Consider the following 54,015-nt stretch of genomic DNA (forward strand, 5'->3'; position numbering starts at 1 on the left):
CCGACGCCGGCGTGCATTCGAAGCCGGTGGTGGACGCCGACCCCGATCCGCGCTGGTGGCAGGCGTTCCACGATCCGCTGCTCGACCGGCTGGTCGCGCGCGCGGCGCACGACAACCTCGATCTGCAGACGGCCGTGCTGCGCATCGCCGAGGCGCGCGAGCAGCTGCACCAGGCCGCGGCGCAAGGCCTGCCGAACGTGCGCGCCACCGCCAGCTACCAGCGCGAGCAGCTTGGCGTGAAGGGCATCCTCGAGGACGAGGGCGTCAACGACCAGATCAACCGGCTCGGCGCGCCGGGCTCGGCGCTCGCCAACGCGGTGCCGGGCGGCAGCACGGCGATCCAGCAGGGCGCGAGCAAGGCGCTCGATGCGATCTCGTCGCCGACCAATCTCTGGCAGGCCGGCTTCGACGCGTCGTGGGAACTCGACCTGTTCGGCCGCGTGCGGCGCTCGGTGGAGGCGGCCGGCGCCGAGACGGGCGCGGCCGTGGCGGGCCGCGACGACGCGCTGCTCTCGCTCGAGGCCGAGGTCGCGCAGACCTACCTGCAATATCGCGGCGCGCAGGCGCTGCGCGCGCTGGCGGTGGAACTGACGCAGTCGCAGGGCGAACTGGCCGACCTCACGCGCAATCGCGCCGCGCACGGCCTGACGAGCCAGCTCGACGTGCGCAGTGCCGAGGCGCAGCTCGCCACGATTCGCGCGCAGCTGCCGCAATACGACCAGCAGATCGCCACGCTGCGCAACGGCCTCGCGTATCTGGTGGGCGGTGCGCCCGGCGCGCTCGACGCCGAACTCGACGCGCCCGGCGCGCTGCCGGCGCTGCCGCCGACGGTGCCGGTGGGCCTGCCGTCCACGCTGGCACGGCGGCGGCCGGACGTGCGCCGCGCCGAACTCGAGCTGCACGCGGCCACCGCGCAGGTTGGCGTGGCGGTCGCGCAGTTCTATCCCGACGTGTCGCTGACCGGGCAGATCGGCCTGCGCTCGACGCACGTGCGCGAACTCGCGCAGTGGTCGCATCTGTTCTATTCGGCCGGCCCGGCGATCTCGCTGCCGATCTTCTCGGGCGGCGCGCTGGTGTCGAACCTGCGGCTCTCGAAGGTGCAGCAGCAGGAGGCCGCGCTGGCTTATCGCGGCGCCGTGCTGGTGGCGCTGCGCGACGTCGACAACGCGCTCGCCGTCTACCGCACCGACCAGACGCGCCATGCCGAACTCGACGACGCCGTGCGGGCCGAACGCGGCGCGCTCGATCTCGCGCGCGACAGCTATCGCAAGGGCATCGTGCCGTTCCTCGACGTGCTCGACGCCGAGCGGCAGTGGTCGCAGGCGCGGCAGCAGGCGGTGCAGGGCGAGCTGCAGGCCACCACCGACCTGGTCGCGCTGTACAAGGCGCTCGGCGGCGGCTGGGATCCGGACGCGGCGCCGGCCGCGAACGGCGCCGCCGATGACGGCGCCTCGGCTTCGCGCGGCGCGGACGACGCGGGCCGGGCGGACGGCGCCGCCGAGGTGGCGAACGCGCGCTGAGTCGCGTGCGGTTTCATCACGGCCGCGCGATCGATCCGTTCGGCTGATCGGTGGTTGATCCGCGCGGTTGATCACGGGGGTGTCGGCCCGGACCGCGCGCCGCGCCTGCCGCGTCTCGCGAACCGCGCGGCGGCCCGTCCGGCTCCCGCTCCTCGACGCGAACCGGCTGGCGCTCGTGCCCGCGATGGGTCCTGTGCGGTCGATCGCGGCAGGGCCGGCCCGGTCCGCGCGCCGCGCCTGCCGCGTCTTGCAAACCGCGCGCGGGCGCCTCGCCTGACCTGATTCACGCCCGCCGGCTCATACCGGATTGCGCCCGTGCTCGCGCAGCTCCGGTTCGAAGAAGATCCACCGCGCGCGTGGAAACGCCTCCTGCAACGCGAGTTCGATCGCGTTGATGGTGCGCACCAGCGCATCGGCGCTCGGATGCGGGCGCAGTTCGGCCTGGATCGCGACCACGTGTTCGTCGGACCAGCGCAGCACCACCAGCGAGATCACGCGCACGATCTCGGGCCGCGCGCGCAGCCACGCGTCCATGTCGCGGCGCACCGTTTCGTGCGCCGATTCGCCGACGATCAGCGACTTGATCTTGCCCATCGCGAACGCCGCGCTCGCCATCAGGATCAGGCCCACCGCGATCCCGCCGAGCGCGTCGAACACCGGATTGCCGGTGGCGAGCGCGAGCCCCACGGCGGCCAGCGAGACGAGGATGCCGCCGAGCGCGGCGGTGTCCTCGATCACGGCGAGCAGCAGCGCGGGCTGGCCGGTCTCGCGCATCCAGCGCAGCAGCGCGAGCGGCCGGCCGCGCCGCTCGATGGTGTCGATCGAGGCCTTCAGCGCGAACGTCTCGATCACGCCCGACACCAGCAGCACCGCGATCACCACGCCGCCGTGCCCGACCGGCGCGTGCTGCACGAGCCGCAGCACGCCGACGGCCGACGAGACCAGCCCGCCGACGATGAAGATCTGCGTGGCCACCAGCATCGCGTAGAAATAGGTGACGCGGCCGAAGCCGAGCGGATGCGCGGCGTCGGCGCGCGCGGCGGCCGCGCGGCCGCCCGCCAGCAGCAGCACCTGGTTCAGACAGTCGGCGCTCGAATGGATCGCCTCGGCGAACGCCGAGCCGGAGTTCGTGTAGGCGGCCGCCGCGTACTTGCAGGCGGCCACGGCCAGGTTCGAGGCGAGCGCGTAGTAGACGGCGCGCGGCACCGTGGCGGACATCGGCGGCTACTCCCGCAGCGACCAGCTCACGCCGCCGCCGCCGTGGCTCACCAGCGCGGCGATCGCCTGCTCGACCGGATCGTCGCGCCGCGGCGCGTGCCATTTCAGTTCGTACTGGCGGCGGATCGCGCCGCTCTCGGGCAGCGCCTGCATGCCCGTCAGGGATACGCGGCAGTGCAGCGCGTCGAGTCGCGCGAGGGTGTCGGCGAGGCCGGGCGAGGGCGCGCCGCCGGCGTGCTGCATCACGCAGAGCCGGGCGCGACGCCGTTGCGGCAGGCGCCGCTCGAGCGGCTTGAGGCCGGACAGGATCGCCACGCCGAGCACGGTCGCCATCACCGCCAGCAGCAGCTGGCCGCCGCCCGCGCAGAGCCCGATCACGGTCACGAACCAGAGCGTCGCGGCCGTGGTCAGGCCGCGCACCAGCCCGTCCTTGCGCAGGATCGCACCGGCGCCGATGAAGCCGACGCCGGACAGGATGCCGAGCGGCAGCCGCATCAGGTCGAGTGTCGCGAACGACTGCGGGCCCTTGCCGGCCTGCGGCAGCAGCACGTTCACCTGCAACATCGCGAGGCAGGCCGCCAGGCCCACCAGCATCGTCGTGCGCAGGCCGGCCGACTTGCCCGAGCCGCCGCGATCGAAGCCGATGATCGCGCTGGCGACGAGACAGGTGGCGAGGCGCAGTGCGAGGTCGGCGTGGTCGAGGACGAGCGGCATGGTCGGCATCGGATCGAGCGGGCGGGGACGGTGGTGATGGCACTGGCGCAGCAAGCCGCGTGCCCGTCCGGGCGGATTGGCGGAGCGATTCGCCGTGCTCGGGACGCGCGTTCCAAGCCGGACCGTCATCGCACGGACCGCACCGGCGAACCGCCGCCGGCGTGCGTGCGCGTGCGTGCGGCGGGCTCCGAGGCCGGCATCGACGGCCTGGCGCTTGTACGTTCCCGGTGGAATTCGCCGGCCGCGTCGCTCACCGCACCGGGCGCGCCGGCGGAAGGGTCGTTGCCCGATATTCCTTTGAGCCCGTAGGCTCTCGAGCCGCGCGCGGGCGCGGCGCGAACCGAAACGCAGGCAAGCGACGAAATCCCGACACCAGCAGGGGCCGGCCACCACGCGCGACGCGCGTGAGCGACGCGGTGCACCGTCACCACGACCGGCATCCTCCGATCCGCGCGATCCGGTGGCCTGCCCCGACTGGTGGAGCGAGCCCGGTGCCTTGCCGGCCGGCGCGTCCGAGGTGCGGCATGTGCCGGAAGCCTATCGGGAGCGGGGCATGATGCGGCGTGCCGCCGAATGTCGAGGCGGTCCGGCGCCGCAGGAGGATGCCGGCACGCGGCGCCAAGACGCGATCGCCAGGCCATGATCATGTGCCGGCGCCCACGCAAAAAGCGGGCGCCGTTGCCGACGCCCGTCCAGGACCTCACGGCCATCCGGGATGCGAGGCGGCGGCGCGCAGCCGCCAAGGGGGAGGGATCGTTTCAGACCGGTCCGCGCGGGCGCACCGGCGAGCGCAGCCCGAGTTCCTCGGCGAGGCTGTACTCGCGCGGTGCATCCTCGGTGTCGTAGTGCCGGATCACGGCGCTTTCCCAGGCCGGATCGGTCGCCACGCGCCAGGTATCGAGGTCGATCGCGGGCGCGCCGCGCACGGTGGCCGCCGACAGGGCGATGCGCAGCCCGGTGCCGTCGGCGTCGAGCGCCACGTAGTGCCAGGGCACCGCGGTCAGCAGGCGCGCGTGGGTGCGCTCGTCGAGCGCGAGCAGCGCGTAGGCGACGCGCCCGGCGCGCAGGTCGAGCATCACTTCGCTCACGTAGCCGAGCGTGTAGCCGTCGGTGGCACGCGCGAGCGCGCCGTCGAACATGCGGGCCGGCACCAGCGCGCGGCCGGTGTGGCGGGCGGGGCCGGCGGCGGCACCGGCTGAGGTCGATTGCATCGTGAACTCCTTGGGAATCGTGTTGATGCGCGAGGCGGCGCGACGCCGGCGCTCAGCGCGGCTGCGACAGGCAGTCGAGCGTCTCGCCGATCGCGTCGCGCTCGGCCACGCCGCCACGCGTCGCGAAGTCGCCGAGCGAGACCCTCTCCACCAGCCGCCGGTCGCGCGACATCACCGGGATCCGGCGCACCTGCGTGCTGGCCATCTTGCGGCGCACCGCGTCGGCGTCGTCATCCTCGCCGCACCATTCGATCGGCACCGAGGCGACCTCGCGCACCGGGGTGCCGCCGTCCTTGCCCGCGGCCAGCGCGCGCGTGACGATATCGCGATCGGTCACCATGCCGACCACGCGCGTGCCGTCGCACACGGGCAGCGCGCCCACGTCGTGGCGCGCCATCCATCGCGCCGCATGATGAATCGAGTCGCCCGGCGCGACATGCACGACGTCGCGCGACATGATCTGGCGAATCCGTTGCATCGTGTGTCTCCGTCATGAAGAGGATCGATGGGGGGATTGACGCAACGCGCGTGCCACGCCCGCCCTCGCGGCCACGCGAGCGTCGGCATGGCGGCCGGCGGGCCGGTCGCGGCGCGGCGGGTGCCGCGATTTACAAGGCATGGAAAGCGTTACCGGCGCGCCGGGCCGGCTAGCCGGGAGGCGACTTGCCGTCGTCGTCGCGCATCAGCGCGAGCCGGTTGTAGAGCGTCTTCAGGCTGATGCCGAGCGATTTCGCGGTGCGCGGCTTGTTGCCGTCGAAGTATTGCAGCGAGGCGGCGATGAAGTGCTGCTGCGACTGCGCCAGCGTCGCGCCGACCTGCAACGTCATCACGTTGTCGCGCACGCTGGCGGCGGCGGCCGGCGCCAGCGCCGGCGGGTGCAGCTCGATCTGCTCGTCGGCCAGGATGAAGCCGCGCTCGACCACGTTGCGCAGCTCGCGCACGTTGCCGGGCCAGCTGTGCGTGTTCAGCACGCGCAGCGCCTGCGCCGAGAGCCGCTTCGCGGTGCCGTGGCGCGCGTTGAGATGCGCCACCAGTTCGCGTGCGAGCTGCTCTGCATCGCCCTCGCGCCGGCGCAGCGGCGGCACGTGCAGCGGCACGGCGGCGATCCGGTAGAACAGGTCCTCGCGAAAGCGGCCGTCGCGCACCGCGGCGGCCGGATCGTGGTGGGTGGCCGCGATCACGCGCACGTCCACCGGAATCGGCTCGGTGCCGCCCACCCGCGTGATGGTGCCGCTCTCCAGCACGCGCAACAGCTTGACCTGCAGCTCGGGCGGCGCATCGGCGATCTCGTCGAGGAACAGCGTGCCGCCGCGCGCGGCCTCGAAGAAGCCGATGTGCTGCGCGACCGCGCCGGTGAAGCTGCCTTTTTCATGGCCGAACAGCTGCGATTCGGCCACGTCGCGCGCCACCGCCCCGCAGTTGATCGCGACAAACGGCCGGGCCGCGCGCGGCCCGAGCGCGTGCAGCAGCCGCGCGACCACGTCCTTGCCCGAGCCGGTCTCGCCGACGATCAATACGCTCGCCGGTGCCAGCGCGGCGCGGCCGACCTTGGCGAGCAGCGCTTCGATCGACGAAGACTGGCCGCCAAGCCGCGGCGGTTCGCTATCGAGGCGTGCCATGAACAACCAAAAACGCGCATTGAGGGGTCGGACACATGTATGACGCTAGCCATTCCGTCAATCAGACCTTTATCATGCATTTTTTTCGAGATGGTCGCAGCGGCGTGCCGAATGCCGGGGATTGAATCTCGCAATGCAGGCGGCCCGGATGGATAGAAAGATCCGATAGCGCCGGACGGTAATATCTGCTTTCCTAGAGACAGCCGGTCGCCCGCCCCTCCAGTCGGAATTCGCGACGCCGGACCCCGCATCGCCTACTCCGTCCAACTCTCATCTCGCCGCCGCCAATGTGCCATCAGGGGCGCGCGACGCAATCGTCGAAAGGAGTCCGCATGCCACGCATTTTGATCGTCGATGACGACAGCGACACGCGCGAGATGCTCGCCGCGCTCGCGCAGAACCGGCAGCTGGCCTGCGATACCGCCGCCTCGCTGGCCGAGGCCCGTTCACATATGCTGACCCAGAGCTACGAGCTGGTGCTTTGCGACCTGGTGCTGCCCGACGGCAACGGCATCGAGCTGTTCGAGGATTTCACGCAGCGCGGCAAACGCGGCGAACTGGTGTTCGCCACCGGCCACGCCACGCTCGATACCGCGATCGACGCGCTGCGGCAGGGCGCGAGCGACTACCTCGTCAAGCCGTTCAACATGCAGCGGCTGGACGGCATCTTCGCGCGCGTCGCGCAGATGGAAGTCCACGAGGAGGAAATCGGCGCGATGCGCGACGAGCTCGAGCGCGCCGGTCGCTTCGGCCGCCTGCTCGGCCACTCGCCGCCGATGCGCGCGATGTACGACGCGCTCGCGCGGGTGGCCACCACCGACGCCTCGGTGCTGCTGACGGGCGAATCGGGCACCGGCAAGGAAGTGGCCGCGCAGACGCTGCACGAGTTGAGCTTCCGGCGGCGCGGGCCGTTCGTGGCGATCAACTGCGGCGCGATCCCGGCCAATCTGGTCGAGAGCGAGATGTTCGGCCACGACCGCGGCAGCTTCACGGGCGCGGACCGCCAGCACAAGGGCTTTTTCGAGCGTGCCGACGGCGGCACGCTGTTCCTCGACGAGATCACCGAGATGCCGGTCGAGCTGCAGGTCAAGCTGCTGCGCGTGCTCGAGACGGGGCAGGTCACGCGGCTCGGCTCGGTGCGGGAAACCTCGATCGACGTGCGCATCATCGCCGCCACCAATCGCGACCCGGAGGCCGCGATCGCGGCCGGCACGCTGCGCGCGGATCTCTACCACCGCATCAACGTGTTTCCGATCCCGATGCCGCCGCTGCGCGAACGCGGCACGGACATCGTGCTGCTGGCCGACGCGTTCCTCGCCCGGCTCAACGAGGACAGCGGCCGCGCGATGCGCTTCAGCGACGCCGCGAAGGCCGCGCTGACGCGCTACGACTGGCCCGGCAACGTGCGCGAGCTGCGCAACTTCGTGCAGCGCGCGAGCATCTTCGCCGACGGCGACGCGATCGACACGCTGCCGCCGCCGATCATGGACGAGGTGTCGGGCATGGCCAACACGGGCGGCAACGCCGTCGCGGTGCCGCTCGACATGCCCCTCGAGGAGGTCGACCGCCGGCTGATCCTCGGCACGCTCGAACAATGCGGGGGCGTGAAGGCGCATGCGGCCGAAATCCTCGACATCAGCCTGAAGACGGTCTACAACCGCATCGGCGCGCCCGGCGAGAAGGCCGCCGGCGGCAAGTCGCGCGACAAGAGCTAAGCGGGTCCCGGAGCCGGCCCCGCCGCGCACCCGGCGGGCGCCGCCGTCACCACCGGCATCGCGCCGGCATCGGCCTGGGGCTCGGGCTTCGGCGGGGCTTCAGCGCGACACCGCGATCGCCGCGTTGACGGGCACCACGGGGGATTCGACGTCGGGCGCGCCCGCCACCACGAAACGCTCGATCACGTCGGGCTCGAACAGCAGGCAGAACGTCGAGCCGCCGTACTGGAAATAGCCGATCTCGTCGCCCTTGGCCAGACGCTGGCCCGGATGCGCGTCGATCACGCACGACGACACGTCGCCCATCCCCACGAACACGCAGGCCACGGTGCCCATCCCGGGGTCTTCGCAGTCGATCACCACCACCGCGCGCGTGGCCACGGCCGTCATGTAGCCCTGCGAGTCGTTGAGCCCGGACGGGTCGGCCCCCTCGACGTCGGCGCCGGAGAAGTAGGTGCCGGGAACGCGGTAGGCGTGCGTGACGATGCCGCCCACCGGCGCGTGCCAGCGATGGTAGTTGTAGGCGCTCAGGTAGGCCTGGTAGATGTCGCCGCCCACGAAGCGCTCGGCGAGCAGCGCGTGCTGCGGGGTCAGCATGTCGCGAATCGAATAGGGCTGCGACTTGATCCAGAATTCGTCGAGGCGCTGCACGCGCTCGGCGATCTGGTACGGCGCCGCCTCGCAGGCGCTGACCACCACGCGCGGGTCGTTCGGCTCGGCCACCGGCCGCGCGCCGTCGCGAAAGCGCCGCGTGAAGAAGTGATTCCACGAGTCGAAACCCCAGTACGGTTCGTCGTGGCGGCAGACGAATTCGTCGAGCCGCATGCGCTCGCGCGCCACCTCGCTGAACCAGCCGCTCGGGCCGCGCTCGTGCAGATGCTCGCGCGAATGCGGACCGGACAGGAAATCGCACCAGCCCGACAGCAGGCGGCCCAGCTGCGCGTTGACGGTCGCGTCGCGGAACAGCGGATAGCCGGACGGCATGCACATCGGCCAGTCGAGCAGCGCGTTGATCGGGCAGACGATCAGGCTCTCCTCGCTGAACGGCGGCGTGTAGCGCATCACATGGTCGAGGATCGCCATCAGGTCCTCGATGGTCGCGTAGCCGAGCGCGTAGCCGGCCTCGCCCGCTTCGCCGATCGCGCGCGTGAGGCTCATGCGCAGCACCGCGTCGCGTTCGAACAGCGCCGCGAAGTCGGCCACCACCGCCGTGCGCGGCCGTTTTCCGGCCGCCGCGTAGGCGTCCTGGGCGAGCTGGCGGCGGTAGGCCGTCATCCGCAGTTCCTCGGTCGCGAGCCAGTCGCCGAGGCGGCGGCGCGTGGCCCGCGCGGGGCCCTGGATTGCCGTCATGGATCTGTCTCCGTGGCTTGTCTTGATGCCGTTGATGTCATCGATGCCGCCATGTGGCGGCGACGGCGATTCGTCTGGTCGTTCGACCGCGGCCGGCCTCACTGGCGCGGCAGCGAGCCGATCGTGTTCGGTTCCGGTTCGGCGTCGCGCGGCCCGTGCGGCGGTATCGGTTCGCCCTGCTCGTGCCGCGTGAGCTTGCCGTGCCGCACGACGTGCGGCTCGCCCGGCATCGCCTCGACCTCGTCGCCGAAACGCGCCCGCACGAACGCGCGCAGCAGCGCGGTGCGCAGGTTCGGCCCGCTGCCGTGCCCCTCGCGGGCCGCGCAGGCGGTGCCGTCGGCATCGAAGGTGGCCACGCAGCTCAGCGTGCCGTGCGCGTCTCGCGCGCTGCGCACGTCGATCAGCCGGTCGAGCACGTCGGTCGCGTCGGCCCATCGCGAGGACGGCGCGAATCGCGCGTCCATGCGCGCCGCCGTGCCGTTCGAGAACGTCACGACGAGCGCGGGCTCGAGCGCGACGAAGGCGATCGGCAGGTCATCGCGGGCCAGCGCTCGCGCGGTCCAGTAGTCGAGTTCGCGGCTGTCGAGATCGTCGGTGCGCATCGGGGGCATCCGGAGTGGGCGTGCAGGAAATGGAGCATCAGGCGTGCCTGCGTCGCGCGCGACGGGAACGGCCGTTGCGCGTCCGATATCGGCACGGCCCGGCATGGCGACGGGTCCGGCGTGCGCGGTTTTTGCACCGTGTTTGAAGGATTCGACCTGCCGAAGGATTCGACTCACCCATTCGCCCATTCACCCAGGAGACGAGATGATGGAACCTGAAAGAACCGTGACGAGCGACAGCTACCGGGGCCATGTGATCGCGGTGACGGCGCACCGCAACGAGCGCGGCGCGTGGGTGCCGAGCGTGACGTTGACGCGTGAGGACGCCCCCGTGGGCCGGCCGCTGCCGGAGCCGGTCGATCCCGAATGGCTGACCGAGGAGGAGGCGGTACGCGCCGGCATCGAGCGCGGCCGCTTCGCGGTGGATCGGGAACAGGCTCAGCAATAGGCGCGAGCCGGCGGCAACCGGGCGGCTCCGCCGGTTGCCCCGGCGCGGCGGCCGGCGCGGGCTTGCGGCCGGCGCGGCGGCCCGGCGCGAGCGGATCAGCGTGAATGAATCAGCGCGAGGCCGCCTCGTTCTCGGGGTTGCGCGTCAGGAACGCGTTGACCACCTGCGGCAGATGCTGTTCCAGCCAGTTTGCCATCGCCACTTCCTGCGGCAGGATCCGCTCGCAGACGGTGAGCGTGTCGGCGTCGCCGGCCGTGCGCGCGGCGGTGATCAGCGTGCGGTAGGTCGCGATCTCGAAGTTCTCGAACGCATAGCTCGCGATCGCGCCCTTGACCACCTCGTCGGCCGCCAGCATGCTGGTGAAGCCTTGCAGCGTGGCAAGGCTGCGCGCGCCCAAATCCTTCAGCGCCGACACGTCGCTGCCGCGCCGCCCGATGCATTCGCGGATCAGCCGCGCCTGCTCGCGCGTTTCGCCCAGATGCTGCTCGATGCGCTGCTTCAGGTCCGGATAGTGTTCGAGGCGCCGGGCCATCGCGGCGAGCATGGTGCCGGCCTGTTCTTCCATCGCATGCGCGTCGCGCAGCCATTCGTCGAGATGTTCGTCGATCGAGCGTTTCGTGTGTGCCATGTGGTGCTCCTTGTCGGGAGAGGGGGCGTGAGCTGCGGTGGGACGCATGGCGCGATGCAAATCTCGCGCCCGCGTGTCGCGCCCTCGATGCGTGCGCGGCCTGGGCGCGGCCGTCGAGCACCGCCCCGGCGGCGGGACCCGCCCGGCAGGGCGCTTTTTGCAATTGCTTGTCAAACCCGCTCATGTCCGGCGCGATCGCACCGCTCGACGCGGCCAGCGCGCGGAACGCGGTTTGCTGCCATGGGAGGAATCGACCGAATTCCGGAGGACGACATGCAGACGATGAACCCGATGCTTCGCAGTCTCACGCGCGCGGCCGCCACGGCCGCCATGATCGTGCTGGCGGGCGGCTGGTCGCTCGCCGTGTCCGCCCAGGCGATCGTGCCGGTGGCACCGGGCAGCGCGCAGCTGCCGACCGGCGCCGCGTCGAAACACGACGCGAGCCCGAACCCGCCGCGCGATCCCGGCGCGCACCTGCAGCCCGACGATCGCACGGCGGGCCGTGCCGGCGCGCATGGCGTCTCGCCCGATGCGCGCGGGCTCTCGCCGCGCGGAACCCGCTCGCACCACGACAGCGGCGCCAATGGCGGCACGATGCATGGCGACGCCGCGGGCGGGACGCGCGGGGCCGCTTCGGGCGGCGGCGCGGGCAGCGGCGACTCACACGGATACTAAGGCCGGGCGCGAAACCGGAAACCGGCGCGGCGGCGGACAATGCGAGCGTGCCGCCGCGGCGGCCGCGCGCCTGGCCCTGCCGGCCGGAACCGGATCGATGCGGACGCAACGATCCGGCTTGCCTCGATCCCTTACCGCCAGCCCTCAGGCAGCCCCCGGCGCCGGCTCGTGATGCGCGAGCCCGTCCCGCACGAGACGCCGCGCCGTGCGTAGTGCATCGACCAGTTCGTCGTAGGCGCGCTCCCGCGAATTCGCGTCGCGCGTGCGCAGCACGAACGACGGATGATCGGTACCCACCACGTAGCGCCCGTCCGGCAGCGCGAGCGTTTCATGCGTGCGCGGCAGCGTCGCCGCCGGGTCGTCGAGCACGGCGCGCAGCGCGGTGGCGCCCAGCGCCACGATCACGCGCGGCCCGACCGCGTCGAGTTCGCGCGCGAGCCAGTGGCGACATGCCTCCACCTCGCGCGGCGCGGGCGGCCGGTGCAGCCGGCGCTTGCCGCGCGGTTCCCATTTGAAGTGCTTGACCGCATTGGTCAGATAGACCTCGGCGCGCGCGATGTCGGCATCGGCCAGCGCGCGGTCGAGGATATGGCCGGCCGAACCGCCGAACGGCCGCCCGCTGAGATCGTCGTGGTCGCCGGGCTGCTCGCCGACCAGCATCAGCGCCGCGCGTCGCGGCCCCTCGCCGTGGACCGCCTGCGTGGCGTGTTCCCACAGCGCGCAGCGCCGGCACGCGCCGAGTTCCCGGGCGGGCGGCGCGTCGGCGCGGCGGCCCCTGGACGGACCGGTCATCGGGATGCCGTCCAGTCCGGGGCGGGCGGAGGCGTCGGGGCGGGTGTTCATGGATCGCCGTGCGTGCAATTTCCATGCCGCGCGAGCGGTGTCGCGAGGGCGGAACGACCGGCACGGCGTTTGCGTGAATCGGCATGACGGTGCGCGCGTGCCCGTGGGGCAGCGTGCGGGAGCCGCGTGATGTCCATGCGTCCCAGGTACTCACCGGCGGCCTCGTCCGTGCCGGACCGGCCGCCGCAACAAGGAGAGCGTGATGACGACCAACGACCCGGGCCGACAGGTCCACTACGAAGTCAACGTATGCGGCGGCACGTTCGAATCGGTGCGCGGCCGCTTCCCTGCCTGGCAGCGCGAGCCGCTGCTGCACAGCCCGCAGCGGACCATGTTCGAGGACAAGGCCGGCGTGCGGCGCCTCGACGACACCGTGTTCGACAGCGCCGAAGCCGCGCAGCGCGCGCTGCGTCGCGCCTGCGCGCCGGGCGACCGCGAGGCGCTGGCGGCGCCGATCGTCGACGGCGAACGTTCGCTGTGGCTCGTGATGGCCGCGTTCGTGGCATGAACGCGCCGGCGGGTGGAATCTTCAAGCCGTGTAGCGAAGGCGCCGCCGGCCCGACGCGCGGCACGCAAAACCAGGAGCCACGATGACAATCGATCCGATCCTGCATCAGCCCGATCCCGGTACCCCCGAGGTGCCCGAGATCCCCGAAACCCAGCCGGAGCCCGCGCCCGGCCCCGGCCATCAGCCCGAGCACGCGCCCGAGCCGTACCGGCAGCCGGGCGAGGACCCGCCGGCCCCGGTGCGCGGCCTGACGTCCCACCGGGGAGCGATGGGGTGAGCCTTCGCCTTCGCGTCGAACCCGGCCCGCCGAGCGGCATCGCCGGGGCCGCGGGTCGCGCGAGACGTCGCTGCGTGTCGAGCCGACGGCGCGCGCCGTGCCGTACCCCGGCCGGCGGGCAGACGGCCGTCCCGCCGGCGTGGTGGCGCGGTCCGACGAGTGCGCCCATGCCGGCCTCGCCGGCCGGGAAGCCGGGCGGCGGCGGCCCGCCGCGACGCGCATCGGCGGCGGCGTGGCCGGAGCGTGTTTCGCGGCACGGCCCGTTCGCCCGCGCCGGCCACGATTACGTGACATGCATCTGTTTCGACCATGCACTTATTACGAGCGCATGGTAGATACGCCAGACCGCGCCTTGCCCGATTCCGCGAAACCCCGCTCCGGCGGGGCTCGGAGGGCCTGGCACGCGGTTTGCATGGAAGTGCGGGCCGGAACATGGGCGCGGCGGTCTCGACAGGCCGTCGCGCCCGCATGAGCCGGCCGCTTGCAAGGAGAACGAACATGCCAGCCAAGTCCCAATCCCAGCAGCGTGCGGCCGGTGCCGCGCTGGCCGCCAAGCGCGGCCAGACCAAGGTGGGCTCGTTGAAACCGGCATCGAAATCGATGTACGACTCGATGAGCGAAAAACAGCTCGAGGACTTCGCCCACACGAAGACTCGAGGCAAGCCGCGGCACAAGCACGACGCTTGATTCGCGGCGCATCCACGATTTGAATGACTTGAACAGGGAGGTAACCATGCTCTACTACGCCGTCGTATTTTTCGTGATCGCAATCGTTGCCGCATTCTTCGGGTTCGGCGGTATTGCCGCCGGTGCCGCATCGATTGCCAAGATCCTGTTCTTCATTTTCCTGATCGTCTTCCTCGTCACGCTCGTCATGGGCGTCATGCGGCGTTGAACCAGGCCGCCACCGCGCGCCGCCTCGGCGGTGCGTGACGGCGGCCATGCCACCGACGGCGCGGCCGGCTGCATGCCGGACCGCGCCGTTTTTCATTGCGGCGCGGCGCACGCTCAGCGCTTTGCGCGCGAGAAGCGGTGGTACCAGTTCATCAGCGGCGTGGCCGACACGCCATGCACGATCACCGACAGCGCCACGATGCCGAGCACCACCGGCACGAGCGGCAGCGCCGCGTCGGGGCGATGCTCGATGGCGAACAGCAGGTAGTAGAACGAACCGATGCCGCGAATCCCGAACCAGCCGATCAGCCGGCGCTGCGTCGCGGTGGTGGGCGAGCGGGCCAGCGACAGCGCCACCGCGAGCGGCCGGATCAACAGCATCAGCGCGGCGGCCAGCGCCAGCATCGGCCAGCCGAACGCGGCCGGCGAGAGCGTGGCGAGCGCGCCGCCCACCAACGTCATCACCACCGCCTCGGCGATCCGCTCCAGCTCGATGGTGAAGCCGAGCACCGACTCGGTCATGTAGGCGTGGGCCTTGGCGGGGTCGCGCTCGGTGGCGCTCACGTCGGTCGAATCGATCGTGCCGATCACTTCGCGCGGCGCGCTCGGCCCGCTCGCGCGGTGTTCGACGCGCCGCATCGCGACGCCGGCCGCGAACACGGCCAGGAAGCCGAAGGTCTGCGCGGACTGCGCCACGCCGAACGCGATCACGATCAGCCCGAGCGCGAAGAAGCCTTCCAGCCCGAGCGCCTGCGCGTAGCGGGTCCGCAGCCAGGCGACGCCGTGGGTGGTGATCCAGCCGAGCCCGGCGCCGATCGCGAGCGCGCCCGCGATGCCCCACGCGAGTTGGCCGAGGAACGCCGCGGAGCCGGGCGCCGCGCCGCCGGTCGAGGCGGTGTCGCCGCACAGCGCGAGCGCCGCCAGTACGAACGGCAGCGCGATGCCGTCGTTCAGCCCGCCCTCGCCCGACAGCGCGAAGCGCACCAGATCGACGTCGCCGGGGCTGCGCACCTGCACGTCGTGGGCGAGCACCGGATCGGTCGGCGAGAGCATCGCGGCCAGCAGCAGCGCAGGCCCCCAGCCGAGGCCGAGCGCGACGGTCGCGACCGCCGCGACCAGCGGCACCGTGACGAGCATCGCCACGAAGCCGAGCCGCACCGGCAGCAGCCAGAGGCGGTCGAGCGACGGCAGCCGCAGGCGCAGCCCGATCGCGAACAGCGAGACCAGCAGCGCGATCTCGGTCACGTGCCGCAGCAGCGTCGCGTCGCGCGCGAGGTCGAGCTGCATCAGGCCGATCCCGGCCGGCCCGAGCAGCGCGCCCACCGCGAGATAGATCATCGCGGTGCTGCACGGCAGCTGGCGCAGCGCCGTGCCGGCGAAGCCGACCGCGATGAACACGCCGCCGACGATCAGGTACCACTCGGTTTCATGTGGCATCGAGGCTCCGGGTAAGCGGCCGGCGGCGCGGCGCGAAGCGCGTGGATTGCCGGCCGGGGGGAAGGGCGTCGCGGTCGGGGCAGTATCGCGCGGTCGCGGCGGCGGCGTCGACGCGATGAAAGGCGGCGAGCGAGGCGGGCGGGCATGAATCCCGCCGTGGCGGCACGGTGATCGACCCCATCTACCCGCTCGGCAAGCGCCATGCCTGTTCAGCGATGCGGAGCGATCGCGTCGTCACGGCATCGGCAGGTGCTGCCGGAGCGCGTCGACGGCGCGGCATGCGGGTTGCGTCGCATCGGATTCGTCCGGCCGCGCCGGCGGGTGACGGCCGTTTTTCCGAACCACGAGATCCGGAGGTGTTCCATGACAGCGAGCCACCGTTCGCATACCGGCCACGAACTAAGCCATTCGCGCGCGCACGAAGGCAGTCGCGCGCAGCAGGACCACGACAAGGGCGGCCATCAAGGCGGTCACGAGAAGGGCGGGCAGGACAAGCTGCCGAGCCCGCTCGACGTCCAGAAGGCGCTGAAGGGCGTCGATTACCCGGCCGCCAGGGCCGAGCTGGTGCGCAGCGCGCGCGACGGCCACGCCAACGGGCGCATCGTCGACGGACTGCAGCGCATCCCCGATCGCGAATACGCGACGCCGGCTTCGGTGTCGAAAGAACTCGGCAAGGTGATGTAAGCGCGGCGCCGGGGGCGATGCCGATCGCCTCCGGCGCGCTGTCTCGCGCCGGCCCGATGCCGGTGCCGAGATCCCGGTCGGCCCCGGCGCGCCATGCGATTCTTGAGTATTTCTTGAGATTCGATTCGCGGTTTTCCCCTGGTTCTCACGCTTCCCGCCCGGTCGGAATTGCCGCCCGGCCGCACTTGCCGGGTCCGCTCGCGCGACCGTTTCCGGTCACTTCGACCGCGCCCCGCATTCGGCTGAAATCCACGCCCGGCGTGGCATTGGGGGCTTCCCTTACCAGCGATTATTTTCGATTTTTTTATATTTTTTTCTTCCGATGATGTCATCCGCTGGAAAGCTTGTTTTCAAAATTCCATCGTTCTCCTTTCGTGCGGATGGACATGATGCGTACCAACAGCAAGGTCTCGATCTGTATACCGACCCATAATCGCGCCCATCTGATCGGCGAGTGCATCGACTCGTGTCTGGCCCAGCGCCACCCCGACATCGAGATCGTGATCGGCGACGATTCCGCGGGCGATGCCACCGAACGCCTGATCCGCGAGCGTTACGGCGGCGATCCACGCATTCGCTATGCGCGCAACCGGCCCTCGCTGGGCCAGGCGCCGAACGTGACGAGCCTGTTCGCGCGTGCGAGCGGCGACAAGATCCTGTTGATCCACGACGACGATTTCCTGCTGCGCGACGGCCTCGCGCGGCTGCTCGCGCAATGGGAGCGTCACCCCGACCTCGACGCGGCGTTCGGCAACCAGTACGTCGTCGATCAGCGCAGCCGCATCGACCGCGCCGCCACGCGCCGGCTCAACCTGATGTTCCATCGCCGGCCCGCGGCGGCCGGCCTGCAGTCGCAGCCGGGCCGCGTCGGGCTCGTGCAGATGTTCCCGAACAACGGCTGGCTCGCGCGGGCCGATCTCGTCAAGCGCATCGGCTACGACGACAGCTACGGCTCGTGTTGCGACTACGTGTTCAACACGCGGCTCTGCCTCGCCGCGCGGCGCATCAGCTACGTGGACGACTACGTGTCGTGCTACCGCGAAACCGACGTGTCGATCTCGCGCGCCACGCGCCACTCGATGCGCTCGGCCTCGCTGATGGCATGGCACTTCGTCAACGAGCTGGCGCTGCCGCCCGAACTCGAACCGGCGCGGCGGCTCGCGCTGCGGCGGCTGGTGCCGATCGTGGTGTCGCTCTACGCGCGCAACCACGAGCCGCGTACGAGTCTCGCGATCGCGCTCGGCAATCTCTATGCGTATCGGTTCGGGCTCAGCCCGCGGCTCTACTACCACCTGCTGATGATGTGGAAGGGGCGGCGCGGCGCCGGCGCGGCGGCGCGTTGAGACGGCGGGGCGTCGAGCCCGGTTTCGCGTGATCGCGGCGGGTGGCGGCGAAGCCGTCGACGGCTCCGCTGGTGGCGCCGCGGTTCGCGGTGGCGAATAAGCGCCCACGCGCGAACCGTTCTGGCTAAGATGGCGGGCACCTCCGCGCGCCCTTGCCTCTCCGATGCCGACAACCATGACACTCCATTCCCCCGACGCCGGCCTGGATCCGCTCGACAACCCGATCTGGCGTGCGCTGAACACCTGCCAGGCCGGCATCGCGCTCGGCGGCGAGCTGGCGCGACGCTTCCAGCCCGCGATCTCGCCGTTCGGTGCGCTGGCCGCCGACACGCCCGAAGCATGGCGCGCGTTCGCGGCGCTGATGGCGCCGGGCGAGACCGTGAAGGCGTTCGCCGCCACGCCGTGGCGGCCGTCCGACGACTTCGAAATCAAGGGGCAAGGCACGTTGAACCAGATGGTCCAGCGCGTGCCGCGCGAGGACGATACCGGCGGCGGCATCGAGCGCCTCGACGCCGCGCACGCGCGCGAGATCGCCGAGCTGGTGGCGCTGACGCAGCCGGGACCCTTCGCGGCGCGCACGCCCGAGATGGGCCGTTACTACGGCATCCGGCACGACGGCGAACTGGTGGCGATGGCGGGCGAGCGGCTGCACCTGCCGGGCTTCACCGAGATCAGTGCGGTGTGCGTCCACCCCGATCATCGCGGCCGGCGCCTTGCCGGGCGGCTCGTCGGATTCGCCGCGAAGCAGATCGTGGCGCGCGGCGAGGTGCCGTTCCTGCATGTATTCGAGACGAACACGGCGGCGGTTGCGCTTTACGAGAAACTTGGATTTGACGTGCGGCGGCCGTTGTACGCGGTGACGCTGGCGCGGCGTTGAGGAAGGGGGAGCGCACGTAGCGCGCGTGCTACCGTCGAGGGCCGCCATGATTCGAGGGAGCGAGGGATGAGATTCGATGAGTTGATCCAGTCGAACCTGGTGAGGACAACGATCCTGTTTGCGGTCCTCTTTCCGCTGATCAGTTACGCGATGACCGGTGAGGGAATGTCGTTCGGGCGCTGGATCGTAACGGTTGCCATTTTCGGATCGTTGATGGCGGCGGTGGAATATGTGGAAAGACGATTCCTGCGCTAGCCGGATGCCGGATCGGGCAGATCGACCGCGCCTGCCCTCCCGAAGATTTCTCAAAAAAGCCCTTGACTCTCTATCTTCCAGTAGATAAAGTACAACCCATGGAAACGAAACCAAACGTCCGCGAACAACTGCTCGAACATGCGATCGAGCTGATGATGCTGCGAGGCTACAACGGTTTCAGTTACCGCGACCTGTCGGCACGGGTCGGCGTCAAGACCTCGAGCATCCATTACTACTTTCCGTCCAAGGACGATCTGGTGCTGGAAGCGGTCGAGGCCTACAGCGCGAACGTGCTGGCCGGCATCGACAGCATCGACCCGGCATTGCCGGCGGACCAGAAGCTGAGCCGCTACACGCAGCTGTTCGGCACGGTGCTCGGCGACGGCCACCGGATCTGCCTGTGCGGGATGCTGGCAGCGGACATCGAATCCTTGCCGGATTCGGTCCGGCAGGCGGTGCAGGCGTTCTTCGGCGTCAACGAACGCTGGCTCGCCGCGCTGCTCGCGCAGGGCGCCGAGGACGGCACGCTGGCCTTCAGCGGCGCACCCGAGGACGCGGCCCGCACGCTCTACGCGGCCTACCAGGGCGCGGTGCTGGCGAGCCGGCTGTTCCAGTCGACGGGGCGCCTCGACGAAGTCGAGCGGGCCTGGAAGAAAACGCCGTGACGGCGGAGGTGGAAGACCACGGAAAGGCGGATCACCGCAAAGGCGTACCCCGCCTTTTTATTGGAATTCGTTATCTATCTATTGATAGATAAATAGTTGGAAGGCAGACGGTCATGCGTCTGCATTTTTTGAGTCAAGTTATCTATCTAGTAGTCGATAGCTAAAAGTCGTTCAATCATTCAACAGGAGTCAGTCATGTCGATCGAAAAAGTGCTGTACCGCGCCCAAGCCCATGCAACCGGTGGCCGTGACGGCCGTGCGGTGGTGCCTGAAGGCAACCTGGATTTCAAGCTGACCACGCCGCGCGAACTCGGCGGCGCGGGCGGCGCCGGCGCGAACCCGGAACAGCTGTTCGCGGCCGGCTACAGCGCCTGTTTCCTTGGAGCGATGAAGTTCGTCGCGCACCGCGACAAGATCGCGATCCCGGCGGACGTGGCGATCGACGGCAGCGTCGGCATCGGCGCGATCCCGAACGGCTTCGGCATCGAGGTCGAGCTGCGCATCGCCCTGCCGGGCATGGACCGCGAAGCGGCACAGGCGCTGGTCGACAAGGCGCACATCGTCTGCCCGTACTCGAACGCGACGCGCGGCAACATCGACGTCACGCTCACGCTCGTCTGATCGCCCGGCCGCCATCCATTACGTCTTTCGTCATCGCCATCCATTGCTGAGGAATCCATCATGAAGATCGTCAAGCCCCTGCTGATCGCCGCCGCCGTGTCCGCGATCGCCGCCGCCAGTTCCGCGTTCGCCGCCGGTGCGGCCACCTCCACCGCGCCGGCCACGCCCGACGCCACCACCACGCGCTTTCTCGCCGCGCTGAACGGCGCGAAGGGGCCAGGCCTCGAAACGCTGGCGCCGGCCAAGGCCCGCCAGGTGCTGGTGGACGCGCAGAACGGCGTGAAGGTGGACCTGTCGGGCATCGACGTGTCGACGCGCACCATCGAGCAGGACGGCCTGAGCGTGCCGGTAACGATCGTGCGTCCGCAGGGCGCGAAGGGCACGCTGCCGGTGTTCATGTTCTTCCACGGCGGCGGCTGGATCCTCGGCGATTTCCCGACCCACGAGCGGCTGGTGCGCGACCTCGTCGTGCAGTCGGGCGCGGTGGCGGTGTTCGTGAACTACACGCCGTCGCCGGAAGCGCAGTACCCGGTGGCGATCAACCAGGCCTACGCGGCGACCCGATGGGTGGCCGCGCACGGCGACGAGATCGGCGTGGACGGCAGCCGCCTCGCGGTGGTCGGCAACAGCGTGGGCGGCAACATGGCGGCGGTCGTCGCGCTGATGGCCAAGGACAAGGGCGGCCCGGCGATCCGTTTCCAGGGCCTGCTCTGGCCGGTGACGGACCACAACTTCAACGACGGCTCGTATCAGGCCTACCAGAAGGACCACTTCCTGACGCGGCCGATGATGAAGTGGTTCTGGGACGCGTACACGACGAAGGAAGCGCAGCGCAACGAGATCTACGCGTCGCCGCTGCGCGCCTCGACGGCCGAGCTGAAGGGCCTGCCGCCGGCGCTGATCCAGGTCGCGCAGTTCGACGTGCTGCGTGACGAGGGCGAGGCCTACGGCCGCAAGCTCGACGCGGCCGGCGTGGAAGCCACCACCACGCGCTACGACGGCACGATCCACGACTTCGGCCTGCTCAACGCGCTGGCCGAGGACGCGCCGACCAAGGCCGCGATGAAGGCGATGGCGAGCGAGCTGAAGTCGCGCCTGAACTGAGCGGCGGGTTGCGGCTTCGAACGGCGCGGCGGATCGCGGTTCGGCCGTGCCTCCGTCCGGACCCGCGCCGGCGCCGAAAGCCGGACCACGACGGACCGGTCGCGTATCGCGCGCGACCGGTCCGTTCGCGTTCGGGGCGGCGCGTGGCGCGGCCGCATCGCGCATTGGCGGCCGTGCGGGCCGACACGTTATCCTTGGCGGTTTCGGATACCACGGACACGCGGACATGAAATCAACGCCCAGGTCACGCGTCGGCGGCGCGCCGAACCCGGCAGCCCCGGCCCCCGTCGATCCGGCGGCGGGTCCGGCGGCCGAGGCGGGCGGCGACCGCACCGAATCGGTCGCGGCCGTCGGCAAGGTCTTCACGATCCTTGCCGCGATGGGCGCGAGCGGCGCGCGGCAGGCCGGTACCGCGATCGGCGTGGCCGAGCTGTCCCGGCAATCGGGCATGTCGCGCCCGGGCGTGCAGCGCCTGCTGCAGACGCTCGTCGCGCTCGGCTACGTCGCGCGCGAGCCCGACACCGAGCACTACCGGCTCACGATGCAACTGTTCGAGCTGGGCGCGAAGGCGCTGGAGAGCGTCGATCTGGTGCGCGAGGCCGATCTCGAGATGCGGCGCATCGCGGCCGCCACGCGCGAGGCGATCCATCTCGGCGCGCTCGACGACGACGCGATCATCTACATCCACAAGATCGACGCCGACTACGGGCTGCGCATGCAGTCGCGCATCGGGCGCCGCAATCCGCTGCACAGTACGGCGATCGGCAAGGTGCTGCTGGCCTGGATGCCCGACGACGAAGTGCGGGAGATCCTCGCGCGCGTGGAGTTCCGCCCGTCCACGGCGCGCACGCTGGGCTCGGCGCAGGCGCTGCTGGCGATCCTGCCGAGCGTGCGCGAGCAGGGCTACGGCGAGGACGACGAGGAACAGGAGGAGGGCCTGCGCTGCCTCGCCGCGCCGATCTTCAACCGCTTCGGCAACGTGGTCGCGGCGCTGTCGATCTCGTTTCCGACCATGCGCTGCGGCGCGAACACGAAGACGCACTACGTCGCGCTGCTGCGCGAGGCGGGGCAGGCCATCTCGGCGCGCATCGGCTATCGCGGCGCGTGGCCCGGCCCGGGCGCCGGGCGCTAGGACGCCGGCGCCATTCGCCCGAGACCGCGACGGCTCGGGCGGCGCATGGCCCGGCCAGGCCTCACGCCTTTTCCGCGCCGCGGATCGCCGTGCGCATGAACGACACGAAATGCTCCGTCACCGCATGGTGCCGCGCGGTCGGCCAGGCGAGCCCGACGCGCCATTTCGCGGTGCGGTCGCGCAGTTCCAGCACGGTGGCATCGCGCAGCAGATGGCGCGCGCGCGACGGGATGAAGGCCACGCCGGCGCCCGCCGCCACCGAGGCGAGCACCGACTGCACGTCCTCGGCCTGCTGGCTCACGTTCGGCACGAAACCATGCGCGAGGCACCAGCGATCGACCTGCGCGGCCAGCCCGGCGCCGCGCGAGCGCTGCAGCGCGATGAAGCCGATCTCGTTGAGCACCTCGAGCCGTGCCGGCAGGCGCGCATGTCCGAGCTGCGGCGGCAGCGCCAGCGCGAGCGTTTCGTCGACCATCTTGAACGACGCCAGGCCGTCGGCCGCCGGCATCCGCATGAAGCCGGCTTCGAGCTTGCCCGAAGCGAGGCGGCGCGTCTGCTCGCCCGACGACAGGTCGCTCAGCGTGACCGACACCGACGGATTGCGGCGCCGGAACTCGGCGATCAGCGGCGGCACCAGCGTCAGCACCGACAGGCAGATGCCGATGCGCAGGTGCCCGCGCCGGCCGCCGCTCGACTCGCGCGCGCGGGCCAGGATCTCGTCGGCGTCATGCACGAGCGCCTGCGCGTCGACCACGAAGGTCTCGCCGAACGGCGTGAGTTCGGCGCCGTGCCGGCCGCGCTCGAACAGGCGCCCGCCAAGGCTTGCCTCGAGCGCGCCGATCTGCTTGCTGAGCGCGGGCTGGCTCATGTGCAGCGCGTCGGCCGCGCGGCCGAAATGGCGCAGCTCGGTGACGGTCAGGAAGGTCCGCAGCAGTTTCAGTTCCATTCCGTGGTGTTATCGGATCGATCAAAACATTCATTTTACGGATCGATGCCGGACGCGTTCAATACACACTCGTCCAGCCCGAAAGGAATCGCGATGCCCGACCGACACTTGAATTGCCACGCGCCCGACCCCGTGCCGCTGGTGGCCGATCCCGCCCGCGCGCTGCCGGGCGATGGCGTGCCGGTGAGCAGTGCGGAAGCCGGTGGAGAGGCCGGCGATTCCGCGTCGCCGGTCGGCAAGCGCTCGCGCGGCCGGTTCGCGGCGGCGGCGCCGGTCGCGCCGCGCGCGGCGGCGGGGTCGATCGCGATCAGCTTCGCCGTGGTCGCGTTCCGCAACTGGCCGCGGCGCGGTATCTGAAGGAAGCGCGGCGGTGCCCGTGCAAGGCACGGCCGCCATGATCAGGAGGACGCAATATCGTCGCGCGGCAGCGGCGCGACGAGCAGGCCGTCGAGCACGCGCCGGGCGTTCTCGGCGCAGGCCATGTCGTCGGGTTTTTCCTCGACCTGCCGGATCACCGCGAGCAGCCGTGCCTTGCCGAGCGCGAGCTGCTGCTCCATGCGCTCGATGTCGGCCACTTTGCGCCGCAGCCTCGGCAGCAGCTCGTCGTGGCGCCAGTCCGACAGATCCTCGGGCAGCATGTCGCGAATCTCGTCGAGCGAGAAGCCGGCTTGCTGCGCATGCACGATCACGGCCAGCGCGAGTTCGGCGTCGGACGCATATTCACGGTAGCCGTTGGCCAGCCGCGTCGCCGTGCGCAGCAGGCCCCGGGCTTCGTAGAAGCGGATGCGCGACGGCGCGAGCCCGGTGCGCCGGGCCAGTTCTCCGATTTTCATGCGCGGCTCCTCCCGCTTGACATTGAAGCGAACTTTAATCTTATCGTCGGTGGCATTCAATGCGGGGAGCCGCCCATGACACTTTTCACCACCCTGACGCTGCCGAACGGCACCGTCATCCCGAACCGTCTGGCCAAGGCCGCGATGGAGGAAAACCTGGCCGATGCCGACCATGCGCCGTCCGCGGCGCTGTTGCGGCTCTATCGCGCGTGGGCCGACGGCGGCGCCGGGCTGGTGCTGACCGGCAACGTGATGATCGACCGGCGCGCCATGACGGGGCCGGGCGGCGTGGTGCTGGAGGACGACCGGCATCTCGAGCGCTTCGCGCGCTGGGCGCAGGTGGCGCGCTCGGGCGGCGCGCAGGTGTGGATGCAGATCAACCATCCGGGCCGGCAGATGCCGGCCGAACTGGGCCAGCCGACCGTCGCGCCGTCGGCCGTGGCGATGGACCTGGGCGCCTTTTCGAACCGGTTCCGGATGCCCGTCGCGATCACGGACGCGCAGATCGCCGAACTCGTGCGGCGTTTCGCGCGCACCGCGCAGCTGGCCGAAGCGGCCGGTTTCAACGGCGTGCAGATCCATGCCGCGCACGGGTATCTGCTGAGCCAGTTTCTCTCGCCGCTGACGAACCGGCGCGACGATCGCTGGGGCGGCCCGATCGCCAACCGCGCGCGCCTGCTGCTGGAGGTGGTGGCCGCCGTGCGCGCGGTGGTCGGCGCCGGGTTCGCGGTGTCGGTCAAGCTCAACTCGGCCGATTTTCAGCGCGGCGGCTTCGAGCCCGACGAGGCGAGGCAGGTGGTGGCGATGCTGGGCGAACTGCCGGTGGACCTGATCGAGCTGTCGGGCGGCAGCTACGAGGCGCCGGCGATGCAGGGGCAGGCGCGCGATGGCCGCACGCTCGCGCGCGAGGCCTATTTCCTCGAATTCGCGCGCGACATCGCGGCGGTCTCGCGCGTGCCGCTGATGGTGACGGGCGGCATCCGGCGTCGCGCGGTGGCCGAGCAGGTGGTCGCGAGCGGCGTGGCGATGGCGGGGATCGCCACGGCGCTGTCGATCGCCCCGGACCTGCCGCGCCGCTGGCGCGCCGGCGAGGCGCTCGCGCCCGCGCTGCGCCCCGTCACGCTGAAGGACAAGGCGCTCGGCGCGATGGCGAACATGGCGATGGTCAAGTACCAACTGGTGCGCCTGAGCCGCGGTCGCGGCACGAAGCCCGACGTCTGGCCGATCGGCGCACTGGTGCGCCAGCGCCTCGCGAACGCGTGTCAGGTGCGTCGATATCGGCGCTGGTCGGCACGCGGTGGGGAGCGTTGAGCGGGGAAAGACCGTGGTCCGCGCGGGCGGCTCCGGCGCCGTCGGGATGCATGGGCGGCGGTGTTTCCATACGTGGAACCGCGTAAAGCCGAAGCCGAAGCCGAGGGCCGAAAGTCGAAAGTCGAAAGTCGAAAGTCGAAAGTCGAAAGTCGAAAGCCGACAATTGGAAGTCGGGATCCCCCGTTGCGGGCCATGAGCCATGAATCAGGGGTCGGGAACGGCCCGATCGGCAGGCATCGCGCGTCGTGCCGGCTACGATTCGCGCGCCCCGCGTGCCGAGTGAACCACGGGCGCGTGGCGCGTCAGCGGCCCGTCCACCGCCCCCACCAATCAAACGGCCCGCGCCCGCGAATCACGCGGGTTCGGCTTGCCGCGCGGCGCCTGCAGCAGATACACGCCGCACAGGATCAGCGCGAGCGCGCCGAGATCCCATGAATGCAGCGGTTCGCCCGCGAACACGCAGCCGATCGCGAGCGCGACCACGGGCGGCAGGTAGGTGACGCTCGACGCCGCGACGGCGCCGAGCCGATGCACGATGAAGTAATACAGCACGAACGCGATGCCGGTGCCGGCGAGCCCGAGGCCGAACACCATGCCGGCGAACGTCGCGCGGTCGGTGGCGATGCGCTCGATGCCGTGGAAGTCGGTCACCGCCGCGAGCGTGACGAGCGCGAGCCCCATCTGCCAGGTGGCCAGCGCGAACGGCGAGAACGCATGCGCCGACAGGAAGCGCCGCGCGTAGACGAACGACGCGCCCACGCTGGCCGAGCCCGCCAGCATGAACAGCACGCCGAACGGATTCACGCCGTTGGCCGCGCCGTTCCACGGCCGCGCGATCAGCAGCACGCCCGCGAAGCCGAGCGCGACGCCGGCGATCTTGCGCGGCCGCGGCCGTTCGCTGTCGAGGAACAGCGCAGCGCAGACGAACGAGAACAGCGGGATCGCGCCGCTCAGCATGCCGGCCACGCCCGAGGCGAGCAGCGACGCGCCCTTGGCGAACGCGAAGTAGTAGACCGAGGTGGCCAGCAGCGACATCACGAAGAAGTGATGGATCTGCCGCGCCTGCCGCCAGTGCAGGTCGCGCCGCAGCAGCGCGAACACGAGAATCGCCACGAAGCCGAACAGCACGCGCAGGAACACGATCTGCAGCGGCGTGATCAGCAGGCTTGCCCACTTCATCATCAGGAAATTGGTGCCCCAGATCACGCCGAGCACGGCGAAGGCAGGATAGGCGAGGTTCATGGCGGTGGCGCTGCGATCGTGGAGGGACGGCAGGCCAGTGTGGCGGCGGCGGCGCGCCGTCACAAGCCATGAATTCTGCTCGAAAGCAGTAGAAAAACTACTGTTTGGAAGATCGGGATGACGACTCGCCGGCCGCGCCGCAGCATGGATGTGTGCTTTGGCATCCGGCAAGCCGGGGCGGCTTTCGCCGGCGCATCGAGACACCGTGTCAGTCAGTAGAAATTCTACGGTAAGAAAGCAGAAATGATGATTCGACACGTTTGCCTGGCCGGCCTACAGTGGCCCAGGTGCGGGACCGGCGGGCCTGCCGGCCTCGCGATTCCATTCCGGGAGGACAGATGACTGCAGAAAAAGTCGCGCTCGTCACGGCGGCGGGCAAGGGCATGGGCGCGGCCATCGCGACCGAACTGGCCGCGAACGGCTATCGCGTCGCGCTGATGTCGCCATCGGGCAGCGCCGAGCGTCTCGCCGCGGAACTGGGCGGCTTCGGCATCTCGGGCTCGGTCACCGAGGACGCCGACGTCGATCGGCTGGTGGCCGGCACGCTCGAACGCTACGGCCGCATCGACGCGGTGGTCAACAACACCGGCCATCCGCCCAAGGGCGAGTTGCTCGCGATCGACGACGGGCAATGGCATCTCGGGCTCGACCTGATCGTGCTCAGCGTCGCGCGCGTGCTGCGGCGCGTGACGCCGGTGTTCCTGGCGCAGGGCGGCGGCGCGGTGGTCAACATCTCGAGCTTCGCGGCCGATGCGCCGGAGCCGGCGATGCCGGTGTCGTCGACGCTACGCGCGGCGCTGAGCGCCTACACGCGGCTCTATGCGGAGCGCTACGCAAGCGAAGGAATCCGGATCAACTCGGTGCTGCCGGGCTTCATCGACAGCTGGCCTGCCACGCCCGAGGTCGTGGCACGGATTCCGGCCGGGCGCTTCGGCCGGACCCGGGAGGTCGCGAAGACGGTCGCGTTCCTGCTGTCGGACGGCGCCGGCTACATCACCGGGCAGAACCTGCGCGTGGACGGCGGCATCGTCCGCGCGCTGTAACGCGCCGGGCGCGGCAGACGGCGGCCCGGCAGCCACGCGCTCGACGCAACGTCACCGCAACGTCAACGCAGCTGGGTGGCCGCGAGACAAAGCACCATGCTGCCCACCGCGCCGTCCAGCAGGCGCCACGCCACCGCCTTGCGAAACAGCGGCGCGAGCAGCCGCGCGCCGTAGCCGAGGCCGATGAACCACAGCACGCTGACTGTCATCGCGCCGATCGCGAACGCCACGCGCGCGCCGGCCGGCTCGCGCGCGCCGGCCGTGCCGATCAGCAGAAAGGTGTCGAGGTAGACGTGCGGATTGAGCCAGGTGAAGGCGAGCGTCATCATCACGATCGGCAGCGCGCGCTGCGCGGGCGGCGCCACCTGGCCCGAGGCGGCGTCGAGCGTGGCGTGGCCGGGCTTCAGCGCGCGCAGCAGCGCGCTCAGGCCGAACCACGCCAGATAGGCGAGGCCGATGTAGAGCACGACGTGGATGAAGGTGGGGTAGCGCTCGACCAGCGCCGAGGCGCCGCCCACGCCGACGGCGATCAGCAGCATGTCGGACAGCGCGCAGAGCACGACGATCTTGCCGATATGCGAGCGCATGATGCCCTGGCGCAGCACGAAGGCGTTCTGCGCGCCGATGGTGACGATCAGCGACGCGCAGAGCGCGGCGCCGTGAGTGAAGGCGATCCAGTTCATGAAATTTGGGGGACGGTGGACTTGGGCGACGTATGCGGCTAGTCTGCGGGTTCGATTGGCATAAGAAAAGCTAAATTCCCTAATCTCAATGAAGGAAAACTGAATGCTCGACTACGCGCTGCTGGAGGCGCTGTCCGCGGTGATCCGGCACGGATCGTTCGAACGCGCGGCGAAGGACCTCAACGTGTCGCCGTCGGCGGTCTCACAACGCATCAAGCTGCTCGAGGAACGCGTCGGCAGCGTGCTCGTCAAGCGCGGGCAGCCGTGCGTGGCGACCACCTCGGGTGCGCTGCTGTGCCGGCATACCGAGCGCGTGCAGCTGCTCGAGGCCGAGCTGTCCGGGCAGGTGCCGCATCTGCCCGGCGCGGTGGGGGCGTGGCCGACGCTGCGGATCGCCGTGAACGACGACAGCGTGGCCACCTGGTTCGTCGACGCGGTCGCGCCGTTCTGCGCGCAGAGCGGCACGCTGCTCGACCTCGTGATCGACGACCAGGACTACACGGCCGAGCGGATTCGCGACGGCAGCGTGCAGGGCGCGATCACCGCGCAGGCCGAACCGATCCAGGGCTGCCGCTCGACGCGGCTCGGCCGGATTCGCTATCACGCGGTCTGTTCGCCGGCGTTCCAGGCGCGCTATTTCGCCGACGGCCTCACGCGCGAGGCGTTGCGGCGCGCGCCGTGCGTGATGTTCAGCCCGAAGGACAGCCTGCAGATGCGCTTCATCCGGCGCGCGACGCGCACCGACCTCGACCCGCCGAAGCACTGGATTCCGCACGTGGCCGGCTATTTGCGCGCCTGCGAGACGGGACTCGGCTGGGGGATGTGCCCGGTTCGCATGATCGAGCGGCAGGTCGCCTCGGGCGAGATGGTGGACCTGTCGGAGGGGCGCAGCATCGACATCGAGCTCTACTGGCAGAGCTGGCGGCTGTCGATCGGCTGGCTCGACGAGTTCAGCCGCGTGCTGAAGACGAGCGCCGCGCAGTGGCTCGATTGAACGCGACGCACCCAAAAACAAAGGCGCCTCAGGAGGCGCCTTTTGTGATCGCAGGGCCGACAGGCGTCGGGCCTCGATGGGGAGTGGCAGTGGGGTCTTGATTCGAAGGCGGGATCGAGCCGCGCATCGGACCCTTGGCTAACGGAACCATCAGATCGCGCGCAGTCCGTCGAAATCGAGCACGCGAACCACGCGACCCTGCATGACGAGCAGGCCCTGCCGCTGGAACTTCGACAGCGTGCGGCTGACCGTTTCGAGCGTGATGCCCAGATAGCTGCCGATGTCCTCGCGCGTCATGCGCAGATTGAACTCGGTGGCCGAATAACCGCGCACCATGTAGCGAGCCGAGACGTCGAGCAGGAACGAGGCGACGCGCTCGTCGGCGTTCAGCGACCCGAGCAGGATGGCCTGCGTGGTCTCGCGCACGATCTGCTCGCTCATCAGCTTCAGCACGCGTGCCTGCAGCGTGCTGGCCTCGGAGCACAGCGAGCGCAGCGAGCCGTAGGGAATCACGCAGACGGTGCTGTCCTCGAGCGCGACGGCGGTGCGCGGATGGTGGCTGTCGCAGATGCCGTCGAAGCCGAGCGCCTCGCCGGCCAGGTGAAGGCCCGCTACCTGCTCGCGGCCGTCCTGGCGCGTGGCGATGGTCTTGATCGAACCGGAACGCACCGCGTAGAGGTTGTCGAACTCGTCGCCTTCACGGAACAGCGCTTCGCCGCGGCGCACGGGGCGCGCCGCGCAGATCACCGACTCGAGGCGCTCGACGGCCTCGGTATTGAGGCCTTGGGGCATGCAGAGGTGCCGCATCGAACAGGTGGAGCAATGCGCGGCGGGATGGGGAGCCCAGGAGCTGGAGGAGCGGACCGGGCGGGAGGAACGTTGGGGGAGAGGAATCAACATGATGCGTACTCACACTTATGAAGAAGCAATGGTGACTATTGTCCCACCGGGTTTTCCATGAGTTGAGCGGCAAAACGCCGCGACGCGGAATGCGTCGCGTTTTGCGCCATGGCAATGTGATCAGCTTTCCTTAGTTTTTTCCGCCTCTTCGTTTGAATGCGATGCCGCAGAAGGGATCAAAAGCACCGGCAGACAAGCCTGTCGGACGCATTGCTCGGCGATGCTGCCGAGCATTAGGCGTTTGAATCCGCGCCGGCCGTGGGTGCCGAGCACGAGCAGGTCGGCGCCGTATTCGGTGGCCGCCTCGAGGATCAGCGACGACACGTCCGCGAGCGTGGCGGCTTCGCCGGTCAGCACGTCGCCCGTCACGCCGGCGTCCTGCATGCGCTGCGCGAAGTCGCGCGTGAGGTCGCTGCCCTGCGCCACGAGCTGCTCGCGCAGCACGGACGGGTCGTAGCCCGGCACGTTGTAGTAGATGGCCGCGTTCTCGACCGCATAGAACGCGCGCAGCGTCGCGTGTTCGGACTGCGAGAGGGCAAGGGCCGCATCGAACGCGTGACGCGACGTTTCACTGCCGTCGACTGCTACGAAGATGCGCTGGTACATGAGGGCTCCCTGGTGCGGTGGATGAAGGCGCTCCGGCGACTCCGGATGCCGTTGAGAAGGATGCTGCGGGGGAGGTTATACGATCGGTTCGCGATTTGCAGCGTCGCGGGGCCGCCGTGCAATCATGTCGCACCCTGGCTCCGCCCGGTGCCGTCCGGACGTGGTTGCCGCACGGGTCGAACAGCGGACGCCGGACCTCGTGTCCGGCTCGCCGCGATCCGTGAAAACCCCATCCCCGGCTGCCTGCCGCATGGTGGAACGGCGAGCGGCGCCTGCATCCCGAGAGGATTTATTTCAGGTAGAAGACAGTGAAACGACAGAGTATGATGCGCTACGAGATGGGCACGGCGGCCTCGGCCCGCCGTGCTGCTTCTGCCCGCAACGGGCACCGCGGCACCCTTAGACGGTGGTAGTGAAGAACAACACAAGGGACACAAGCTGGGGCGGACTCATGCATTCGACGACAACGGCATTCACCCATCGCGGCTATCTTCTGAATTGCGCGCCGGCCCGCGCCGGCGACGGTTCGTTCCAACCCTACGTGGTCATCTCCCGATCGAGCGACGGCGAGCTGGTCGCGAATCGATTTTTCCCATCCGATCTCCATTTCTGCGAAGAAGGCGAGGCGGTCGCGCATGCGCGCGACTGGGCCGTTCGCTGGATCGACGCGAGCAGCGTGACGGTGTAGGCGCCGGCAGGGGCGGCGTTGCGGGGCGGCATTTCGCGTGCGTATACAAAACGCGGTAATCTTGTCGCCTTCGTCATCCTTCATTCTTCCAGCACGGCCGTGGGGTTTCCGCATGGCCGGCTTCCCCTGCCATGTCGAATTCGTCCGCCGGCCGCTCCTGGGGCCTTGAACAGATCGTCGCCGAACTGCGCGAGTCGCGCGAAACCCTGCACCGCACGCGCCACCCGCGCGGCATCCGCGAGCTGCCCTCGCGCGACGCCATCTGCAAGTTCGTGACCGGCCTGCGCGCCTCGCTGTTTCCCACTCATTACGGCGCGCCCGACCTGACCGACGAGAGCGTCGATTTCTACGTCGGCCACACGCTGGAAGCCACGCTGCGCGTGCTGCACGAACAGGTGCGCCGCGCGCTGCGGTTCCTGCCCGAGTACGCGGACACCGGCTTCACCGAACTCGACGAACGCGCGTTCGAAATCGCGCGCACGTTCGGCCGGCAGCTGCCGGCGATCCGCGCGCTGCTCGTCAGCGACATCCAGGCCGCCTACGCGGGCGATCCGGCCGCGCAGCACATCACCGAGATCCTGCTCTGCTATCCCGGCGTGCTGGCGATGATGCACCACCGCCTCGCGCATGCGCTGCACCGGCTCGGCGTGCCGCTGCTCGCGCGCTTCATCAACGAGATCGCGCATTCGGCCACCGGCATCGACATCCATCCGGGCGCCACGATCGGCCCGAGCTTCTTCATCGACCACGGCACCGGCGTGGTGATCGGCGAGACCGCGATCATCGGCGAGCGGGTGCGCGTCTACCAGCACGTCACGCTCGGCGCGAAGAGCTTCCCGGCCGATGGCGACGGCGCGCTCGTGAAGGGCAACGCGCGGCATCCGATCGTCGAGGACGACGTGGTGATCTACGCCGGCGCGACGATTCTGGGCCGCGTGACGATCGGGCAGGGCTCGGTGATCGGCGGCAACGTCTGGCTCACGCACAGCGTGCCGGCGGGCAGCAGCGTCGCGCAGGGCAAGGTGCGCGAGGGCGAACGCACGGGGCGCGACGGCGGCGCGTGAGGCCGGGCCGCGGGGCTTGCCCCGCGAAGCCGGCATGTGAGCGCAACGCATGCCGGCAGCCGGCCAGCCGCCGCAAAGGTGAGGTTTTTCGGGAGGCGGTGGACGTCGATTGAAAATGACGGCGATGCAATGCCGCCGAGGCGTTGCGGATTCGATCCGGATCGTTCGGATAACTGACGGGCTGTCTCGCTCCGGTATGCATGGCCGAAGCGGGATGGTGCTACGCAGCCGCATCGAAACGGACAACGAAGCGGCGGCGACGCGCGCAAGCCTCGCGCGCTTCGTCGCCGCCGGCTATCGACAACCCGGGACCGCTCAGCGCGACTCGGCCGGCGAGCGATGCTTGTAGAGCACGTCCTGGTCGACGCGGATCAGGTTCTGCCCCGCATCGACGACGAAATCGACGCCGTTGTACGCGCTGCCCGTCAGCAGCAGGATCGCGTCGGCCACGTCGTCGGGGCCGGCGATTCGCGCGAGCGGCGTCGAGGCGTGGCTCGCGTGCTCGAAATCGGCCTCGGTCTGGTCGTCGCTGGGCAGCATCAGCCCCGGGAACACCGCGTTCACGCGCAGCACCGGCGCGGCCGACATCGCGAGCATCTGCGTCAGGTTGCCGAGCGCGGCCTTCGCGACCGTGTAGCTGAAGTGGTCGCGATGGAAATTGTCGCGGATCTTCTGGTCGATCACGTTGATCACCACGCCCTGCGCGCCGGCCGCCTTGGCGCGATCGTGGAAGCGCCGCGCGAGCAGCAGCGGCGCGCGGCAGTTGACTTGCCAGGCGGCTTCGAGCGCGTCGAGCTCGAAGCTCGGGAAGTGATCCTGCCAGAACACCGACGCGTTGTTGACCAGCACGTCGAGCCGCCCGAAGCGCGCGTACACCGTATCGACCAGCGCCGCGCAGGCGGCGGCGTCGGCCAGGTCGGCCTGCAGCGCCACGGCGGCCCCGCCGGCCGGGTCGATCTCGCGCGCGGTGGCGTCGGCCGCGTCGGCCGAGCGGTCGTAATGCACGGCGACGCGGTAGCCGCGTGCGCCGAAGCGGCGCGCGAACGCGCGGCCCGCGCGGCGCGCGGCGCCCGTCACGAGCACCACCGGCGCGGCGTCGGACGATGCGGCGGCGGGAGCGTGCTGCGCCATCACGTATTGGTCAGGTTGACCGACGACGGATTCGCCACGATCGACAGGAATTCGCGGCGCGTGGCCGGATCGGTCCGGAACGTGCCGAGCATGCGCGAGGTGACCATCTCGACGCCGGGCTTGTGGACGCCGCGCGTCGAGATGCATTGATGCGCGGCCTCGAGGATCACGCCGACGCCCTTCGGCTGCAGCACCTCGAACAGCGTGTCGGCGATCTGCACCGTCATCTTCTCCTGGATCTGCAGGCGCTTGGCGAACGCATCGACGAGCCGCGCGAGCTTCGAGATCCCCACCACGCGGTGGTTCGGCAGATACGCCACGTGCGCGCGGCCGATGATCGGCACCATGTGGTGTTCGCAATAGCTCTCGAAACGGATGTCCTTCAGCACGATCATCTCGTCGTAGCCGTCCACCTCGCTGAAGGTGCGCGCGAGGATCTCGCGCGGTTCCAGCTGGTAGCCCTGGAAGAACTCTTCGTAGGCGCGCACCACGCGCGCCGGCGTATCGAGCAGGCCCTCGCGGGAGGGATCGTCGCCGGCCCAGCGCAGCAGCACGCGCACGGCATCTTCGGCTTCGGCGCGGCTCGGGCGCGCGAATTCGCCCGTGGTCGGGGCTGCGACGGGTTCCGCCGCCTTGTTGGCGGTCTTGCGTTTGGACATGCTTTCGGGCTCCTGTTGGCGCCGCTCGGGGCGGCTGACCGGCCATTGTTTCATGCTTTTGACGATCCCGCCGCCGCCTTCCGGGCTTCGCGCGCAAGAGCACGGCAGCCGCGTCGCGCATCGGTCAGGCAGCGCTTTATTTCGGCCATTCGTCGAGCGCGTCGTTGAAGAGGCCCGCCACCACGCCGCGCAGCCAGCTGGTGCGCGGGTCGTTGTGGAACTTGCGATGCCAGTGCTGGCGAAGATCGAAACGCGGCAGCGCGAGCGGCGGTTCGAGCAGCGTGATCGACGCATGCTCGGCGGCATAGGCATAGCCGATCGCATGCGGCACGGTGGCGATCAGGTCGGTGCGGCCGAGGATGAACGGCAGGCTCATGAAGTGGCTGGTCTCCAGCACCGCGCGCCGGTGCAGCCGCGCCTTCGCCAGATGCTGCTCCAGCACTTCCTGGCTGCGTCCTTCGGCGCGCACCACCGCGTGGCCGCAGGCGAGGTACTGCTCGATCGTGAGCGGCCCGCCCGCGAGCGGATGGCCGCGCCGCACGAGGCAGATGAAGCGATGCGTGAACAGCCGCTGCTGGAAGAAGTTGCTGCCGCCGAGATCGGGGAAATAGCCGACCGCGAGATCGACCGCGCCGGCTTCGAGCCCGCGCTCGACCTCCGTGTGCGGCAGCGACACCGAGCGCAGGTTCGCGCCCGGCGCCCGGCGCGCGAACTCCTGCAGCAGCCGCGGCAGGAACACGATCTCGCCGACGTCGGACAGCGCGATCGAGAACGTGTCGGTGGCGGTGGCCGGATCGAACGCATGCGGCGTGGCGAGGCCGCGCCGGATCTGCGCGAGCGCGTCGCGCGCGGCCGGCACCAGCGCCAGCGCGCGCGGCGTCGGCTCCATGCCGCGCGAGGTGCGCACGAACAGCGGATCGCCGAAGTGCTCGCGCAGCCGCGCCAGCGCGGCGCTCACGCGCGGCTGGCTCACGCCCAGCAAGTCGCCGGCGCGGCTCACGTGGCGTGCCTCGTCGAGGGCCACCAGATAGGGGATCAGGTTCAGATCGAGTTCGAAATCGAGTTCGGGCATGGCGCGACCATTATCGGAATTCGATATGGAACATATCTCCAAAATGGCGTTGCCGCATAGTCGGTGCCGCCCCGACAATCGGACCACAAAAGATTCATCCATCGAATCAAAGTTCAGGAGACGAACAATGCGTACCCAGGTCGCGATCATCGGCGCCGGTCCCGCCGGGCTGCTGCTGTCCCATCTGCTTCGCCTGCGCGGCATCGACGCGGTGCTGATCGAGGCGCGTTCGCGCGAGTACTGCGAGAACCGGATTCGCGCCGGCGTGCTGGAGCAGGGCACCGTGGATGTCCTCGACGAGGCCGGGCTCGGCTCCCGGATGCGCCGCGAGGGGCTGGTCCACCACGGCATCGAGCTGCTGTTCGGCGGCCAGCGCCACCGCCTCGACCTGTCGGCCCTCACCGGCGGGCGCGCGATCACCGTCTACAGCCAGCACGAGGTGGTGCGCGACCTGATCGCGGCCGGCCTCGCGCACGGCCACGAGATGCATTTCGAGGTGAGCGAGGTCGCGCTGCACGAGGTCGAATCGGCTCGCCCGTCGGTGACGTTCCGGCGCCGCGACGGCCGCGCCGGGCGCATCGACTGCGATTTCATCGCCGGCTGCGACGGCTTCCACGGCATCGCGCGGCAGACCATCCCCGAGGCGCTGCAACGCACCTTCGAGCGCGTCTATCCCTATGCATGGCTCGGCATCCTCGCCGAGGCGGCGCCGTCGCTCGACGAACTCGTCTACGCGCACCACGAGCGCGGCTTCGCGCTGTTCTCGATGCGCTCGCCGACGGTCACGCGCCTCTATCTGCAATGCCGCCCCGACGAGGATCTCGCCGCGTGGTCCGACGCGCGGATCTGGGACGAGCTGCACGCGCGCTTTTCGAACGCCTCGGGCTGGACGCCCACCGAGGGGCCGATCGTGCAGAAGGGCGTGACGCCGATGCGCAGCTTCGTCTGCGAAACGATGCGCCACGGCCGCCTGCTGCTGGCCGGCGACGCCGCGCACATCGTGCCGCCCACCGGCGCGAAGGGGATGAACCTGGCGGTGGCCGACGTGCGGACGCTGGCGCACGCGCTCGCGGCCCACTACGCGGGCGACGCGGCGCCGCTCGACGGCTATTCGGAGCGCTGCCTCGAACGCGTCTGGCGCGCCGAGCATTTCTCCTATTTCATGACGAACATGCTGCACCCGTCGCCCGACGATTCGCCGTTCGTGAACCGCCTCAAGCTGGCCGAGCTGAAATACGTGACGCGATCGCACGCGGCCGCGCAGGCGCTGGCCGAGAATTACGTGGGGCTGCCGTTCGACGATGCCGCTATGGGCGTCACCCCCGCGTCGGCCCGCCTTGACAACGCGCCGAGCGAGATTCTATGATCGCCGCATCGTTCGCTAAACGAATCTAGGTTCGATATACGAACAAAACGGGCTGCCCGGCAGCCCGATGCGGCGTGGCCCGAGTGATCCGGCGCGCTGGCCGGCCGTCGCGCAGCGCGACGCGGATTCCCTCAGGAAGAGCCATGGTCAACAAGATTTTCGATTCCCTGCAGTCGGCGGTGGCCGACATCCATGACGGCGCGACCATCATGATCGGCGGTTTCGGCACGGCGGGCATGCCGTCCGAGCTGATCGACGCGCTGATCGCGCATGGCGCGCGCGATCTGACGATCGTCAACAACAACGCCGGCAACGGCGAAACGGGCCTGGCCGCGCTGCTGAAGGCCAGGCGCGTGCGCAAGATCATCTGCTCGTTCCCGCGCCAGTCCGACTCGCAGGTGTTCGACGCGCTCTACCGCTCCGGCGAGATCGAGCTGGAACTGGTGCCGCAGGGCAACCTCGCCGAGCGCATTCGCGCGGCCGGCGCCGGCATCGGCGGCTTCTTCACGCGCACCGGCTTCGGCACGAAGCTGGCCGAAGGCAAGGAGACGCGCGAGATCGACGGCAAGCACTACGTGTTCGAGACGCCGATCCACGCCGATTTCGCGCTCGTGAAGGCGTTCAAGGGCGACCGCTGGGGCAACCTCGTCTATCGCAAGACCGCGCGCAACTTCGGACCGGTGATGGCCACCGCCGCGAAGACCACGATCGTGCAGGTCTCGCGGGTCGTCGAGCTGGGCGGGCTCGATCCCGAACAGATCGTGACGCCCGGCATCTTCGTGCAGCGCGTCGTTGAAGTGCCGCAGGCCGTCCATGCGGCCGAACTCGCCGCGCAAGCCGCCTGAACCCGGAGAACCCAAGATGAAACGACTGACCCGTGACGAGATGGCCCGACGCGTGGCCCGGGACATTCCCGAAGGCGCCTACGTGAACCTCGGCATCGGCGTGCCGACGCTGGTGGCGAACCACCTCGACGCAGACAAGGAAATCTTCCTGCACAGCGAGAACGGCGTGCTCGGCATGGGGCCCGCGCCCGAGGCCGGCGCCGAGGACGACGAGCTGATCAACGCCGGCAAGCAGCACGTCACGCTGCTGACGGGCGGCGCGTTCTTCCACCACGCCGATTCGTTCGCGATGATGCGCGGCGGCCATCTCGACTACTGCGTGCTCGGCGCGTTCCAGGTGTCGGCGCGCGGCGACCTGGCCAACTGGCACACCGGCGCGCCCGACGCGATCCCCGCCGTGGGCGGCGCGATGGACCTCGCGATCGGCGCCAAGCAGGTGTTCGTGATGATGGAGCACCTGACCAAGCAGGGCGAAAGCAAGATCGTCGCCGAGTGTTCGTATCCCGTCACCGGCATCGGCTGCGTGACGCGCATCTACACCGACCTGGCCGTGCTCGACGTCACGCCGAAGGGCCTCGCCGTGACCGAGATCTTCACCGATCTGCCGTTCGACGAGCTGCAGGCGCTGACGGGCGTGCCGCTCGTCGACGCGACCGAGCGCGCGACCGCGTAAGCGCGTCGGCATGTAAGCGCGCCCGGCGCGCGGGTGCGGCCGCGGGCCGCCGCGGGGGCCGCCGGGATTCGAAACATCCGGCGACGCCCGCCGCGCGCCGTTGGTGCCGTACCCCGGCGCGGCACCAACGGCAGCCGCTCGCGCGCGGCGCCGCGCTTCGGTGGACAATACGCGCTACCGGCCCTTCCCGACCTTCCGATCCTTCCATGTACCAAGACAGTGCCCGATTGACTTCCCTGATCGGCGGCGACGCCGCGCTGATCCGGATCTGGTCGCCGGCGGCGACGCTGCAGCGCATGCTCGACGTCGAGGCCGCGCTCGCGCGCGCGCTCGCCGCGCACGGCGTGATCCCCGCCGCCGCCGTCGCGCCGATCGAGGCCGCCTGCCGCGCCGAACGGCTCGACGCCGAGGCGCTCGCGCGCGATGCCGCGCTCGGCGGCAATCTCGCGATCCCGCTCGTCAGGCAGCTGACCGCGCGCGTCAAGGACGCCGACGCCGAGGCGGCGAAATTCGTCCACTGGGGCGCGACGAGCCAGGACATCCTCGACACCGGCCTCGTGCTGCAGCTGCGCGACACGTTCGACGCGCTCGAACCGCTGCTCGACACGCTGTGCCGCTCGCTCGCCGCGCTCGCGCGCGCGCACCGCGCCACGCCGATGATCGGCCGCACCTGGCTGCAGCAGGCGCTGCCGATCACGCTGGGCCTGAAGTTCGCGCAATGGCTCGACGCGCTCGGCCGGCACCGCCGGCGTCTGGCCGCGCTGCGCGGCGAGGTGCTGGTGCTGCAGTTCGGCGGCGCGGCCGGCACGCTCGCGAGCCTGCGCGAGGCCGCGCCGCGCGTGGCCGGCTCGCTCGCGGCCGAGCTCGCGCTCGCGCTGCCCGACCTGCCGTGGCACACCCAGCGCGACCGCATCGCCGAGACGGCTTCGTTCTTCGCGATGGTGATCGGCACGCTCGGCAAGATCGCGCGCGACATCTCCCTGCAGATGCAGACCGAGATCGGCGAGCTGGCCGAGCCGGCCGCGGCCGGCAAGGGCGGCTCGTCCACCATGCCGCACAAGCGCAACCCGGTGGGCTGCGCGGCCGTGCTGAGCGCCGCCGTGCGCGCGCCGGGGCTGGTGGCCACGGTGTTCGCCGGAATGGTGCAGGAGCACGAGCGCGCGCTCGGCGGCTGGCAGGCCGAATGGGACGCGCTGCCCGAACTCGCGCGGCTCGCGGGCGGCGCGCTGGCCGGCGTCGCGCAGATCGTCGGCGGCCTGAACGTGGACACCGCGCGGCTTGCCGCCAACCTCGACGCCACGCGCGGCCTGGTGCTCGGCGAGGCCGTGATGCTCGCGCTCGGCGACCGGATCGGCCGGCTCGACGCGCATCATCTCGTCGAGCAGGCATCGAAGGAAGCGGTGCGCTCGAACCGCACGCTGCACGAGGTGCTGGCCGCCGAGCCGGCCGTCACCGCGCACCTGACGCCCGACGCGCTGCGCCGGCTGCTCGACCCCGCTCATTACGTCGGCGAAGCCGCTGCGTTCGTCGATGCCGTGCTCGCGCGCCACGCGGGCCACGCCTAAACCAAGGAGAACCAACGATGCCCTTTGCTTCTGTCAACGGTGTGAAGCTGCATTACCGGATCGACCGCGCCGCGAGCGCCGACGCGCCGTGGCTGGTGTTTTCGAATTCGCTCGGCGCGGACCTGTCGATGTGGGCCGCGCAGATCGCGGCGCTGCGCGCGCGCTTCAACCTGCTGCGCTACGACACGCGCGGCCACGGCCACTCGGACGTGCCGCCCGGCCCCTACACGATCGACCAGCTCGCCGGTGACGTGATCGGCCTGCTCGACCATCTCGGCATCGAGCGCGCCCACTTCTGCGGCATCTCGATGGGCGGCCTGACCGGCGCCGCGCTGGCCGCGCGCCATCCGCGGCGCCTCGGGCGCGTCGTGCTGGCCAACACCGGCGCGAAGATCGGCACGCCCGAGGTGTGGGAGCCGCGTGCCGCGAAGGCGCGCGACGAAGGCATGCACGCGCTGGTCGACGCGGTGCTGCCGCGCTGGTTCAAGAAGGAATTCTTCGCGGCCGAGCCGCGCCTCGTCGACGTGGTGCGCGACACCTTCGTGCATCACGACAACCACGGCTACGCGGCCAACTGCGAGGCGCTGAATACCGCCGACCTGCGCGAGGACGTGAAGGGCATCACGCTGCCGGTGCTGGTGGTGACGGGCGCGCACGACACCTCGACGCCGCCCGAACTCGGGCGCGCGCTGGCCGCGGCGATTCCCGGCGCGCGGCACGTGGAGTTCGACGCCGCGCACATTTCCAACATCGAATGCGCCGACGGCTTCAACCGCGCGCTGCTCGATTTCCTGACCGCCTGACGAGGAGCCGACGCATGGATGACCAGCAACGTTACGAAGACGGGCTCGGCGTGCGCCGCGCGGTGCTCGGCGAGGCGCACGTGGAGCGTTCGCTCGCGAACCGCAGCGAGTTGACCACCGATTTCCAGGACTTCATCACGCGCTATGCCTGGGGCGAGATCTGGACGCGCGAGGGGCTGCCGCGCCATACGCGCAGCCTGCTGACGATCGCGATGATGGTGGCGCTCAACCGGAGCGAGGAACTCGCGCTGCATCTGCGCGCCGCGAAGAACAACGGCGTGACGCGCGACGAGATCAAGGAAGTGCTGATGCAGACCGCGATCTATTGCGGCGTGCCGGCGGCGAACTCGGCGTTCCACCTCGCCGACAAGATCTTCAAGGAAGAGGACGCGGCCGCGGCGCAGTGAGCGCGGCACGCGGGTGCGGTACACGGGGCAGGACGCGGCGCGGTGCGTTCCAGGCACCGGCCGATCGATACGGAGCGGGGCGGTGGCCGGGTACGTGGCGTGCGCGGCAACCGCCCCGTTTTCATTCCGGCGCGTCGTGGACTTTCGCGAACTGGCGCAGGTAGGCACGCAGCGCCGCTTCCACGCCGCGCCGGTCGGCCGGCGTGGAAGCGCGCATCGTGTGCTCGTCGCCGAACAGCGTGCGCGGCGCGACGTAAGTACCGACTTCGCTGCGTTCGCGCGTGACGCGGATGTGGTGCGTGTTCGGGTGATACTCGGCGCGCCAGTGCAAACCCTCGATGCGGTCGCCGGCCTTCACGATTGGCTTCATCGGTTGTCTCCCGGCCGGGCGGGCGTGCCGTCGGCGCGCCGGCACCCGGACGGTCAGCCTACGCCGCTGGCCGGCGGCGGGCAAGCGGGGCGCGAGCATGCGCGCTCCACGCCCGCGTGCCGGTCACGCCGCGCCGCCGGGCCGGCCGTCGGGAGCGGCGAATCTTCCGCTATCGATCCCGCTTGCGTTCCCGTCAGGCCCCGACGCGCGCGTCGTGCCGCCAGCGGCGCAGCTCGGCGGCGCGGCTCTCCCGGGCGCCCGCGTGCGCCGGATCGATCAGCACGTTGAATGCTTCCGGCACGATCACCGACGGCACGCAAGGCAGCGCCGTGCCGCCCGCGTCCAGCCAGGCATCGCCGAGGTCGGGGCCGAGCTTGCCCGCCGGCAGCGCATCCCATCCCGTTCCACCGGCGCCGCCGAGCCGCCGCGCGCGCGTCCGGACACGGTCGGGGACGTCGAGCCGAACCAGGTAGCGACTGAGCGGGAGATCGCCGCCGTTCAGGTGGGCGATGGTTTCGAGGCAGGCCAGCGCGATGCTCGAGGACGTGTAGCGCAGCGCGCGGCCCGGGCGATTCCAGCGTCCGCCGGTGCGTTTCGCGCCCTCGCCGGTCAGGTCGTCGGCGGTGCAGGCTGGCGCGTCGGTGGCAAGACGAGGCGGCTGCCGCCGCGCCGGATCAGGCCGCGGCGAGCCGGGCCGCGATCGGGTACAGCGAGACCACCAGCAGCATTGCCATCGTCACGTTGAACGCGCGCAGGCGGCGCGGGTTCGAGAGGAAGCCGCGCATGCCCTGGCCGAACGCGGCCCACACGCTGATGCACGGGAACCCCACCAGGATGAACACCACGGCCATGCCCACCGCGTTGGCGCCGTAGCTGGCCGAGAGCTGCACGGTGGTGGCGGCGGTCAGCACCATCATCCAGGCCTTCGGATTGACCCACTGGAACAGCGCGGCCTCGACGAACGTCATCGGGCGCGCCTTGCCCTGGTTGGCGCTTACTTCGCCGGACGTGCCGATCTTCCAGGCGAGATAGAGCAGATACGCAATGCTCGCGACTTCCAGCACCGTATAGAGCAGCGGCACGCGCGAGAACGCCTCGCCGAGGCCGAGGCCGATCGCGAGCATCATGATCGCCACGCCGCTGCTGATGCCGACCATGTGCGGCATGGTCCGGCGGAAGCCGAAGTTGACGCCCGAGGCGAGCAGCATCGTGTTGTTCGGGCCGGGCGTGATCGACGTGACGAGTGCGAACAGCATGCCGGCGGGCAGCGCGCTCAGGGTGATGATGTTCATGCGTGGCCTCTTCTGTTCGGGTGGCGCCTGGGCGGCGAGTGAACGAAGAGCCAGTGTAGCGACAGTTTTCGGTACGGTACCGGTACAGTTTGGCGGTAAGGAGCCGGTACGAGTGAGGCGCGGAGTAGTGGCTCCGGGTGTCGGAAAGATGGACTGCATCGCTTGCCGACATTGCTGCGCTCCGGGCAACACGAAAGCTTTGGCGTCCGTGTAGCGCGGTGCCGAATGCCGCCGGCGGCTGCGTCGGGCGCGCGGATGGCGGGTGTTTCGACCAGGGCGAGATTTCAGGCGGTTCCATGCGGTTTCACGCGTGACGCACGTCCCGTGCCGTTTCACTCCACCCGCGCCGCCCACCCCTTGCACACGGCGTCCAGCCATCGCGCGTCGCGCAGCGGCCCGAGGTGGCCGCCGCCGTGCCGCAGCAGGGCGGCACCCGCGCGTGCCGCGAACGCGAGCTGCGCGGCTTCCTCCGCCACCGCGTCGTGTGCGCAGACGACGTAGTGGCACGGGCAGGCCACCTGGCCCCCCGGCGGGCTCTCCATCACGAGGGCCAGCGGTTCGAAGCGCGCCGGCGTCCAGTCCTGCGGCACCGTGTTCGGCGCGAACAGCTGCTGAGCGAACGGTCGCGCGTCCACCAGCTCGATGCGCCCGTGCAGCAGGTCGAGCCGGCAGTGCTCGGCCATGGCCGCCTGCCCCGAGGCCGCATAAGCCTCGGTGGCCGACTGCCGGTCCTCCGGCACCAGCCCGGCGATCATCGCGAGTCGCGCGTCGTGGCCCGCCAGCCGCCGTGCCAGCGAGCGGGCCGGCATGGCGCCGAAGCTGTGGCCGAGGATCAGGTACGGCGGCGGCAGATCGAGGAGCGCGCGCCGCGCCTCGTCCAGGTAGCGCGCGTAGTCGAGCGCCGGGTCGTCGCGCAGCGCGTCCACGCACGCGAAGCGCGCGACGCGCGCCGCGATCGCGACCCAGTCCGGCTCGCGCAGGAAGAAGCCGGAAAAGGCGAGGCAACTGACGTCGAGGCGCATGGCCGCCTACTCCTGACCCTTCCCGGCGCCGCGCAGCGATGCCGATGCCACCGTGTCCCGGTTCAGGTGCGCGACCACCGCGCACAGCACCGCGAGCCCGAGGTACAGCGGCCGGCCGCCGAAGATGTCGAGCGAGAGCCCGCCCAGCAGCGGCGCGATCGCGGTGCCGAGACTGTACAGGTTGGACGCGCCGAAGTAGGTGCCGCGCAGATGGTCGGGCGTGTTGCGGTCGACCTCCACGCTGAAGGTCGGGAACGCGATCAGTTCGCCCACGCTCAGCACGAACGTCGCCAGCACGAAGCCGATCAGGCTCGTGACCGGCGACACCGCGAACAGCGCCTGCGAGACGCACATCAGCAGCACGCCGATCACGATGCGCTGCCGGGGCGGTAGCGATTCCATCAGCCTCAGGATCGGGAACTGCCCGAAGATCACCGTAGCGGCGTTGACGGCCACCAGCGTGCTGATCATCGCCATCAACTGCGGCGCGTGGCTGCGCGTCAGATATTGCACGAGCGTCGAATCGAAGTTGGCGTAGACGAACGCCATGGCGATGTTCGACAGCAGCAGCATCAGGAACACGCGGTCCATGAACACCTGCGCGCACGCCTGCCCGAAGCCCGGCTTCACGCGCTGCGCCTGCGCCGCGCGCGGTGTGCCGTCCCGCAGCCAGGCCACCAGCATCAGCCAGTAGGCGACGTAGACGCCGCCCGTCACGCCGAACGCCCACTGCTTGCCCGACAGCCCCACCCACACGCCAATCAGCGCGCCCACGGCCGCGCCGGCGTTGATCATGAAGTAGCGCACGTAGAACGCGAGCTCGCGGTCCTTGCGATCGGCGATCTTGTCGCCGATCAGCGCCTTCGAGGTCGATTCGAGCAGCGCGTTGCCCACCGACACGCCGGCGATCGCCAGCAGGTACGTTACCGGGTGTCCGGCCGCCGCGAGTGCGAAGAACGCCAGCGCGCCGAGCGCGCAGCCGGCCAGGATCACGCGGCGGCGCCCGGTGCGATCCGAGTAATAGCCGGACAGCAGCCCGGCCGCCGCCCCGAGCAGGCTCGCGCAGGTCAGCATCAAGCCGATCGTGGTGGCCGAGAGCTGGAAGTTCCGGTAGAGGATCACCGCGAGGAACGGCCACACCATGAAATAGGCCATTCGCACGAAGAACGTACCCATTAGCACCAGATGGATCTCGGGCGTGAAGGTGCGGAAGCGCTGCAAGGTGAAGACTCTGCTCATGACGGTCTCTGGTCGGTCTGAACCGGGGCCGTCTGCCTGACGCCGCCGCGCAGCCTGCCGGCGCGCACGTCGTGGAACAGCGGCGCGAACGCGTCGGGCAGCGGCCGGGTGAACTCGCTCGCGAGCCAGCAGCGCAGCAGGCAGCGCTGGCGCGAGGCGTCGTCGGTGAACGCGTGCCGCGAGTGCAGCGTGGTGTGGTTGTTGCAGAGCACCACGGTGCCCTTGTCGAACACCACCTCGGCGGCGGCGCCGGGCTGCTCGACCGCCTCGTCCACGGCGTCGAGCAGGCGGCGCGTGGAGTCCGGCAGCTCGACGCCGTGGCGCACCACCGACTCGTTGAACTTGCGGATGTAGCGAAACACGAAGCCGGCCGCGCTCTCGGAGAGGATCGGCAGCAACACGTAATCGCCGTCACCCTCGCCGCGCAGGTCGTGCGGCAGCGGCTCGACGAGCTGCGCCAGCAACTGCGGGTAGCGCTCGGCCACGTATTGCACGACCCAGGCTGACGACACCACGCGGAACTCGCCGCCGCTCGCGGCCGGCGACCAGCAGGCGAGGCAGGTCAGGTCGGCGCGGTCGGAATGGAACGCCAGCTCCTGGTTCGTCATGTGGCCGCGCTGCGGCGCCATCGCGCTGTCGGTAACGCCGGCGTCGCGCACTTCCTTGAGCGTGTCGCCGCGCAGGTTGATCGATACCGGCGTGCCGAGCCATTCGCACCAGTCGCGAAAGACCTGATGAAACGCTTCGCGCGGCAGCTCGCGCAGCGTGGGGCTCGTGAGCGCGAACGCGCCGCCGCCGCGTTCGAGCCATTGATGCACGGCGCGGCGGCTCGCCTGCAGCCGCGGCTGGCGCAGCACGCCGGCGTCGCCGCGGGCCAAGGCTGCGATCGCCAGTTCGAGATCGGCGAGCAGTTCGTCGTCGAGGCGCATGCCGTCGTTGCCGGTCCAGGCGGCCGGTCGTCGATGCCAGTCTTTCATTGCAGGTGCTCCGAGAAAGCCTGCCGCCACAGCAGCAGGGTCGTCAGGGTGAAGGCGTCGGAACCGTCGAGCCGCTGCACGTCGGGCTCGGACAGGCGCGTGAGTCCGAGCGCGTGCAGTTCGTCCAGGCCGCGCCGCAGGAAATCGCGCATCTCGTCGACCAGCCCGGCCCACTTGGTGAACGGCAGGCGGAAGTGACGCTTCTTCTCGATCGGATAGTCGGGTACGCGCCGGCGGATCAGTGCCTGTAGCGGCGCCTTCTGCTGGTGCTGCGCGAGCCGCTCACGCCCGAGGCCGCGCGCGATCGCGGGCACGCGGCCGTGCAGGAACGGCAGCCGCGCCTCGACGGTTCGCGACATCAGCAGGTGATCGGCGCGCCGCAGCAGCGGCTCCAGCGAATAGTGCAGATCGAAGTGCCAGATGGCTTCGTCAAGATCGCCGGTGTAGAGGTCCGCCGTCACCGCATCGACGCGCTGCAGCACCGTCTGCGCGAGCGCCGGGTCGAGCCAGCCCGATTTGGTGTCGAAGTCGCCGAAGTACTGCCCGGCGAGCCGGCGCGGCGTGAGCGTGAAATCGCATTCGTCCATCGCGAGATGGCGCGGGTAGCCCCAGAACAACTCGTCGGCGCCCTCGCCGAGCAGCACGCAGTAGCTGTCGTGCTGGCGCACCAGGTCGGCCAGCGCCTGGTACATGAGCAGGCTCGACATGCGCGTGGGCGCGGCGTAGCTGCGCACGGCGCGGCGCGCGAGCGGCCAGAAATCGTCGCCGCCCAGCTCGCAGACGCGCAGCCCCGGCTGCGGGGGAGGATGATCGCCGCTGTCGGACACCGAAACGTGAAAGCGCGCCGTGTCGGGCGGCAGGCAGGCGTTGACGAGCGTGGAGTCGATGCCGCCGCTCAGCAGCAGGCCGACGTCGCGAAACGTGTCGCTGCAGCGCTCGATCGAGCTGTCGAGTGCGGCGCCCAGATCGTCGATCGCATCGGCCGCGTCGATCGCGCCGGCCGCCTCGTGTCCGGCCAGCCGCAGCGCAGTGAGGCTCGGCGCCTGGCGCGGCGCGCTCACGTCGAAGCTCAGCAGCGTGCCCGGGGGCAACACCTGGACCCCCTCGAACATGGTGCGATACTGCAGCACCGCGCCGGTGGCGACCACGTCGGCCACCGATTCGCGATCGAGCCGCTGCGGCCCGAGCAGCGCGAGCAGCGCGGGCAGCTCCGAGGCGAACGCGAACTCGCCGCGCTGCGCGTCGTGCCGGTAGTACAACGGCTTGATGCCGAACACGTCGCGCCCCAGGTGCAGCCGCGCGCCGGAGGGCTCCAGCATCGCAAACGCATACATGCCGTCGGGAAACTCGCCGCCCGCGCGGATCGCGTCGATCACGCGCGCAACCTCGGCCGGCAGGCCCCCCGCCGTGCTTTCGTACACCTCGCCGTTGTAGGTGGCGAGCCAGCCGTTCACCTCCACCGGCAGCGGGTAATCGACGCTGCTCGACATCGGCAGGCGCGTCATGCCGAGCCGCAGCGCGCCACGTCGCAGCTGGCCGCGGTGGAACGGCCCGCGGTGCGCGAGCGTGTCGAGCGCCCGTGCGAAGCGCGTGTCATCGACGTGCTCGGAAATGCATCCAAGAATCCCGCACATGGCTCAATCCTCCACGCCGGCCAGCGCCAGCAGCCCCTTGCGGTCGTACTTGCCGGCGCCGTTGCGCGGCAGCTCGCTGGAGCACTGCACGACCTGGCGCGGTGCGCGCGCGACGCCGAGCCCGCGTGCGAGGAACTCCTGCAGGATCGCGGCGCCTTGCGCCTCGCGCACGCGCGCGAACGCGATGTAGTCTTCGCCGTACATGTCGCACGGCACCTTCACGCTGCAGGCCTCGATCACCTGCTCGTGGTTGAGCAGCAGCTCGTCGCATTCGACCAGATGGAACAGGTTGCCGCCCTTGTTGATCGTGCCGTCGCAGCGTCCGACGATGTAGTAGCAGCGCTCGGTGTCGAAGTAGGCGAGGTCGCGCGTGTCGAGCCAGCCGTCGTCCACCAGCGAGGCGGTTAACTCGGCGTTGTTGACGTAGCCCTCGAACAGGCTGGGCGTGCGCACGTACAGGCGTCCCTGGCGCATCGGCTCGGTGATCGGCGCGCCGTGCTCGTCGAGCAGCTTCAGTTCCAGCCCGACCGCCGGACCGACCGAGTGCGTGTAGCGTGTGCCGTCGAAGTGGCCGAACAGGAACGCGAAGCCGCATTCGCTCAGGCCGTAGATGTTGGCGAGCGGCGCGAACGCGTCCTGGAAGCGGCGCTGGATCGCGGCGTCGAGCCGTGCCGAACCCGCCACGCACAGCAGCGAGTCACGCGTGAACGGCGTGGCGAGCGGCTCGCCTTCCTTGACGAGAAAGTTCGCGATCGGCGGCACGATGTAGAGGAAGTTGATCTCCCAGCGCCTGATCAGCTGCCAGAACGCGGCCACGTCGAAATAGGCATATTGCGGCAGGATCACGGTGCTGCCGCCGTGCAGGATCGGGAACAGGAAATGGATGCCGGCTATGCCGAGGCCGCTCATGCGATAGATGCAGCCCGAACGCGTCTGCGGCCCGAGGCCGAGGCACTGGCCGCCCAGGCGGTACGCGTACAGCATCGCGGCCTGGCTCAGCTCGATGCCCTTGGGTTTCGAGGTGGTGCCCGAGGTGAACACCACCACGCGGCTGCGCGCGGACCGCTCGGCGTCGGCCGCGAAGCCCGGCGCGGGGCGATTCGGGTCGAGCGGCAGGCATATATCGGCCAGCTCGTCGTGGCACGGCTCGGCGCTCACCAGGTGTTGCAGGCCCATCTCGCGGATTACGGCGCGCTTGGCCACGAGGCCCCATTCGGGATCGATCAGCACCACGTCGCGGCCACTGCGGATGACGGCGTAGATCAGGCACAGGCACGCGTAGCTCGTGGCCAACAACACGCCCACGCCTTGCCCGGGCGGCAGGGCGTCCAGTTGGGCCGCCAGCGAATCGATCCGCTCGTTCGCCTGCCGGTAGCTGTAGCTCACCTCCTCGCCAGACCGGCTGGCATCGAGTACGAAGCATTGATCGGGGCGATGCGCCGCCGTGTGCGCAACCGCCTGGTCCAACGATGTGAAAGTGCCGAGCATGATTCTCTTTTCCGTGACGTGCATGTCGATGACGACCGGGGCGCCCGATCGTCCCCTCGCGGGCGGCCGCCGCTCAGCGGCTGCCGATGAAGGCGTGAATGTCGAAGTTGATCTTGACCGTGCTGCTGCGATCGACCTCCTCGACGGCGCGGATGAAGCTCTCGATGTATCCCGCACCGCCTTCCTGGTCCATGTAGCGCGTCACGTAGCTGGTCGACAGGAAGAACAGCGCGACTTCCTTCGGGCTCAGCTCGATGATGTTGGACACCACGATGCGCTCGGCCGACGAGAACACGCCTGCGGCGTTCATCAGTTCCAGCGTGTTGTCGTAGTTGACGAGGCGGTCGTCGCGGTGTTTCGCCCACTTGGTGACGAGCTCGCGCTCGATGAAGTTGCGCAGCGGGCCGTAGGCAACCGGGAAGTCGTACTTGTAGGCGCAGAACACGCCGCTCTCGTTGAGCCAGTCGCTCATCTTGGCCAGCACGGCCGGGCGGTCCATCCAGTAGAACGAGGTGGCGCTCGTGATCAGGTCGTAGCGGCGCTCGGTCTTGAACTGCTCGGCCGGGCTCGCACTGAAGCGCAGCTTCGGATAGTTGGCGCGCGCCTTCTCGATCAGGTTCTCGCCCAGGTCCACGCCCTCCACGTCGGCGAAGTAGTCGGCCAGGCGAATCGTCGAGACGCCGTTGCCGCAACCGATGTCGAGTGCCGACTGATGCTTCGCGCAGGCTTCCGACAAGGTACGGAACAGCTTTTCCGGGTACGCGATCTTGCCGCGCACGATGTTGTAGGCTTCGGCATGCAGGTCAAATTGTTTCATGGTCTTCGATCTCGATGAGGCTCTGGTTGTAGTTGCCGTGGTTGACGAAATTGATGAACGAGCCGCTGCCCGACAAGAAGCGATAGGTGTGGCGGTAGCCGGCCGGCACGAACACCGACGCCGGGCTTTGCAGCACCTGGGTGCGGTCGCCGACCGTGACCTCGGCCTGCAGGCCGCGGTAGCCCTCGCCGTCGCCGAGGAACATGAACACCGAGTCGCAGCGGTGGATGTGGCTGTCGACGTGACCGGGCTCGGTCGGCACGATTTCATCCACCTTGCGGGCGATGAAGTAGAACGGCGACGACGGCACCAGCCGGTGGTCGAGCATCACGTAGCGTCGGCCCTGCCCGTGGCGGTGGTACTTCAGCTCGGTGGCCGATTTCTCGAACGGCGTGGTGAACACGTTCTGCTCGGCGAGCGGCGGATCCTTCTCGAGCGTCACGTGGCCATCCATCAGCGCCGGGTCGATCACGCTGTAGGCGGCGGGATCCTCGCGCATCGCGATCTGGTGCAGCTTCGACACATGCACGAACGCGTTCTCGCCGACGAGCGGCTGCATCGGCGAGCGCCCGACCCGGCTGTAGATCTCCACCAGCTCGGAGAGCTTGCGCGCGTCGGCAAGGTTGAAGCGCTTCGGGTCGTGACGCGTGTGCAGCAGCGTGGCCAGCTGAAACGTGTCGGTGATGCCGGCGCGTTCGCCGATGCCGTTGCAGCTGGTGGACAGCCAGTTCACGCCGGCGCGCAGCGCCTCGAGCGAGCAGGCGAGCGCGAGTCCCTGGTCGTTGTGGACGTGGTGCTCGAACACCACGTCGCGAAACTCGTGGCGCAGCAGCGACATCACGTCGTAAGTTTCGAGCGGCAGCAGCTGCCCGACGCTGTCGGCGAAGCAGATGCGGTCCGCGCCGCTCTTCCTGGCCGTGCGCACGAGCCAGACGATGTCGCTGACCGAGGTGCGGCCCGCGTCCTCGATGGTGGCGCGCACCGAGAGCCCCTTGCGCTTCGCGTGCAGGATGGCTTCCTCGAACATGCTGACCACCTGCTCCTTGGTCATGTCCTTGAACTTGGTGCGCAGCGAGATCTCGTTGATCGAGGCGAACAGCCCGATCCATGGCGCGCCCGATGCCGCCACGGCGTCCACGTCACTGATGCGGCAGCGCGCGTGCGCGAGCACCGGCACCGACGAGACCGCGACCACGGCCTTCACGCGCGCCATCTCCCGATCGGAGATCATGGGGTGGCCGCATTCGAGCATGTCGATGCCGAACGCGGAAATCCGCCTGGCCAGCAGCACGCTCTGTTCGATGTCGAACGCGCACTGCTTGGCCTGCATGCCTTCGCGCAACGTGCAATCAATGATTCTGGGTTCCATGACGATGCCTCACGATTGCGCAACGGGGCGGGTCGCGTTGAGCGTCGCCAGCGTGGGGCGCTCGATGAAATCCATGATCTTCGGCGCGGTGCCGAACTCGCGTGCGAAGCGCGCGAGGAACGTCACCATCTTCAGCGAGTGACTCTTCAACGCGATCAGGTGGCGTTCAATGTCCTCGGGGGCGATCGAATCGACTGCCAGCAGTTCCTGCAGATGCTTGATGATCCATTGCTCCATCGTTCCTCTCCTAGAAAACCTCAGAAAAACCCGGCGTATTCGTCTTCCTCGACGAACACGAGCGGCATGCCGATGCGCAGGCGGCCGTTGTCGTTGGTGTGGCTGCCGTGCGCCGTGGCGGCGTCCCACTGCAGGACGTCGCCGGCCTCCAGCTCCGCATCGACGACACGCGACATGTCCACGCGCGTCTCCTCCTCGTTGATGCACTTGAACATCGGATAGCGCAGGTCGAGCGAGTGGTGGTACACGATCGAGTTGTCGGGATAGAAGAACATCCCGCCGTTGGCACGCTTGGACTCGGTCAGCGCGACCCAGAAGGTGGTGGCGGTTTCGTACTTGCGCTCCCACAGGGCGATGTCCTGGTGCAGCGGGATGAAGGACTCGTCGCGGCCGCGCTTGATGAAGGCCGCGTGCTTGATCAGCTTCGGGCGCTTGAGCGTTTGCCGGCTCAGCGCGCCGAGCCCGCCGTCGTCGAGCCAGGCCTGCCAGAACGGCTCGTCCGCCCAGTAGAGCTTGCGGATCTTCTTGGCGAGGCGCCGCTCGTCGTCGGCGATGTCGAATTCCGGCTCGAGCGCCGCGGCCGGCTGCTCCGAGCGGCGCATCACCCAGTCCAGCGCCGCGGCGGTGTGTTGCGGCGACAGCAATTTCCTGACGATCTTCATGCTTCCTCCTTTGCCTCGAGTATCGAAAGAACCGTGTCCAGCGCCGCCGCTTCGGTGAGCATGTCCTGGTGGGCGACGTCAACCCGATGCCGGCGAAGGTTGGGCAGGCTGGTGCTCCAGCGCTCCGCCGTCTTGTAGCCTTCGTCGCCCGAGCGACCGGTGACGAGCGTGGCCTCCACCGTGGTGACGCCCGGCCGGAAGTCCGGAAACAGGCCGAGGTTGGCCTCGACGCAGTCGCGATCGATCTCGTCGAGCGCGGCCAGCGCGTCGATCTTCTCGACCAGTTGGCGGTACGCCTCGGTGCCGACCAGCTTCGCGAGCGTGGTCGCGCCGCTTCGGGCAACGGCCGTCTCGCCATGGGCGAGCCGCGAGTCGATCAGCAGCAGCTTCGGCGCGACCGCCTCGGCGTCCTCGCCCGCCGCGCTCGCGCGGCGCTCGAGCAGGCTCGCGAGCTCGCAGGCCACCAGCCCGCCGAACGAGTAGCCGGCCAGCCACTGCGGGCGCTCGCCGTGCCAGTCGTCGGCGATCGCGCGCGCAAGCTGGCCGATGTCGCGATATGGCCAGTAGCGGTGGTAGCTCACGTGGCGCAGCCTCGCGCTGCGCGCGAGCCGCGCGGCCAGCGCCGAGAAGCAGAGCGGGTGGCCGATGAAGTCAGGCAGTAGCCAGATCGTCGCGGACATGGGCGCGTTCCTCGTTCAGTAGTCGGTCACAGGCCTCGACGAGGCCGTCCAGCAGCGCGACGAGAACCGGTTGCGCGAGGCGTCCGGCCAGTGTCAGCCGCATCAGCCTGCCGGCGCGCAGGAACGCCGTGAGCGTGAGCGGCCGGCGCACCTTCAACGCGTTGCACGATTGCGCCCAGTCGTGGGGATGGTCGGCCCGTTCCTCCACCACGTTGATCAGCACCGACTCCCTGCCGGCCAGGCCGCCGCAGGCCTCGGCCAGATCCTCGTAGGGCAGGCAGGCCGAGGCCATCGCCTGTAGCGCCTCGTATCCGGCCGTGGCGATGGCCGCCTCGGTATCGCCCACGCGCGACTCCAGCGGCAACGGCAGCAGGTTGATGTAGCAGCCCGCGCCGTCCTGGCTGATGCCGCCCTCGCGCAGCGAGCAGGTGGTGGCGAACAGGTGCGGCCGCCAGTCCAGCACCGTTGCGCAGGTTTGCTGCAGCAGTACCGCGAACATCGGCAGCAGGCCCTGCTTGCGCGAGATCGCCAGTTGCAGCAGCGCGGCAGTGCGGGTGGCGCTGCAATCGCGCTCGGCCAGCGCGGTAGCCGAGCGCAGCCCCGGCGGCGCGTCGGTGCCGAGCGCGGCGATTCGCGTCCGCTGCGCGCGCCAGTAGCGACGTGCCGGCTCGGCCTCGCGTTCCAGGCGGCGCGCGATCCGCCAGTTCTGCTGCACGAAGCTGAAGTCGGCCGGCGCGGCGTCCGTCTGCGCCTCGGCGTCGTCCTCCAGCACGGCGCGCAGCTCGCAGAGCAGGCGGCTCACGAACGGGCCGTCCGCGGCGATGTGATGGAGCCACGCGCCGAACACCGGACGCCCCGCCACGTGTGCCCGCACGAGCCGCAGGTAGCCGGGCTCCAGCACCGAATGCGGATGGTGCAGGTAGCGCTGCCGGAACGCGTCCTCGTCGGCGTAGACGTGCGGATCGTCGTGTACGGCCGGCGGCGGCGTGTCCGGCTCCAGCACGAACACGAAGCGCTCGCCTTCCAGGCCGACGCGCGCGCTCAGCAGCGGGTGCCG

The 54,015-nt window shown here is 69.9% G+C and carries 60 protein-coding genes and 1 pseudogene (2 of these 61 running past the window's edge); 28 read left to right on the forward strand and 33 right to left on the reverse strand.

All coding sequences use genetic code 11. The features are described 5' to 3' along the window. Positions 1-1,520: the 3' portion of an efflux transporter outer membrane subunit gene (locus bpln_RS18020; RefSeq protein WP_082465341.1), read on the forward strand. Its footprint begins 265 nt before the window's first position; only the last 1,520 of its 1,785 coding nucleotides appear in the window; its start codon lies beyond the left edge, outside the window; it ends in the stop codon at positions 1,518-1,520. Between the two features lie 297 nt (positions 1,521-1,817). Here bpln_RS18020 and bpln_RS18030 read toward each other — a convergent pair whose 3' ends face one another. The 5 genes from bpln_RS18030 to bpln_RS18050 form a co-directional block, all read right to left on the reverse strand. After that, positions 1,818-2,738, reverse strand: coding sequence for a cation diffusion facilitator family transporter (locus bpln_RS18030; RefSeq protein ID WP_055139593.1), 921 nt, complete (start codon positions 2,736-2,738; stop codon positions 1,818-1,820). Between the two features lie 6 nt (positions 2,739-2,744). Continuing rightward, on the reverse strand, positions 2,745-3,461 hold the full coding sequence (locus bpln_RS18035; RefSeq protein ID WP_055141119.1) for an MgtC/SapB family protein: 717 nt from the start codon (positions 3,459-3,461) through the stop codon (positions 2,745-2,747). A 749-nt stretch (positions 3,462-4,210) separates the two neighbouring features. Next, positions 4,211-4,663: a PRC-barrel domain-containing protein gene (locus bpln_RS18040; RefSeq protein WP_042626834.1), complete on the reverse strand. Its 453-nt coding sequence runs from the start codon at positions 4,661-4,663 to the stop codon at positions 4,211-4,213. Between the two features lie 52 nt (positions 4,664-4,715). Continuing rightward, positions 4,716-5,141 carry a CBS domain-containing protein gene (locus bpln_RS18045; protein ID WP_055139594.1) on the reverse strand — a complete coding sequence of 142 codons (426 nt, stop codon included), beginning with the start codon at positions 5,139-5,141 and terminating at the stop codon, positions 4,716-4,718. A 169-nt stretch (positions 5,142-5,310) separates the two neighbouring features. Next, positions 5,311-6,282: a sigma-54 interaction domain-containing protein gene (locus bpln_RS18050; RefSeq protein WP_042626836.1), complete on the reverse strand. Its 972-nt coding sequence runs from the start codon at positions 6,280-6,282 to the stop codon at positions 5,311-5,313. A 332-nt stretch (positions 6,283-6,614) separates the two neighbouring features. On the opposite strand from bpln_RS18050, the gene bpln_RS18055 reads away from it, so the two are divergent. Further along, a complete protein-coding gene (locus bpln_RS18055; protein WP_042626837.1) occupies positions 6,615-7,997 on the forward strand; it encodes a sigma-54-dependent transcriptional regulator in 1,383 nt (460 codons plus the stop codon). A 99-nt stretch (positions 7,998-8,096) separates the two neighbouring features. On the opposite strand, the gene bpln_RS18060 is transcribed toward bpln_RS18055, so the two are convergent. Next, entirely contained in the window at positions 8,097-9,347 is a 1,251-nt protein-coding gene (locus bpln_RS18060) for a phosphatidylserine decarboxylase family protein (RefSeq protein WP_055139595.1), read from the reverse strand. Positions 9,348-9,445: 98 nt separating this feature from the next. Next, a complete protein-coding gene (locus bpln_RS18065; RefSeq protein WP_042626839.1) occupies positions 9,446-9,949 on the reverse strand; it encodes a phage protein NinX family protein in 504 nt (167 codons plus the stop codon). 208 nt (positions 9,950-10,157) lie between these two features. On the opposite strand from bpln_RS18065, the gene bpln_RS18070 reads away from it, so the two are divergent. Further along, positions 10,158-10,397 carry a DUF6566 family protein gene (locus bpln_RS18070; protein WP_055141120.1) on the forward strand — a complete coding sequence of 80 codons (240 nt, stop codon included), beginning with the start codon at positions 10,158-10,160 and terminating at the stop codon, positions 10,395-10,397. A gap of 109 nt (positions 10,398-10,506) precedes the next feature. Here the strand turns inward: bpln_RS18070 and bpln_RS18075 are convergent, their stop codons facing one another. Beyond that, complete coding sequence (locus tag bpln_RS18075) at positions 10,507-11,025, reverse strand: ferritin-like domain-containing protein (protein ID WP_042626840.1); 519 nt, start codon at positions 11,023-11,025, stop codon at positions 10,507-10,509. Positions 11,026-11,298: 273 nt separating this feature from the next. Here bpln_RS18075 and bpln_RS18080 point away from each other — a divergent pair, with 273 nt between their 5' ends. Next, the gene (locus bpln_RS18080; protein ID WP_055139596.1) at positions 11,299-11,700 is read left to right on the forward strand and encodes a hypothetical protein; all 402 of its coding nucleotides are present in this window, start codon (positions 11,299-11,301) and stop codon (positions 11,698-11,700) included. A gap of 144 nt (positions 11,701-11,844) precedes the next feature. Here bpln_RS18080 and bpln_RS18085 read toward each other — a convergent pair whose 3' ends face one another. Continuing rightward, entirely contained in the window at positions 11,845-12,492 is a 648-nt protein-coding gene (locus bpln_RS18085) for a UdgX family uracil-DNA binding protein (RefSeq protein ID WP_055141121.1), read from the reverse strand. Between the two features lie 253 nt (positions 12,493-12,745). Here bpln_RS18085 and bpln_RS18090 point away from each other — a divergent pair, with 253 nt between their 5' ends. From bpln_RS18090 to bpln_RS34145, 4 genes are all read left to right on the forward strand, one after another. Next, positions 12,746-13,051, forward strand: coding sequence for a hypothetical protein (locus bpln_RS18090; protein ID WP_042626842.1), 306 nt, complete (start codon positions 12,746-12,748; stop codon positions 13,049-13,051). An 82-nt stretch (positions 13,052-13,133) separates the two neighbouring features. Next, positions 13,134-13,328 carry a hypothetical protein gene (locus tag bpln_RS35700; protein ID WP_148654076.1) on the forward strand — a complete coding sequence of 65 codons (195 nt, stop codon included), beginning with the start codon at positions 13,134-13,136 and terminating at the stop codon, positions 13,326-13,328. A 498-nt stretch (positions 13,329-13,826) separates the two neighbouring features. Then, entirely contained in the window at positions 13,827-14,015 is a 189-nt protein-coding gene (locus tag bpln_RS18095) for a DUF3008 family protein (protein WP_042629191.1), read from the forward strand. Between the two features lie 46 nt (positions 14,016-14,061). Then, positions 14,062-14,223 carry a DUF1328 domain-containing protein gene (locus bpln_RS34145; RefSeq protein WP_042629192.1) on the forward strand — a complete coding sequence of 54 codons (162 nt, stop codon included), beginning with the start codon at positions 14,062-14,064 and terminating at the stop codon, positions 14,221-14,223. Positions 14,224-14,336: 113 nt separating this feature from the next. On the opposite strand, the gene bpln_RS18100 is transcribed toward bpln_RS34145, so the two are convergent. After that, positions 14,337-15,659: a cation:proton antiporter gene (locus bpln_RS18100; RefSeq protein ID WP_042626843.1), complete on the reverse strand. Its 1,323-nt coding sequence runs from the start codon at positions 15,657-15,659 to the stop codon at positions 14,337-14,339. 363 nt (positions 15,660-16,022) lie between these two features. Here bpln_RS18100 and bpln_RS18105 point away from each other — a divergent pair, with 363 nt between their 5' ends. From bpln_RS18105 to kdgR, 8 genes are all read left to right on the forward strand, one after another. After that, positions 16,023-16,343 (forward strand): DUF2795 domain-containing protein, encoded by a 321-nt coding sequence (locus bpln_RS18105; RefSeq protein ID WP_042626844.1) that lies wholly within the window; start codon positions 16,023-16,025, stop codon positions 16,341-16,343. Between the two features lie 386 nt (positions 16,344-16,729). Next, a complete protein-coding gene (locus bpln_RS18110) occupies positions 16,730-17,686 on the forward strand; it encodes a glycosyltransferase (RefSeq protein WP_063891353.1) in 957 nt (318 codons plus the stop codon). 175 nt (positions 17,687-17,861) lie between these two features. Then, on the forward strand, positions 17,862-18,563 hold the full coding sequence (locus bpln_RS18115) for a GNAT family N-acetyltransferase (protein WP_055139597.1): 702 nt from the start codon (positions 17,862-17,864) through the stop codon (positions 18,561-18,563). 66 nt (positions 18,564-18,629) lie between these two features. Further along, positions 18,630-18,818 carry a hypothetical protein gene (locus bpln_RS18120; protein ID WP_042626846.1) on the forward strand — a complete coding sequence of 63 codons (189 nt, stop codon included), beginning with the start codon at positions 18,630-18,632 and terminating at the stop codon, positions 18,816-18,818. A gap of 98 nt (positions 18,819-18,916) precedes the next feature. Continuing rightward, positions 18,917-19,483: a TetR/AcrR family transcriptional regulator gene (locus bpln_RS18125; protein ID WP_055139598.1), complete on the forward strand. Its 567-nt coding sequence runs from the start codon at positions 18,917-18,919 to the stop codon at positions 19,481-19,483. Positions 19,484-19,678: 195 nt separating this feature from the next. Continuing rightward, positions 19,679-20,104, forward strand: a complete 426-nt coding sequence (locus tag bpln_RS18130; RefSeq protein ID WP_042626848.1) for an organic hydroperoxide resistance protein — start codon at positions 19,679-19,681, stop codon at positions 20,102-20,104. Positions 20,105-20,164: 60 nt separating this feature from the next. Next, positions 20,165-21,208: an alpha/beta hydrolase gene (locus bpln_RS18135; RefSeq protein WP_042626849.1), complete on the forward strand. Its 1,044-nt coding sequence runs from the start codon at positions 20,165-20,167 to the stop codon at positions 21,206-21,208. Positions 21,209-21,434: 226 nt separating this feature from the next. Continuing rightward, the gene (gene kdgR / locus bpln_RS18140; RefSeq protein ID WP_055139599.1) at positions 21,435-22,340 is read left to right on the forward strand and encodes a DNA-binding transcriptional regulator KdgR; all 906 of its coding nucleotides are present in this window, start codon (positions 21,435-21,437) and stop codon (positions 22,338-22,340) included. A gap of 61 nt (positions 22,341-22,401) precedes the next feature. Here kdgR and bpln_RS18145 read toward each other — a convergent pair whose 3' ends face one another. Beyond that, on the reverse strand, positions 22,402-23,286 hold the full coding sequence (locus bpln_RS18145; protein WP_055139600.1) for a LysR family transcriptional regulator: 885 nt from the start codon (positions 23,284-23,286) through the stop codon (positions 22,402-22,404). Positions 23,287-23,331: 45 nt separating this feature from the next. On the opposite strand from bpln_RS18145, the gene bpln_RS18150 reads away from it, so the two are divergent. Then, on the forward strand, positions 23,332-23,643 hold the full coding sequence (locus bpln_RS18150) for a hypothetical protein (RefSeq protein ID WP_148654077.1): 312 nt from the start codon (positions 23,332-23,334) through the stop codon (positions 23,641-23,643). A gap of 41 nt (positions 23,644-23,684) precedes the next feature. Here the strand turns inward: bpln_RS18150 and bpln_RS18155 are convergent, their stop codons facing one another. Continuing rightward, positions 23,685-24,119, reverse strand: a complete 435-nt coding sequence (locus bpln_RS18155) for a MerR family transcriptional regulator (RefSeq protein ID WP_055139602.1) — start codon at positions 24,117-24,119, stop codon at positions 23,685-23,687. Positions 24,120-24,194: 75 nt separating this feature from the next. Here bpln_RS18155 and bpln_RS18160 point away from each other — a divergent pair, with 75 nt between their 5' ends. After that, a complete protein-coding gene (locus bpln_RS18160) occupies positions 24,195-25,430 on the forward strand; it encodes an NADH:flavin oxidoreductase/NADH oxidase family protein (protein ID WP_055139603.1) in 1,236 nt (411 codons plus the stop codon). 330 nt (positions 25,431-25,760) lie between these two features. On the opposite strand, the gene bpln_RS18165 is transcribed toward bpln_RS18160, so the two are convergent. Continuing rightward, a complete protein-coding gene (locus bpln_RS18165; RefSeq protein WP_055141123.1) occupies positions 25,761-26,672 on the reverse strand; it encodes a DMT family transporter in 912 nt (303 codons plus the stop codon). A 338-nt stretch (positions 26,673-27,010) separates the two neighbouring features. Here bpln_RS18165 and bpln_RS18170 point away from each other — a divergent pair, with 338 nt between their 5' ends. Further along, positions 27,011-27,715, forward strand: a complete 705-nt coding sequence (locus bpln_RS18170) for an SDR family oxidoreductase (protein ID WP_055139604.1) — start codon at positions 27,011-27,013, stop codon at positions 27,713-27,715. Between the two features lie 62 nt (positions 27,716-27,777). Here the strand turns inward: bpln_RS18170 and bpln_RS18175 are convergent, their stop codons facing one another. Further along, a complete protein-coding gene (locus tag bpln_RS18175; RefSeq protein WP_042626857.1) occupies positions 27,778-28,398 on the reverse strand; it encodes a LysE/ArgO family amino acid transporter in 621 nt (206 codons plus the stop codon). 103 nt (positions 28,399-28,501) lie between these two features. On the opposite strand from bpln_RS18175, the gene bpln_RS18180 reads away from it, so the two are divergent. Beyond that, on the forward strand, positions 28,502-29,392 hold the full coding sequence (locus bpln_RS18180) for a LysR family transcriptional regulator ArgP (protein WP_042626858.1): 891 nt from the start codon (positions 28,502-28,504) through the stop codon (positions 29,390-29,392). 150 nt (positions 29,393-29,542) lie between these two features. Here the strand turns inward: bpln_RS18180 and fnr are convergent, their stop codons facing one another. Both fnr and bpln_RS18190 read right to left on the reverse strand, forming a co-directional pair. Further along, the gene (fnr, locus tag bpln_RS18185; protein ID WP_042626859.1) at positions 29,543-30,292 is read right to left on the reverse strand and encodes a fumarate/nitrate reduction transcriptional regulator Fnr; all 750 of its coding nucleotides are present in this window, start codon (positions 30,290-30,292) and stop codon (positions 29,543-29,545) included. Positions 30,293-30,412: 120 nt separating this feature from the next. After that, entirely contained in the window at positions 30,413-30,898 is a 486-nt protein-coding gene (locus bpln_RS18190) for a universal stress protein (protein ID WP_042626860.1), read from the reverse strand. A 451-nt stretch (positions 30,899-31,349) separates the two neighbouring features. Between bpln_RS18190 and bpln_RS18195 the strand changes: the two genes are divergently transcribed. Then, positions 31,350-31,586: a hypothetical protein gene (locus bpln_RS18195; protein ID WP_055139605.1), complete on the forward strand. Its 237-nt coding sequence runs from the start codon at positions 31,350-31,352 to the stop codon at positions 31,584-31,586. Positions 31,587-31,717: 131 nt separating this feature from the next. After that, complete coding sequence (gene epsC, locus bpln_RS18200; RefSeq protein ID WP_042626862.1) at positions 31,718-32,650, forward strand: serine O-acetyltransferase EpsC; 933 nt, start codon at positions 31,718-31,720, stop codon at positions 32,648-32,650. A gap of 315 nt (positions 32,651-32,965) precedes the next feature. On the opposite strand, the gene bpln_RS18205 is transcribed toward epsC, so the two are convergent. The 3 genes from bpln_RS18205 to bpln_RS18215 form a co-directional block, all read right to left on the reverse strand. After that, positions 32,966-33,781 (reverse strand): SDR family oxidoreductase, encoded by an 816-nt coding sequence (locus tag bpln_RS18205; RefSeq protein ID WP_055139606.1) that lies wholly within the window; start codon positions 33,779-33,781, stop codon positions 32,966-32,968. Next, on the reverse strand, positions 33,781-34,440 hold the full coding sequence (gene folE / locus bpln_RS18210; protein ID WP_055141124.1) for a GTP cyclohydrolase I FolE: 660 nt from the start codon (positions 34,438-34,440) through the stop codon (positions 33,781-33,783). The genes bpln_RS18205 and folE overlap by 1 nt, the downstream gene beginning before the upstream one ends. A 136-nt stretch (positions 34,441-34,576) precedes the next feature. Further along, positions 34,577-35,512, reverse strand: a complete 936-nt coding sequence (locus bpln_RS18215) for a LysR family transcriptional regulator (RefSeq protein WP_042626864.1) — start codon at positions 35,510-35,512, stop codon at positions 34,577-34,579. 127 nt (positions 35,513-35,639) lie between these two features. Here bpln_RS18215 and bpln_RS18220 point away from each other — a divergent pair, with 127 nt between their 5' ends. The 6 genes from bpln_RS18220 to pcaC all read left to right on the forward strand — a co-directional run bounded on the left by bpln_RS18220 (position 35,640) and on the right by pcaC (position 41,171). After that, positions 35,640-36,878 (forward strand): 4-hydroxybenzoate 3-monooxygenase, encoded by a 1,239-nt coding sequence (locus bpln_RS18220; protein ID WP_055139607.1) that lies wholly within the window; start codon positions 35,640-35,642, stop codon positions 36,876-36,878. Positions 36,879-37,021: 143 nt separating this feature from the next. Continuing rightward, the gene (locus bpln_RS18225) at positions 37,022-37,723 is read left to right on the forward strand and encodes a 3-oxoacid CoA-transferase subunit A (protein ID WP_042626866.1); all 702 of its coding nucleotides are present in this window, start codon (positions 37,022-37,024) and stop codon (positions 37,721-37,723) included. A 16-nt stretch (positions 37,724-37,739) separates the two neighbouring features. Beyond that, entirely contained in the window at positions 37,740-38,396 is a 657-nt protein-coding gene (locus tag bpln_RS18230; RefSeq protein WP_042629195.1) for a 3-oxoacid CoA-transferase subunit B, read from the forward strand. A gap of 206 nt (positions 38,397-38,602) precedes the next feature. Beyond that, on the forward strand, positions 38,603-39,961 hold the full coding sequence (locus bpln_RS18235; RefSeq protein WP_042626867.1) for a 3-carboxy-cis,cis-muconate cycloisomerase: 1,359 nt from the start codon (positions 38,603-38,605) through the stop codon (positions 39,959-39,961). A 17-nt stretch (positions 39,962-39,978) separates the two neighbouring features. Then, positions 39,979-40,764 carry a 3-oxoadipate enol-lactonase gene (gene pcaD / locus bpln_RS18240; protein WP_055139608.1) on the forward strand — a complete coding sequence of 262 codons (786 nt, stop codon included), beginning with the start codon at positions 39,979-39,981 and terminating at the stop codon, positions 40,762-40,764. Positions 40,765-40,778: 14 nt separating this feature from the next. Then, positions 40,779-41,171 (forward strand): 4-carboxymuconolactone decarboxylase, encoded by a 393-nt coding sequence (pcaC, locus tag bpln_RS18245; protein ID WP_042626869.1) that lies wholly within the window; start codon positions 40,779-40,781, stop codon positions 41,169-41,171. 121 nt (positions 41,172-41,292) lie between these two features. On the opposite strand, the gene bpln_RS18250 is transcribed toward pcaC, so the two are convergent. The 14 genes and pseudogenes from bpln_RS18250 to bpln_RS18310 all read right to left on the reverse strand — a co-directional run. Continuing rightward, complete coding sequence (locus tag bpln_RS18250; RefSeq protein WP_055139609.1) at positions 41,293-41,541, reverse strand: hypothetical protein; 249 nt, start codon at positions 41,539-41,541, stop codon at positions 41,293-41,295. A gap of 193 nt (positions 41,542-41,734) precedes the next feature. Further along, positions 41,735-42,160: pseudogene (locus bpln_RS18255) on the reverse strand (RES family NAD+ phosphorylase); the annotation flags it as partial. 55 nt (positions 42,161-42,215) lie between these two features. Beyond that, positions 42,216-42,833: a LysE family translocator gene (locus bpln_RS18260; RefSeq protein ID WP_042626871.1), complete on the reverse strand. Its 618-nt coding sequence runs from the start codon at positions 42,831-42,833 to the stop codon at positions 42,216-42,218. Between the two features lie 332 nt (positions 42,834-43,165). Next, the gene (locus bpln_RS18265; RefSeq protein WP_042626872.1) at positions 43,166-43,855 is read right to left on the reverse strand and encodes an alpha/beta fold hydrolase; all 690 of its coding nucleotides are present in this window, start codon (positions 43,853-43,855) and stop codon (positions 43,166-43,168) included. 6 nt (positions 43,856-43,861) lie between these two features. Then, a complete protein-coding gene (locus tag bpln_RS18270; RefSeq protein ID WP_042626873.1) occupies positions 43,862-45,094 on the reverse strand; it encodes an MDR family MFS transporter in 1,233 nt (410 codons plus the stop codon). Next, positions 45,091-46,071 carry a TauD/TfdA family dioxygenase gene (locus bpln_RS18275; protein ID WP_055139611.1) on the reverse strand — a complete coding sequence of 327 codons (981 nt, stop codon included), beginning with the start codon at positions 46,069-46,071 and terminating at the stop codon, positions 45,091-45,093. Before bpln_RS18275 ends, bpln_RS18270 begins: the two co-directional genes overlap by 4 nt. Continuing rightward, a complete protein-coding gene (locus tag bpln_RS18280) occupies positions 46,068-47,705 on the reverse strand; it encodes an asparagine synthase-related protein (RefSeq protein WP_042626875.1) in 1,638 nt (545 codons plus the stop codon). Before bpln_RS18280 ends, bpln_RS18275 begins: the two co-directional genes overlap by 4 nt. A gap of 3 nt (positions 47,706-47,708) precedes the next feature. Continuing rightward, on the reverse strand, positions 47,709-49,193 hold the full coding sequence (locus bpln_RS18285) for a class I adenylate-forming enzyme family protein (RefSeq protein ID WP_055139612.1): 1,485 nt from the start codon (positions 49,191-49,193) through the stop codon (positions 47,709-47,711). Positions 49,194-49,266: 73 nt separating this feature from the next. Next, positions 49,267-50,010 carry a class I SAM-dependent methyltransferase gene (locus bpln_RS18290; protein WP_042626877.1) on the reverse strand — a complete coding sequence of 248 codons (744 nt, stop codon included), beginning with the start codon at positions 50,008-50,010 and terminating at the stop codon, positions 49,267-49,269. Next, positions 49,997-51,379 (reverse strand): 2-isopropylmalate synthase, encoded by a 1,383-nt coding sequence (locus tag bpln_RS18295; RefSeq protein WP_042626878.1) that lies wholly within the window; start codon positions 51,377-51,379, stop codon positions 49,997-49,999. The genes bpln_RS18290 and bpln_RS18295 overlap by 14 nt, the downstream gene beginning before the upstream one ends. Positions 51,380-51,388: 9 nt before the next feature. Beyond that, positions 51,389-51,616 carry an acyl carrier protein gene (locus bpln_RS37395; protein ID WP_171907386.1) on the reverse strand — a complete coding sequence of 76 codons (228 nt, stop codon included), beginning with the start codon at positions 51,614-51,616 and terminating at the stop codon, positions 51,389-51,391. Between the two features lie 20 nt (positions 51,617-51,636). Next, complete coding sequence (locus bpln_RS18300) at positions 51,637-52,278, reverse strand: phytanoyl-CoA dioxygenase family protein (RefSeq protein ID WP_175937965.1); 642 nt, start codon at positions 52,276-52,278, stop codon at positions 51,637-51,639. Next, positions 52,275-52,958 (reverse strand): thioesterase domain-containing protein, encoded by a 684-nt coding sequence (locus bpln_RS18305; protein WP_052498373.1) that lies wholly within the window; start codon positions 52,956-52,958, stop codon positions 52,275-52,277. Before bpln_RS18305 ends, bpln_RS18300 begins: the two co-directional genes overlap by 4 nt. Then, positions 52,930-54,015, reverse strand: the 3' end of a protein-coding gene (locus bpln_RS18310) for an amino acid adenylation domain-containing protein (RefSeq protein WP_082465342.1). 2,235 nt of this gene lie beyond the right edge of the window; only the last 1,086 of its 3,321 coding nucleotides appear in the window; its start codon lies beyond the right edge, outside the window; its stop codon occupies positions 52,930-52,932. Before bpln_RS18310 ends, bpln_RS18305 begins: the two co-directional genes overlap by 29 nt.

This window comes from Burkholderia plantarii, assembly GCF_001411805.1.
Lineage (GTDB): Bacteria > Pseudomonadota > Gammaproteobacteria > Burkholderiales > Burkholderiaceae > Burkholderia > Burkholderia plantarii.

Coding starts and splice junctions, on each gene's coding strand:
- bpln_RS18030 (WP_055139593.1), bottom strand. CDS start 2,738: ATGTCCGCCACGGTGCCGCGCGCCGTCTACTACGCGCTCGCCTCGAAC.
- bpln_RS18035 (WP_055141119.1), bottom strand. CDS start 3,461: ATGCCGACCATGCCGCTCGTCCTCGACCACGCCGACCTCGCACTGCGC.
- bpln_RS18040 (WP_042626834.1), bottom strand. CDS start 4,663: ATGCAATCGACCTCAGCCGGTGCCGCCGCCGGCCCCGCCCGCCACACC.
- bpln_RS18045 (WP_055139594.1), bottom strand. CDS start 5,141: ATGCAACGGATTCGCCAGATCATGTCGCGCGACGTCGTGCATGTCGCG.
- bpln_RS18050 (WP_042626836.1), bottom strand. CDS start 6,282: ATGGCACGCCTCGATAGCGAACCGCCGCGGCTTGGCGGCCAGTCTTCG.
- bpln_RS18055 (WP_042626837.1), top strand. CDS start 6,615: ATGCCACGCATTTTGATCGTCGATGACGACAGCGACACGCGCGAGATG.
- bpln_RS18060 (WP_055139595.1), bottom strand. CDS start 9,347: ATGACGGCAATCCAGGGCCCCGCGCGGGCCACGCGCCGCCGCCTCGGC.
- bpln_RS18065 (WP_042626839.1), bottom strand. CDS start 9,949: ATGCGCACCGACGATCTCGACAGCCGCGAACTCGACTACTGGACCGCG.
- bpln_RS18070 (WP_055141120.1), top strand. CDS start 10,158: ATGGAACCTGAAAGAACCGTGACGAGCGACAGCTACCGGGGCCATGTG.
- bpln_RS18075 (WP_042626840.1), bottom strand. CDS start 11,025: ATGGCACACACGAAACGCTCGATCGACGAACATCTCGACGAATGGCTG.
- bpln_RS18080 (WP_055139596.1), top strand. CDS start 11,299: ATGCAGACGATGAACCCGATGCTTCGCAGTCTCACGCGCGCGGCCGCC.
- bpln_RS18085 (WP_055141121.1), bottom strand. CDS start 12,492: ATGACCGGTCCGTCCAGGGGCCGCCGCGCCGACGCGCCGCCCGCCCGG.
- bpln_RS18090 (WP_042626842.1), top strand. CDS start 12,746: ATGACGACCAACGACCCGGGCCGACAGGTCCACTACGAAGTCAACGTA.
- bpln_RS35700 (WP_148654076.1), top strand. CDS start 13,134: ATGACAATCGATCCGATCCTGCATCAGCCCGATCCCGGTACCCCCGAG.
- bpln_RS18095 (WP_042629191.1), top strand. CDS start 13,827: ATGCCAGCCAAGTCCCAATCCCAGCAGCGTGCGGCCGGTGCCGCGCTG.
- bpln_RS34145 (WP_042629192.1), top strand. CDS start 14,062: ATGCTCTACTACGCCGTCGTATTTTTCGTGATCGCAATCGTTGCCGCA.
- bpln_RS18100 (WP_042626843.1), bottom strand. CDS start 15,659: ATGCCACATGAAACCGAGTGGTACCTGATCGTCGGCGGCGTGTTCATC.
- bpln_RS18105 (WP_042626844.1), top strand. CDS start 16,023: ATGACAGCGAGCCACCGTTCGCATACCGGCCACGAACTAAGCCATTCG.
- bpln_RS18110 (WP_063891353.1), top strand. CDS start 16,730: ATGATGCGTACCAACAGCAAGGTCTCGATCTGTATACCGACCCATAAT.
- bpln_RS18115 (WP_055139597.1), top strand. CDS start 17,862: ATGACACTCCATTCCCCCGACGCCGGCCTGGATCCGCTCGACAACCCG.
- bpln_RS18120 (WP_042626846.1), top strand. CDS start 18,630: ATGAGATTCGATGAGTTGATCCAGTCGAACCTGGTGAGGACAACGATC.
- bpln_RS18125 (WP_055139598.1), top strand. CDS start 18,917: ATGGAAACGAAACCAAACGTCCGCGAACAACTGCTCGAACATGCGATC.
- bpln_RS18130 (WP_042626848.1), top strand. CDS start 19,679: ATGTCGATCGAAAAAGTGCTGTACCGCGCCCAAGCCCATGCAACCGGT.
- bpln_RS18135 (WP_042626849.1), top strand. CDS start 20,165: ATGAAGATCGTCAAGCCCCTGCTGATCGCCGCCGCCGTGTCCGCGATC.
- kdgR (WP_055139599.1), top strand. CDS start 21,435: ATGAAATCAACGCCCAGGTCACGCGTCGGCGGCGCGCCGAACCCGGCA.
- bpln_RS18145 (WP_055139600.1), bottom strand. CDS start 23,286: ATGGAACTGAAACTGCTGCGGACCTTCCTGACCGTCACCGAGCTGCGC.
- bpln_RS18150 (WP_148654077.1), top strand. CDS start 23,332: ATGCCGGACGCGTTCAATACACACTCGTCCAGCCCGAAAGGAATCGCG.
- bpln_RS18155 (WP_055139602.1), bottom strand. CDS start 24,119: ATGAAAATCGGAGAACTGGCCCGGCGCACCGGGCTCGCGCCGTCGCGC.
- bpln_RS18160 (WP_055139603.1), top strand. CDS start 24,195: ATGACACTTTTCACCACCCTGACGCTGCCGAACGGCACCGTCATCCCG.
- bpln_RS18165 (WP_055141123.1), bottom strand. CDS start 26,672: ATGAACCTCGCCTATCCTGCCTTCGCCGTGCTCGGCGTGATCTGGGGC.
- bpln_RS18170 (WP_055139604.1), top strand. CDS start 27,011: ATGACTGCAGAAAAAGTCGCGCTCGTCACGGCGGCGGGCAAGGGCATG.
- bpln_RS18175 (WP_042626857.1), bottom strand. CDS start 28,398: ATGAACTGGATCGCCTTCACTCACGGCGCCGCGCTCTGCGCGTCGCTG.
- bpln_RS18180 (WP_042626858.1), top strand. CDS start 28,502: ATGCTCGACTACGCGCTGCTGGAGGCGCTGTCCGCGGTGATCCGGCAC.
- fnr (WP_042626859.1), bottom strand. CDS start 30,292: ATGTTGATTCCTCTCCCCCAACGTTCCTCCCGCCCGGTCCGCTCCTCC.
- bpln_RS18190 (WP_042626860.1), bottom strand. CDS start 30,898: ATGTACCAGCGCATCTTCGTAGCAGTCGACGGCAGTGAAACGTCGCGT.
- bpln_RS18195 (WP_055139605.1), top strand. CDS start 31,350: ATGCATTCGACGACAACGGCATTCACCCATCGCGGCTATCTTCTGAAT.
- epsC (WP_042626862.1), top strand. CDS start 31,718: ATGTCGAATTCGTCCGCCGGCCGCTCCTGGGGCCTTGAACAGATCGTC.
- bpln_RS18205 (WP_055139606.1), bottom strand. CDS start 33,781: ATGGCGCAGCACGCTCCCGCCGCCGCATCGTCCGACGCCGCGCCGGTG.
- folE (WP_055141124.1), bottom strand. CDS start 34,440: ATGTCCAAACGCAAGACCGCCAACAAGGCGGCGGAACCCGTCGCAGCC.
- bpln_RS18215 (WP_042626864.1), bottom strand. CDS start 35,512: ATGCCCGAACTCGATTTCGAACTCGATCTGAACCTGATCCCCTATCTG.
- bpln_RS18220 (WP_055139607.1), top strand. CDS start 35,640: ATGCGTACCCAGGTCGCGATCATCGGCGCCGGTCCCGCCGGGCTGCTG.
- bpln_RS18225 (WP_042626866.1), top strand. CDS start 37,022: ATGGTCAACAAGATTTTCGATTCCCTGCAGTCGGCGGTGGCCGACATC.
- bpln_RS18230 (WP_042629195.1), top strand. CDS start 37,740: ATGAAACGACTGACCCGTGACGAGATGGCCCGACGCGTGGCCCGGGAC.
- bpln_RS18235 (WP_042626867.1), top strand. CDS start 38,603: ATGTACCAAGACAGTGCCCGATTGACTTCCCTGATCGGCGGCGACGCC.
- pcaD (WP_055139608.1), top strand. CDS start 39,979: ATGCCCTTTGCTTCTGTCAACGGTGTGAAGCTGCATTACCGGATCGAC.
- pcaC (WP_042626869.1), top strand. CDS start 40,779: ATGGATGACCAGCAACGTTACGAAGACGGGCTCGGCGTGCGCCGCGCG.
- bpln_RS18250 (WP_055139609.1), bottom strand. CDS start 41,541: ATGAAGCCAATCGTGAAGGCCGGCGACCGCATCGAGGGTTTGCACTGG.
- bpln_RS18260 (WP_042626871.1), bottom strand. CDS start 42,833: ATGAACATCATCACCCTGAGCGCGCTGCCCGCCGGCATGCTGTTCGCA.
- bpln_RS18265 (WP_042626872.1), bottom strand. CDS start 43,855: ATGCGCCTCGACGTCAGTTGCCTCGCCTTTTCCGGCTTCTTCCTGCGC.
- bpln_RS18270 (WP_042626873.1), bottom strand. CDS start 45,094: ATGAGCAGAGTCTTCACCTTGCAGCGCTTCCGCACCTTCACGCCCGAG.
- bpln_RS18275 (WP_055139611.1), bottom strand. CDS start 46,071: ATGAAAGACTGGCATCGACGACCGGCCGCCTGGACCGGCAACGACGGC.
- bpln_RS18280 (WP_042626875.1), bottom strand. CDS start 47,705: ATGTGCGGGATTCTTGGATGCATTTCCGAGCACGTCGATGACACGCGC.
- bpln_RS18285 (WP_055139612.1), bottom strand. CDS start 49,193: ATGCTCGGCACTTTCACATCGTTGGACCAGGCGGTTGCGCACACGGCG.
- bpln_RS18290 (WP_042626877.1), bottom strand. CDS start 50,010: ATGAAACAATTTGACCTGCATGCCGAAGCCTACAACATCGTGCGCGGC.
- bpln_RS18295 (WP_042626878.1), bottom strand. CDS start 51,379: ATGGAACCCAGAATCATTGATTGCACGTTGCGCGAAGGCATGCAGGCC.
- bpln_RS37395 (WP_171907386.1), bottom strand. CDS start 51,616: ATGGAGCAATGGATCATCAAGCATCTGCAGGAACTGCTGGCAGTCGAT.
- bpln_RS18300 (WP_175937965.1), bottom strand. CDS start 52,278: ATGAAGATCGTCAGGAAATTGCTGTCGCCGCAACACACCGCCGCGGCG.
- bpln_RS18305 (WP_052498373.1), bottom strand. CDS start 52,958: ATGTCCGCGACGATCTGGCTACTGCCTGACTTCATCGGCCACCCGCTC.